Origin of the sequence: Polaribacter sp. PL03, from assembly GCF_033875165.1 — a bacterium.
GTDB lineage: Bacteria > Bacteroidota > Bacteroidia > Flavobacteriales > Flavobacteriaceae > Polaribacter.
The window spans coordinates 1-57,671 of sequence record NZ_JAWZSV010000006.1 but is presented as its reverse complement, the minus strand read 5'-3'; the positions used below and the strand labels follow the sequence as shown (position 1 = coordinate 57,671).

Annotated in this window: 46 protein-coding genes and 2 tRNA genes (1 of these 48 running past the window's edge); 9 read left to right on the top strand and 39 right to left on the bottom strand. The window is 29.8% G+C overall.

Annotated elements, in window-relative coordinates:
• On the bottom strand, nt 1-3,300 hold the 5' portion of the coding sequence (gene porU / locus SHK09_RS12855) for a type IX secretion system sortase PorU (protein ID WP_319811190.1). It extends 93 nt beyond the left edge of the window; only the first 3,300 of its 3,393 coding nucleotides appear in the window; its start codon is at nt 3,298-3,300; the stop codon falls past the left edge of the window.
• A gap of 200 nt (nt 3,301-3,500) precedes the next feature.
• Between porU and gldJ the strand changes: the two genes are divergently transcribed.
• A complete protein-coding gene (gene gldJ / locus SHK09_RS12850) occupies nt 3,501-5,180 on the top strand; it encodes a gliding motility lipoprotein GldJ (RefSeq protein WP_319811189.1) in 1,680 nt (559 codons plus the stop codon).
• Nucleotides 5,181-5,248: 68 nt separating this feature from the next.
• The gene (locus SHK09_RS12845) at nt 5,249-6,505 is read left to right on the top strand and encodes a UDP-N-acetylmuramoyl-tripeptide--D-alanyl-D-alanine ligase (protein ID WP_319811188.1); all 1,257 of its coding nucleotides are present in this window, start codon (nt 5,249-5,251) and stop codon (nt 6,503-6,505) included.
• On the opposite strand, the gene SHK09_RS12840 is transcribed toward SHK09_RS12845, so the two are convergent.
• The 37 genes from SHK09_RS12840 to SHK09_RS12660 all read right to left on the bottom strand — a co-directional run bounded on the left by SHK09_RS12840 (nt 6,495) and on the right by SHK09_RS12660 (nt 44,717).
• Nucleotides 6,495-7,349: an N-acetylglucosamine kinase gene (locus SHK09_RS12840; protein ID WP_319811187.1), complete on the bottom strand. Its 855-nt coding sequence runs from the start codon at nt 7,347-7,349 to the stop codon at nt 6,495-6,497. The genes SHK09_RS12845 and SHK09_RS12840 overlap by 11 nt on opposite strands.
• A gap of 268 nt (nt 7,350-7,617) precedes the next feature.
• Entirely contained in the window at nt 7,618-9,495 is a 1,878-nt protein-coding gene (locus SHK09_RS12835; protein WP_319811186.1) for a nucleoside-diphosphate sugar epimerase/dehydratase, read from the bottom strand.
• Between the two features lie 43 nt (nt 9,496-9,538).
• Nucleotides 9,539-10,645: a DegT/DnrJ/EryC1/StrS family aminotransferase gene (locus tag SHK09_RS12830; RefSeq protein ID WP_319811185.1), complete on the bottom strand. Its 1,107-nt coding sequence runs from the start codon at nt 10,643-10,645 to the stop codon at nt 9,539-9,541.
• Nucleotides 10,638-11,609: a UDP-GlcNAc--UDP-phosphate GlcNAc-1-phosphate transferase gene (locus SHK09_RS12825; RefSeq protein WP_319811184.1), complete on the bottom strand. Its 972-nt coding sequence runs from the start codon at nt 11,607-11,609 to the stop codon at nt 10,638-10,640. Before SHK09_RS12825 ends, SHK09_RS12830 begins: the two co-directional genes overlap by 8 nt.
• 21 nt (nt 11,610-11,630) lie before the next feature.
• Entirely contained in the window at nt 11,631-12,680 is a 1,050-nt protein-coding gene (rfbB, locus tag SHK09_RS12820; protein ID WP_319811183.1) for a dTDP-glucose 4,6-dehydratase, read from the bottom strand.
• Between the two features lie 7 nt (nt 12,681-12,687).
• On the bottom strand, nt 12,688-13,560 hold the full coding sequence (gene rfbD, locus SHK09_RS12815; protein ID WP_319811182.1) for a dTDP-4-dehydrorhamnose reductase: 873 nt from the start codon (nt 13,558-13,560) through the stop codon (nt 12,688-12,690).
• 2 nt (nt 13,561-13,562) lie between these two features.
• Nucleotides 13,563-14,117, bottom strand: a complete 555-nt coding sequence (rfbC, locus tag SHK09_RS12810; RefSeq protein WP_319811181.1) for a dTDP-4-dehydrorhamnose 3,5-epimerase — start codon at nt 14,115-14,117, stop codon at nt 13,563-13,565.
• Nucleotides 14,118-14,122: 5 nt separating this feature from the next.
• Complete coding sequence (rfbA, locus tag SHK09_RS12805) at nt 14,123-14,995, bottom strand: glucose-1-phosphate thymidylyltransferase RfbA (protein ID WP_319811180.1); 873 nt, start codon at nt 14,993-14,995, stop codon at nt 14,123-14,125.
• Between the two features lie 27 nt (nt 14,996-15,022).
• Nucleotides 15,023-15,934, bottom strand: coding sequence for an NAD(P)-dependent oxidoreductase (locus SHK09_RS12800; RefSeq protein WP_319811179.1), 912 nt, complete (start codon nt 15,932-15,934; stop codon nt 15,023-15,025).
• On the bottom strand, nt 15,935-16,723 hold the full coding sequence (locus tag SHK09_RS12795) for a glycosyltransferase (protein WP_319811178.1): 789 nt from the start codon (nt 16,721-16,723) through the stop codon (nt 15,935-15,937). It lies immediately after the preceding gene.
• Nucleotides 16,724-16,842: 119 nt separating this feature from the next.
• Nucleotides 16,843-18,054, bottom strand: coding sequence for a glycosyltransferase family 4 protein (locus tag SHK09_RS12790; protein WP_319811177.1), 1,212 nt, complete (start codon nt 18,052-18,054; stop codon nt 16,843-16,845).
• Between the two features lie 32 nt (nt 18,055-18,086).
• Nucleotides 18,087-19,004 carry a glycosyltransferase family 2 protein gene (locus SHK09_RS12785; protein ID WP_319811176.1) on the bottom strand — a complete coding sequence of 306 codons (918 nt, stop codon included), beginning with the start codon at nt 19,002-19,004 and terminating at the stop codon, nt 18,087-18,089.
• Nucleotides 18,997-20,274 (bottom strand): O-antigen polymerase, encoded by a 1,278-nt coding sequence (locus SHK09_RS12780; RefSeq protein WP_319811175.1) that lies wholly within the window; start codon nt 20,272-20,274, stop codon nt 18,997-18,999. The genes SHK09_RS12785 and SHK09_RS12780 overlap by 8 nt, the downstream gene beginning before the upstream one ends.
• A complete protein-coding gene (locus tag SHK09_RS12775; RefSeq protein WP_319811174.1) occupies nt 20,267-21,010 on the bottom strand; it encodes a glycosyltransferase family 2 protein in 744 nt (247 codons plus the stop codon). Before SHK09_RS12775 ends, SHK09_RS12780 begins: the two co-directional genes overlap by 8 nt.
• Before the next feature lie 216 nt (nt 21,011-21,226).
• Nucleotides 21,227-22,456: a glycosyltransferase gene (locus tag SHK09_RS12770; RefSeq protein WP_319811173.1), complete on the bottom strand. Its 1,230-nt coding sequence runs from the start codon at nt 22,454-22,456 to the stop codon at nt 21,227-21,229.
• Complete coding sequence (locus SHK09_RS12765) at nt 22,440-22,877, bottom strand: GNAT family N-acetyltransferase (RefSeq protein ID WP_319811172.1); 438 nt, start codon at nt 22,875-22,877, stop codon at nt 22,440-22,442. Before SHK09_RS12765 ends, SHK09_RS12770 begins: the two co-directional genes overlap by 17 nt.
• A gap of 1 nt (nt 22,878) precedes the next feature.
• Complete coding sequence (locus tag SHK09_RS12760) at nt 22,879-23,970, bottom strand: DegT/DnrJ/EryC1/StrS aminotransferase family protein (protein ID WP_319811171.1); 1,092 nt, start codon at nt 23,968-23,970, stop codon at nt 22,879-22,881.
• A 61-nt stretch (nt 23,971-24,031) separates the two neighbouring features.
• Complete coding sequence (locus SHK09_RS12755; protein WP_319811170.1) at nt 24,032-25,393, bottom strand: oligosaccharide flippase family protein; 1,362 nt, start codon at nt 25,391-25,393, stop codon at nt 24,032-24,034.
• A gap of 143 nt (nt 25,394-25,536) precedes the next feature.
• Nucleotides 25,537-26,664, bottom strand: coding sequence for a GDP-mannose 4,6-dehydratase (gene gmd, locus SHK09_RS12750; protein WP_319811169.1), 1,128 nt, complete (start codon nt 26,662-26,664; stop codon nt 25,537-25,539).
• Between the two features lie 27 nt (nt 26,665-26,691).
• Complete coding sequence (locus tag SHK09_RS12745) at nt 26,692-27,639, bottom strand: GDP-L-fucose synthase (RefSeq protein WP_319811168.1); 948 nt, start codon at nt 27,637-27,639, stop codon at nt 26,692-26,694.
• A gap of 6 nt (nt 27,640-27,645) precedes the next feature.
• Entirely contained in the window at nt 27,646-28,968 is a 1,323-nt protein-coding gene (locus SHK09_RS12740; protein ID WP_319811167.1) for a UDP-glucose/GDP-mannose dehydrogenase family protein, read from the bottom strand.
• A 20-nt stretch (nt 28,969-28,988) separates the two neighbouring features.
• Nucleotides 28,989-30,071 (bottom strand): Wzz/FepE/Etk N-terminal domain-containing protein, encoded by a 1,083-nt coding sequence (locus SHK09_RS12735; protein WP_319811166.1) that lies wholly within the window; start codon nt 30,069-30,071, stop codon nt 28,989-28,991.
• A 166-nt stretch (nt 30,072-30,237) separates the two neighbouring features.
• A complete protein-coding gene (locus tag SHK09_RS12730; RefSeq protein WP_319811165.1) occupies nt 30,238-32,661 on the bottom strand; it encodes an SLBB domain-containing protein in 2,424 nt (807 codons plus the stop codon).
• Between the two features lie 68 nt (nt 32,662-32,729).
• Entirely contained in the window at nt 32,730-33,155 is a 426-nt protein-coding gene (locus SHK09_RS12725; RefSeq protein WP_319811164.1) for an adenylyltransferase/cytidyltransferase family protein, read from the bottom strand.
• Nucleotides 33,156-33,159: 4 nt separating this feature from the next.
• Entirely contained in the window at nt 33,160-33,585 is a 426-nt protein-coding gene (locus SHK09_RS12720; protein WP_319811163.1) for an adenylyltransferase/cytidyltransferase family protein, read from the bottom strand.
• A 36-nt stretch (nt 33,586-33,621) separates the two neighbouring features.
• Nucleotides 33,622-34,557, bottom strand: a complete 936-nt coding sequence (locus tag SHK09_RS12715; RefSeq protein ID WP_319811162.1) for a Gfo/Idh/MocA family oxidoreductase — start codon at nt 34,555-34,557, stop codon at nt 33,622-33,624.
• Between the two features lie 2 nt (nt 34,558-34,559).
• On the bottom strand, nt 34,560-35,843 hold the full coding sequence (locus tag SHK09_RS12710) for a nucleotide sugar dehydrogenase (RefSeq protein WP_319811161.1): 1,284 nt from the start codon (nt 35,841-35,843) through the stop codon (nt 34,560-34,562).
• A gap of 1 nt (nt 35,844) precedes the next feature.
• On the bottom strand, nt 35,845-36,825 hold the full coding sequence (locus SHK09_RS12705) for an SDR family oxidoreductase (protein ID WP_319811160.1): 981 nt from the start codon (nt 36,823-36,825) through the stop codon (nt 35,845-35,847).
• Nucleotides 36,826-36,950: 125 nt separating this feature from the next.
• Nucleotides 36,951-37,025 (bottom strand) — tRNA-Val (locus SHK09_RS12700).
• Nucleotides 37,026-37,150: 125 nt separating this feature from the next.
• Nucleotides 37,151-37,228, bottom strand: a tRNA-Val gene (locus SHK09_RS12695).
• A gap of 59 nt (nt 37,229-37,287) precedes the next feature.
• The gene (locus SHK09_RS12690; protein ID WP_319811159.1) at nt 37,288-38,496 is read right to left on the bottom strand and encodes a folylpolyglutamate synthase/dihydrofolate synthase family protein; all 1,209 of its coding nucleotides are present in this window, start codon (nt 38,494-38,496) and stop codon (nt 37,288-37,290) included.
• 62 nt (nt 38,497-38,558) lie between these two features.
• Entirely contained in the window at nt 38,559-39,386 is an 828-nt protein-coding gene (locus SHK09_RS12685; RefSeq protein ID WP_319811158.1) for an energy transducer TonB, read from the bottom strand.
• Between the two features lie 137 nt (nt 39,387-39,523).
• Nucleotides 39,524-39,916 (bottom strand): biopolymer transporter ExbD, encoded by a 393-nt coding sequence (locus SHK09_RS12680; protein ID WP_319811157.1) that lies wholly within the window; start codon nt 39,914-39,916, stop codon nt 39,524-39,526.
• A gap of 70 nt (nt 39,917-39,986) precedes the next feature.
• Nucleotides 39,987-40,676 (bottom strand): MotA/TolQ/ExbB proton channel family protein, encoded by a 690-nt coding sequence (locus SHK09_RS12675; RefSeq protein ID WP_319811156.1) that lies wholly within the window; start codon nt 40,674-40,676, stop codon nt 39,987-39,989.
• A 145-nt stretch (nt 40,677-40,821) separates the two neighbouring features.
• Nucleotides 40,822-42,225: a sodium:proton antiporter NhaD gene (gene nhaD, locus SHK09_RS12670; RefSeq protein ID WP_319811155.1), complete on the bottom strand. Its 1,404-nt coding sequence runs from the start codon at nt 42,223-42,225 to the stop codon at nt 40,822-40,824.
• 15 nt (nt 42,226-42,240) lie between these two features.
• Entirely contained in the window at nt 42,241-43,473 is a 1,233-nt protein-coding gene (locus SHK09_RS12665; RefSeq protein ID WP_319811154.1) for a Glu/Leu/Phe/Val dehydrogenase dimerization domain-containing protein, read from the bottom strand.
• A 185-nt stretch (nt 43,474-43,658) separates the two neighbouring features.
• Nucleotides 43,659-44,717, bottom strand: coding sequence for an anhydro-N-acetylmuramic acid kinase (locus tag SHK09_RS12660; protein ID WP_319811153.1), 1,059 nt, complete (start codon nt 44,715-44,717; stop codon nt 43,659-43,661).
• A 91-nt stretch (nt 44,718-44,808) separates the two neighbouring features.
• Here SHK09_RS12660 and SHK09_RS12655 point away from each other — a divergent pair, with 91 nt between their 5' ends.
• Nucleotides 44,809-45,951 (top strand): acyl-CoA dehydrogenase, encoded by a 1,143-nt coding sequence (locus SHK09_RS12655; RefSeq protein ID WP_319811152.1) that lies wholly within the window; start codon nt 44,809-44,811, stop codon nt 45,949-45,951.
• A 157-nt stretch (nt 45,952-46,108) separates the two neighbouring features.
• Here the strand turns inward: SHK09_RS12655 and SHK09_RS12650 are convergent, their stop codons facing one another.
• Nucleotides 46,109-46,891 (bottom strand): tRNA pseudouridine(38-40) synthase TruA, encoded by a 783-nt coding sequence (locus tag SHK09_RS12650; protein ID WP_319811151.1) that lies wholly within the window; start codon nt 46,889-46,891, stop codon nt 46,109-46,111.
• A gap of 268 nt (nt 46,892-47,159) precedes the next feature.
• On the opposite strand from SHK09_RS12650, the gene SHK09_RS12645 reads away from it, so the two are divergent.
• The 6 genes from SHK09_RS12645 to SHK09_RS12620 all read left to right on the top strand — a co-directional run bounded on the left by SHK09_RS12645 (nt 47,160) and on the right by SHK09_RS12620 (nt 57,384).
• The gene (locus SHK09_RS12645) at nt 47,160-48,140 is read left to right on the top strand and encodes an outer membrane beta-barrel protein (protein WP_319811150.1); all 981 of its coding nucleotides are present in this window, start codon (nt 47,160-47,162) and stop codon (nt 48,138-48,140) included.
• Between the two features lie 37 nt (nt 48,141-48,177).
• The gene (locus SHK09_RS12640; RefSeq protein WP_319811149.1) at nt 48,178-49,470 is read left to right on the top strand and encodes an ammonium transporter; all 1,293 of its coding nucleotides are present in this window, start codon (nt 48,178-48,180) and stop codon (nt 49,468-49,470) included.
• Nucleotides 49,471-49,589: 119 nt separating this feature from the next.
• Nucleotides 49,590-49,928, top strand: coding sequence for a P-II family nitrogen regulator (locus SHK09_RS12635; protein WP_319811148.1), 339 nt, complete (start codon nt 49,590-49,592; stop codon nt 49,926-49,928).
• Nucleotides 49,929-49,949: 21 nt separating this feature from the next.
• A complete protein-coding gene (locus SHK09_RS12630; protein WP_319811147.1) occupies nt 49,950-51,188 on the top strand; it encodes an ammonium transporter in 1,239 nt (412 codons plus the stop codon).
• Between the two features lie 216 nt (nt 51,189-51,404).
• Nucleotides 51,405-55,916, top strand: a complete 4,512-nt coding sequence (gene gltB / locus SHK09_RS12625; protein ID WP_319811146.1) for a glutamate synthase large subunit — start codon at nt 51,405-51,407, stop codon at nt 55,914-55,916.
• A 4-nt stretch (nt 55,917-55,920) separates the two neighbouring features.
• Nucleotides 55,921-57,384, top strand: a complete 1,464-nt coding sequence (locus SHK09_RS12620) for a glutamate synthase subunit beta (RefSeq protein WP_319811145.1) — start codon at nt 55,921-55,923, stop codon at nt 57,382-57,384.
• The last annotated feature ends 287 nt before the right edge of the window (nt 57,385-57,671 follow it).

Sequence of the window (57,671 nt, the reverse complement as noted above, 5' to 3'; positions counted from 1 at the left end):
TATTTTATTTCCAAAATCATCTAAACCATTCCAAGTAATACTTCTAGATAAGTTACCTATTGTTTGAATACTTTTGTTTATCGTCTTTACTAATTTACCAGAAACTGTAAATATTTGAACTTGTACTTCTAATGGTTCATTGGGTTTATTATGGTTAAACCAAAACTCTGTGTAATTTACAAAAGGATTTGGATAATTTAAAACATTTTCTAAATTTAGTATGGTATCACTAACAACCACGAAGTTTAACGTAGTTTCAGATGAGTTATTGTATGTGTCCCAAGCTTTTATTTTTAAAGTATGAGCGCCAACCTCTAAATCTCTAAGTTTATAAGTCACTTTTCCGTTAGTAAAATCGTTTAATTCTGTTTGATAAAAATCGTTTAACACAATAGGATTTGAAGTATCACCATCTAAAATTCCTATTATATCATGATCTACAGCTGTTATAGATGTATTAATACCACTTACATCGAAAAGTACAGCAATTAAATTAGGTGAAGCATTTGTATTTGCACCATCAATAAAAGATTCATCATTCATAAAAAGTTTTACTTCTGGCCCAGTAGTATCTTTAGGTGCATTTTCATCAATTCCACCTACTAATATATCAATATTATAACCCGATTTTTCTATTGTTCCATTTTCTGCATAAAAGCTTAATTTCCCTTCTCCGTATGCTATTTTAATATCTTTTGGCACAACAAAATCGAATTTAAAAACTCCATTTTCAACGCTAGATTTACCTCTAAAAAGTTTACTATCTTGCGTATCAAAATCTAATGTTTCACCAAAATTATTATTCCCTAAAGTTGTTTTAAAAATTGTTTTATCAAAAACGGTGGTAGACAAAGAGCCATTAAAATCATTTAAAATAATGCCAGAATTATCTACAACAACACCTTCAAAATTAACTTTAGAAAGCGCTTTTAAAGTATCTAAAGGTTGCGATATGTCTTTACCATTTAATTTTGTTATTTTAATATTTGGCTCTGGTACAGCCAACTTCATAGCAGGATCTCCAAAAGAATAAATAAAGAATTTCTGAAAACTAGGAAAGCTATTCTTTGTTTTAGTTAAAGATTCGGCAATTGTAAGATCCTCACCATTAAACTCTAATAAAATTCTAATTAAGCTTTCATTAAAATTTTGTCCGGTACTAATAAAAACTTCTCTTGTAGTAGTTATCATACTGGCTGCACCTCCATTTTTATTCCATAAGGTTAATTCTCCTGCAGTAATTCTATTCGGATTATCGAACCTAGAAAAATCACAAGTAACTGTAATTAATAATGGTAGCGTATTAGGGTTATTAAATTCTTGAATTTGTGGTTTTTCTAAAATTCTTTCAGAAGCAAAACCATCTTCACCTCCATGACCAAAATAATCGAAAACCAAAGTACCTTTTTCAATAGCATTTGTTATTGCTTTTTTAACTTCAGGATAACGCTCGCCACCAGAAGAATTTTCTTGCACATAAGCATCTGCATAAATTTTACTAATATTAAAAATTGGCTTATTGGCTGTAATTTCATCTGCAATAGACTCTACACCTATTTGTATAGGAATATCAAAATCATCATCTATATCATCTGCTAATAAAGTAATTGTATTTCGCCAATCTCCTATAGAATTTTTACTGTAATAACTTAAAATTTTATCTACTACGTCTTTTGCTTGTGAAACACCAGTAACAGGAATTCTACTAGAAACAACATTTAAGGTATGTGCTGGCAGCATAGTACCTTCATTACTATCTAACATAACAAAAAAATCATCTGTAACATAAGACTCTGCTAGATTAAAACTAATGTCAGATAATTTTACAGGTACAATATTATTATTCCCTGTAATTCTATCTTTATAATCATAAGATGCATCACCAAAGAAACAAACATATTTTAGTTTTTTTTCTTCGGATGAGCTTGTTACATATAAATGTTTAATAAAATCTCTTATACCAGTAATGTCTTTAGAACCAGAAGAAAATTCATTATAAATTTCTTCTAAAACAATTACTTTAGTAGTTAAACCAGAATTTGTTAGATGATAATCTGCTAATCTCTGTGCTTCTAAAACTAATTCTGAACTTGTAATTACCAAATAATTAATGTCTTTTAGTGCATGTAAGTTTTGGTTAGCAACTTTTGCATTATTTATGGTTTCTGGTATGTAAAAATTAGACTGACTTAAAATGATATACTCTTTTAATACACCACCAATATCTTTAAAATTAAAATCGGCTCCTGTAGCTTCATTATTAATTATTTTTGGTGATAAAAAATCTGAAACATCCCAGATTTGAAAGATGTTATTTGCATTTTTAATTTGATATTCTACAGTACCAGAAGCATTAAATTGATTGAAACTTCTAAAAGAAAATTGACTTGAATTTACTGTTAACTCTTTTTTACCAACAATTTCTATAAAATCTAAATATGCATTTGCAGAAGGGTTTCCGTTATTATTATAGGTAATTTCTACATTTATGGCATCTAAAGAATTATTAATAGAAGCTGTTCTTTCAGATGCAAATGCCTTTGTTAAAGGTCCGGAAGCAGCAGAATAACTTATTGTATAAAGGTCTTGTGAATTTACTTTAACAGCCATGGTAGAAGAAACTACAGAATTACCCACACCTCTTGTTCTTACAGAGATATTTTGGTTGGCCAATGCATTAGGGAAAGGAATTATAAATTTTTGAGTATTCTCTATATTAAAATTATCCTTAAAAAACCATTGATTACCAGCTCCTAATAAGTTAACTTCTTCTTTTTCGTAAAAAATAAAATCGTCAAATGAAGATATTTGGGTAGTTGCAGAATTTGTATTTGTTGCCTTTAAAGAAATTCTTTTACCAACACTATTACCAACGGTAATAAAATAATATGCTTTATCAGAATATATATTTTGTCTATGTTTTGCAGTGCTATTAGCAGAGTCTATAACCCAATCATGAGGTCCTTTAGCATAAAAAAGGATAAAATCATTCGCATCAAAACTTCCATCTTCTTCACCTTCTATATAAATCGCATTTTGTTGTAAATCTTCATTTCTAAAATCGCTATTTAAAACAGGTAACAAATTACCACCGTTTCCAAATATTTGAATATTCTTAGGGTTCAAGCCGTTTGTAGAAACACCTATTCTTTGCAGCAAGTTTTTATCAATTTTAAAAACACCTGTTGTATCTACAGAAAACTTATACCAATCTCCAGAAGCTAGCACAGAAGTACTAACCTGTGAAAGTGTATATTGCGTTAAAAATATTGTTAGTAAGATTAAAAAAAGTCTTTTCATAAATAGTATTCAAATAACGAAAAATTATAAGAGATATTTTAATAGTTACAAAGATAAGTTATACTAAATTTAAAAAGCTTGCGTTTAATAGAAAGTGAATAAAAAAATGATGCGTTAAATTTTACATTTTTCTTGCAATAAATTATAATTATTGTAAATTGCATACTTAATAAAAACCCTAAATAATTTTCTCTTAGGAAATGAAAAAAATATTAAAAATATCTTTAGTTGTATTAACAACAGTGCTTTTAGCAAGTTGTAATAAAAAATCAACAAATAAATCTACACTAACAGGTTTATCTTTTAATGATCCTAAAAACGGGAATTACATTAGAAACAGTTCTTTTGAAGGACAAGAACCACCATTAGGAATGGTAGATATTGAAGGTGGCTCTTTTACAATGGGGCAAGTTCAAGACGATGTAATGTTCGATTGGAACACAACTCCTAAAAAAATTCATGTTCGTTCATTTTTTATGGATGAAACTGAAGTTACTAATTCTGAGTACTTTTTGTACGTACAATATATGAAAGATGTATTTTCTCCTTCAGAGGAAAAATACAAACATATTTACGACTCTACTTTACCAGATACTTTGGTTTGGAGAAAAAGTTTAGGAAACACAGATATTTTAACTGAAAACTACTTTCGTCATCCTGCATATGCAGATTATCCTGTAGTTGGTGTTACTTGGTTACAAGCTAACGAATACTGTAAATGGAGAACCAATGCAGTTAACTTAAAGAAACTGATAGATAAAGGTCACATTAAAAATATTTTTGAATCTGACTCAACTAGAAACTTCTTTGATACAGAACGTTTTTTAAATGATTCTGACAGACTTTTTGACGGTGATACTACAATATATAAAAGAGGTGTAAGAAATAGAGTTGTAAGAAAAAAAGGAGATCCAAAAGCTGGAAGAAATGCTTTTCAAGGAAGAAAAATTACACAAGCAGATGGTGTTCTTCAACAAAAATTTAGACTACCTACAGAAGCAGAATGGGAATTTGCGGCCAAAGCAATTGTAGAAAATAGAGAATATAATAATGTAAGAGGTAGAAAAAAATATGCTTGGAATGGAAAGTATACAAGAGAAAAGAAAAAAAGACATAGAGGAAATCAATTAGCAAACTTTAAGCAAGGTCAAGGACAATATAGTGGTTTGCCAGGTTGGAGTTCTGATGGTTCTGATATTCCTATTAGAATAAAATCATACCCACCAAATGCATTTGGATTATATGATATGTCTGGTAATGTTGCTGAATGGGTAGCTGATGTTTATAGACCTATAATAGATAACGAAGCGAATGACTTTAATTATTTTAGAGGAAACTTATTTACTAAAAAAATGATTAACCAAGAAGGTAAGGTTGTTATAGTTGGTGATGATGCTGCTGTAGAATATGATACGTTACCAAACGGAAGTATTAGAGCGAAACAATTACCTGGTTCTATAAAATATGTACCTATTACAAAAGACGATGCTAGTTTTAGAACAAATTTTTCTAGAGCAGAAAATGCAAATATTGGCGATGGAGATTTAAACTCTACAAGATTCTATGAAGATGATGAAGATAGATTTGCTTCTAGACCAAGTATGTATAACTCACCTAAGAAACCTACAAGAACTAGAGATGAAGATTCTAACAGAGATATTTTAACTAATGACTCTAAGAAGCGTAGAACTTTAATTAGTGATCAAACGAGAGTTTATAAAGGAGGTTCTTGGGCAGATAGAGAGTATTGGTTAGATCCTGCACAAAGAAGATATTTACCAGAATATATGGCAACAAACTTTATAGGTTTTAGATGTGTTACTGATAAATTAGGACCAATGACTTATAAGAAAAGAAAGGTTAGAAACCCAAATAGATAAATCTTTATCAAAAAAAAAATTAAGCCTCATTGTTATTTTACAATGAGGTTTTTTTTTATATTTAATATATGAAAATTAAGGAAATATATAATCTGTACTCTAAGTATTACTTGGTAGACACAGATACTAGAAACATAAGAAAAAACACCATTTTCTTTGCTTTAAAAGGAGACAATTTTAATGGGAATAAATTTGCTGATGACGCTTTAAAAAACGGAGCATCTTACGCAATTATAGATGAAGAAAAATATAACATTAGTGAAAACACCATTTTAGTTGCAGATGTTTTAAAAACATTACAGGAACTAGCAAACTACCATAGATTGATACTAAAAGCAAAAATAATAGCTTTAACTGGTAGTAATGGGAAAACAACTACAAAAGAATTAATTAACTGTGTGCTGTCAAAAAAATATAAAACGACAGCTACCATAGGTAATTTAAACAATCATATTGGTGTTCCTTTAACACTGCTTTCAATGACACCAGAAACAGAAATTGGTATTGTAGAAATGGGTGCAAATCATCAAAAAGAAATAGAATTCTTATGCTCAATTGCACAACCAGACTTTGGTTATATCACCAACTTTGGTAAAGCACATTTAGAAGGTTTTGGTAGTATTGAAGGTGTAATTAAGGGTAAGAGTGAAATGTATACTTATCTTAAGAAAAATGATAGGACAATATTTGTTAATCATAATGATTCAATTCAACTAGAAAGAACAAAAAACGCAAAGACAGTTTCTTTTTGCAATACAATTAAATTTTTAGAAGCAGACCCTTTTGTTAAACTCTCTTTTAATTCTCATAAAATTAAAAGTAATTTAGTTGGAGAATACAACTACACCAATATAGTAGCCGCAATTACAATTGGAAATTACTTTAAAGTGGAAGATGAAAAAATAAAAATAGCTATCGAAAATTACATTCCTACAAATAACCGTTCCCAGATTATAGAAAAAGAAAAGAATCATATTATTTTAGATGCATATAATGCAAATCCATCAAGTATGAAAGTTGCTTTAGATAATTTTTATAAACTGAACAAACCTTTTAAAACTGTTATTTTGGGAGATATGTTCGAGTTAGGAAAAGAAAGCGATAAAGAACACCAAGAAATTGTAAACTTAGCAGATAGCTACTTATTTACAAGTACTATCTATGTTGGAGAGCACTTTAGCAAAACAAATACAAAGAACAAAAAGTTTAAGAATTTTGAAGAAGTAAAGAATTATATCAATAAAAAACCTCTAGAAAATCAATCAATTTTAATTAAAGGCTCTAGAGGTATGAAGTTAGAAAGATTACTTGATCTTATAGATTGATATTATTTTTATGATACTCTAATAAATTATCAATTGGTCTTTGAATTACATCTGTAATTTGTAAATCATTTTTAGCGGCTACTTTTTCTAAAATATCTCTAAAATAATGAGCTATTGAACCAATAAAATATATTGGAGTTTCATTATTTAAGTCATATGGTAATATTCTGTATTTAAAGAACTCTTGAAAACCTTTCTTTATTAATCTCTTTATATATTTTTCATTTTTAAAATCGAACATAAACTTAGCAAAAGAGGCTAAGTACATATTAGGATTCGCTTCTTTATAAATATTCTTTTTAATGTAATCTGCATCTAAATTAAATTCCTTTTCAAATTTTAACGCAATACTTTTTGGCATTTTTTTATAATAATAGTCTATAATTAACTTTTTTCCAAAGTAATTACCACTTGCTTCATCCATTAAAATATAACCTAAAGAAGGCACTAACATTTGCATCTCTTCACCATCAAAATAACAACTATTAGAACCAGTTCCTAAAATACAAACCATACCAGGGTCTTTACCTGTAGCCGCATATACTGCTGCTAACATATCTTCAGAAACAAAAACCTTTGCATTTACAAAAATAGACTCTAATATATTTTTTAAAACTGCAGTTGGTTTTGGTGTTCCACAACCAGCTCCATAGAAATGAATCTCAGAAACATCATCTTTGATGTTTATAAGTTGAAACATATTAATAATTCGGTTATGTAATTCTTCTTCTGCAACAACAGCAGGGTTTAGTCCTAAAGTACGAACTCTAAACTCTTCTTCTTTCTCACTATTTATAGCAATCCAATCTGCCTTTGTAGAACCACCGTCTGCAATTAAAATCATAATTATATTGTTTTACTCAAATATATAATAACTTCAATCAATGAGCAATAGCAAGTATAACTTCAATCGTTTTCGTATGAATAATTTTATGCTTTTCTTAAAGAAAAAAGAGGTTTTAATGGATAGAAAGGAGATAACCACTTTGTTTTTGCGCTATAAGTTTTATTCTATAAAACTTATAAATATGAATTAATTATGAAGAAAAAAAAACATAACACACTAAATGAAGTCTTAAAATTAACATACTTTTTCAACAAACTATATAGAGTTAACTAACTTTATCTAATTTTTCAAACTCTGAGTTATTAGACACATATTCTGGAACAATATCTTTCATTAACAAAACAATATCTCTATTATCTAATTGATTAAAATCACAAGATAAGTTATCTATTTTTGATTTTAAAATAGAACCATCAAATTTTTCTGCTTTCGCAATCATAATTTTATCATGATAAGTATTTGTTGTATTCTCTCCGTCAGCTAATAATTCTTCGTATAATTTTTCTCCAGGTCTTAAACCTGTAATTTTTATATCTATATCTTCAGGATATTTTAAACCAGATAAATCGATCATTCTTTTAGCTATTTCAAAAATCTTTACAGATTTTCCCATATCAAATATATAAATCTCACCACCTTTCCCCATCGTACCTGCTTCTAAAACTAAGCTACAAGCTTCCGGAATTGTCATAAAATATCTAGTTATATCTTTATGAGTTACTGTTAAAGGTCCACCACTTTCAATTTGTCTTTTAAACAAAGGAATTACAGAACCATTAGAACCTAAAACATTTCCAAAACGTGTAATAGTAAATTTTGTTTTTTTAGACTTCTTACTTATGCAACTAATATATAATTCTGCAATTCTTTTAGAAGCCCCCATAACATTTGTAGGGTTTACTGCTTTATCAGTAGAAACCATCACAAACCTTTCAATTTTGTTCTCAATCGATAAGTCTGCTAAATTTTTAGTTCCTAAAACATTAACTTTAATAGCCTCGTATGGCGATTTTTCCATTAGAGGAACATGCTTGTAAGCAGCGGCATGAAAAACTCGTTGTGGTTTATATTTTTTAAATATTCTAGAAATTTTATGTCTATCTCTTACATCGGAAACAATGGCAACAAAATTTGTAATCCCATTTTGAATTAATTCTTGTTGTAAGTCATAAAGTGGAGATTCTGCCTGATCTATTAAAACAATTAGTTTACAATTATACAAACTTAACTGTCTAGAAATTTCGCTACCTATAGAACCTGCTGCTCCAGAAACTAATATAATTTTATTATCAACTTCTCTTTGAACTATTGGGTTATCTATTAATATTTGATCTCTATCTAGTAGATCTTCAATATTAATTTGCTTTATTTGATTCGCTTGTAAATCACCACCAATCCATTTAGATAAGGGTGGTACTATCTTAACTTCAACATTTAACGCTAATAAACTATCTGTAATTTCTAAAAGACGACTAGGTTTTATTTTTTGTATCGAAATAATTACTTCATTTATATCATTTCTCTCAATAAACTCTTTATCAATCTTAGAAATATCATATATTTTTATTCTATCTATTTTCTTATTTATTTTATTTTTATTATCATCAATAAAACCTAATATTTGATAATTTCCTTTTCGTTCTCTATTTAAAGCTCCATAAGTTATAATACCAGAATCTCCTGCTCCATAGATTAAAGCATTTGTTATTGTCTCTAATTCTGTAGAGATAACTTCGTAAAAAGATTTAAAAACATACCTACTAATAATAAGTACAAAAACAGACACTAAGTAATGAATTAAAATAATTGATTTAGGAATTGTAAAACCCTCATTAATTTTAAATAATTGATTTAAAACAATTATAAAACTAAGTGTACCACTAAGAATAGTTACTCCTATAAATACGTTAAAAACGTCTTTGGTTCCTGTATGTCTTATTACTCCTTTGTATGAGCCTATAAGCAGAAAACTAATCGCTGCAATTATACTAACAATTATTATTTGCGGTATTAAAATTGAGCTATCAAAATTAAAACTAATATCAAAGCGAATAGAATATGCTAAAATAAAAGAAAAACAAATAAGGAAAATATCAATTGCAAAAACAATCCACCTAGAGGCGTACTTATTAAGTGCTTTCAAAAAAAAATTTCTAATCATTATTTAGCAGTATTATTAAACGAATTTACAATAATTTCTTAATTGACCTTGCGATTCGTTCAAAATCATTTTGTTTTAAGTTAGATCCAGAAGGCAAACACAAGCCAGTTTTAAATAAACCATCAGATATATTTCCTCCGTAATACTTATATTTGGTGAAGACAGGTTGTGAGTGTAAAGGCTTCCATAAAGGTCTAGATTCTATATTATCTTCCTCTAACTGAGAAATTAAATCTTCTCTAGTAAAACCTGCAATCCTTTCATTTATTAAAATACAAGTTAACCAGTGGTTTGATAAATAATGATCATTTGGCTCTTTGAGAAAAGTAATACCTTTAATACCTTTAAATAAATCTAAATAAAATTGATTATTAGCCCTTCTTAAAGCTATATTACCATGTAATTTAAGCATTTGAGTACTTCCTATTTGAGCTAAAACTTTACTTATTCTGTAGTTAAAACCAATTTCAGAATGTTGGTAATGGGAAGCTTTATCTCTAGCTTGCGTTGCCAAAAACACCGCTTTATCCTTTTCTTTCTGGTTGTTACATATTAAAGCACCTCCTCCAAAAGTTGAAATAATCTTGTTATTATTAAACGAAATAATTCCAAAATCACCAAAAGAACCACATTTTTTCCCTTTATATTCTGCTCCTAACGCTTCTGCTGCATCTTCTATTAAAGTTATTTTATATTTTCTAGCTATTTTAACAATTTCATCAATTTTAGAAGGCATACCATATAAATGGACAAAAATAATTGCTTTAGGTTTTTTGCCTTTTAAAATTCGATCTTTAATTGCTATCTCTAAATATTCTGGAGAAATGTTCCAGGTATCTTTTTCACTGTCTATAAAAACAGGATTAGCGTTTTGGTACCTAATAGGATTTGCAGTTGCTACATATGTAAAAGATTGGCATAAGACTTCATCATCACTTTTTACACCACTTAAAATAAGGGCTAAATGAATTGCCGAAGTACCAGAATTTAAAGCCGCAACTTTTTTTTCGTTTTCGAAATAACTCTCAATACTTTCTTCAAAAGTTAAAATTGCATCATTATTATCCATTAAATTTTCTGAAAACGAATTTAAAGATATTTCGGAATTCGATAAGAAAATTCTGTTAGGCATTCTTTAGTTGTTCTTGTTTTCTTAAAAATCTAAATAATAAAATATAACTTATAATGAAAACCAATATTAATCCTAATGAAATTAATAGTTGGTTAGATATATCTAACTTATATGTTTTAAAAACAACCCAATTTACAATTAATTGAATAGCTCCATAAATAATAGAAACTTTTAGATGAGACATTTTAGATACATCTACTAATTTTTGATAAATATGATGTCTATGAGGATCTAAAACACTCTCTTTTGTATATAAAACTCTAAATAAAACTGTACAACCTGTATCTGCACCGTATACTAAAATTAACAATAAAATTAAAGGTGAAGACAATTTTAAAGCAAGTAAAAATCCTATAAAAAAAAGTAACATTCCTATAGCGATACTACCAATATCTCCTGCAAAGAAAAGTGCCTTCTTTCTAAAATTATAAAAACCAAAAACGATTAAAGACAATCCAGAAAACAAAATTAAATCTTCATTTACTAGTTGTTCATTGCTATTAATAAAATACATGCCAGATAAAACGACAAGGCTATAAATACCAGTAATACCATTAATCCCATCCATAAAATTAAACATATTTATAACACCAACACCTAGTATTAAGAAAGGTATCGAAATATAAAGAGGTATAATTTGAACATCTAATTGATATAAAATTAAAAATATTGCTAAAAATTGAAAAGGAAATCTGACTTTAGAGCTCAATGTATAAATATCGTCTAAAAAACTAATAAACGATATTAGAAAAACACCAAGAACAAAGTAAGGATACTCATAGTTATTAAAAAAAAAGAATAATAAAATGGCTATTGGAAAAATAATTCCTCCTCCTCTAACTGTTATTTTTGTGTGAGAACTTCTTTGGTTAGGTTTATCAATAATTTTAAACTTTATAGCAAGTTTTAAATAGATAAAAGAAGCTACAGCCAAAATAATGAAAATTAATATATACGTAATCATAAGTGTATGGATAAATCACAATTATTTATACATAGCTTCATAATATTTAGCATAATCTCCAGAAGTTACATTATCTAACCAAACCTCATTATCTAAATACCATTTAACAGTCTTATCTATTCCTTCTTCAAATTGTAAAGAAGGCTCCCAACCTAATTCATCTTTTAATTTTGTAGAATCAATAGCATACCTTAAATCATGCCCTGCTCTATCAGTAACATAAGTTATTAATTTTTCTGAAGCACCTTCTTCTCTACCTAAGTACTTATCTACTGTTTTTATAATAACTTTAATTAGATCGATATTTTTCCATTCATTAAAACCACCAATATTATAAGTTTCACCTAATTTACCTTCATGAAAAATTACATCAATAGCTCTTGCATGATCATCAACGAAAAGCCAATCTCTTACATTTTCGCCTTTTCCATAAACTGGTAATGGCTTATTTTGACAAATATTATTGATAAATAAAGGAATTAATTTTTCTGGAAATTGATAAGAACCATAATTATTTGAACAGTTAGAAATAACCGTTGGAAATTGATAAGTGTCTTGAAAAGATCTTACAAAATGATCTGATGATGCTTTAGATGCAGAATAAGGAGAGTGTGGATCGTAAGCTGTCGTTTCTAAAAAGAAACCTTCTTTTCCTAAAGAACCATAAACTTCATCAGTAGAAACATGATAGAAAAGTTTATTATCAAAATCATCATTCCAATATAATTTAGCTGCTTGTAGTAAACTTAAAGTTCCCATTACATTTGTTTGAGCAAATGAAAATGGATCTTTTATAGATCTGTCTACATGAGATTCTGCCGCCAAATGAATAACATTATCTATTTTATAATCGATAAAAACATTTTTAACTTTCTCAAAATCACAAATATCACATTTTACAAAAGTGTAATTTACCTTATCTTCTATATCTTTTAAATTTTCAAGGTTTCCAGCATATGTCAATTTATCCATATTAATAATATGGTAATCTGGATATTTATTAACTAATAGTCTTACTAAATGAGAACCTATAAAACCTGCTCCTCCTGTAACTAATATATTCTTTTTCATATAGATATTATTTTTTTTTCAATTTAAAAATGCATTCTCCCAAAGAATCTTTCCAATATGGAATTTCAATTTCAAAATCGGTTTTAATTTTTGTTTTATTTAAAACAGAGAAATGTGGTCTTTTTGCAGGTGTTGGATAATCCTTTGTTTCAATAGGTTTCACATTACAATTAACATTAGCCATAACCATAATTGCTTTTGCAAAATCATACCAAGAAGCAACACCTTCATTAGAAAAATGATATAATTTTCCTTTACCACTGATTTTTTGTCCTTTACTTTTAGATAAAACTGTAAGACAAGTTAATGCTAAATCTCTTGCGTAAGTTGGCGTACCAACTTGATCAAAAATAACGCCTAATTCATCTCTGTCTTCCCCTAAACGCAACATAGTTTTTACAAAGTTATTCCCGTAAGGAGAATATAACCAAGAAGTTCTTATAACTATACCATCAATTTCCGAATTTAGAACAGCTAACTCTCCTAATCTTTTTGTTTTACCATAAACACCAATTGGGCTTACGTCATCTGTTTCTTTATAAGGTATAAACGCTTCTCCATTAAAAACATAATCAGTAGAAATATGAATTAGTTTGGCATTTACAGTTTTTGATACCTTTACAAGGTTTAGAACCCCTTCTTCGTTTACTTTCTGTGCAATTACATTTTCACCTTCTGCCTTATCTACAGCAGTATAAGCTGCACAATTAATTATAACTTTAATTTTATTTTCAACAACAAACTTTTCTAGTTGTAAAAAATTACAAATATCTAAATCTGATGAACCTTTAAAAAAAAACTTTAAATCAGAAAAATCATTAACTAAACTCTTTATCTCTGAACCTAACTGTCCGTTAGCTCCTGTAACTAAAATATTCATTTTTAATAATTAAAAGGTGAATCAAAATCTTTTAAGGAAATTAAGTTTTTATCTTTGTCAGATAATTTAATTTCACTTTCTTTTAAACCCCAATTGATCTTCAAATCTTTATCATTCCAGATAATTCCAGAATCAGATGCTGGTGCGTATGTGTTATCAACTTTATATGCAAAAACCGCAGTTTCACTTAAAACAGAAAAACCATGAGCAAAACCTCTGGGTACAAACAACTGTTTCTTATTCTCTCCTGTTAACTCAACAGCCACATGTTTACCATACGTTGGTGAACCTTTTCGTACATCTACAGCAACATCCATAACACGCCCCTCTACACAACGTACTAATTTAGCCTGATTGAAAGGTGGTTTCTGAAAATGCAAACCTCTTAAAACACCTTTTGATGATTTTGACTCATTATCTTGAACAAATTTTATTTTACAAACGTTTTCTTCAAACTTCTCTAAATTAAAAGATTCTAAAAAATAGCCTCGGTCATCACCAAATACTGATGGTTCTATAATAAAAACATCTTCAATTTCTGTTTTAATAAATTTCATTTTTCTTATTTAGCTAATTTTAATAAATATTGACCATAACCATTCTTTTTTAATGGTTCTGCTAATTTTTTTAATTGGGCTTTATCTATATAATTCATAAAAAAAGCAATTTCTTCCAAACAAGCAACCTTTAAACCTTGTCTTTTTTCTATTGTTTCTATAAATTGGCCTGCTTCCATTAGAGAATCATGTGTACCTGTATCTAACCAAGCAAAACCTCTTCCCATTAACTCTACTTTTAAGCTTTTCTTTTTAAGGTATTCCTGATTTACAGTTGTAATCTCTAACTCTCCTCTATCTGAAGGTTTTATTGTTTTTGCTATCTGAACAACATCATTTGTATAAAAATACAAACCAACTACCGCATAATTAGATTTTGGCTTTTCAGGTTTTTCTTCTATTGAAGTTACATTTCCAGTATTATCAAATTCTGCAACACCATATCTTTCTGGGTCACCTACATAGTAACCAAAAACAGTAGATTTTTTTTCTTCTTCTACATTTTTCCTTGCAGATTGTAACATTTCTGTTAATCCGTGTCCATAAAAAATATTATCTCCTAAAACTAAACAAACGTTATCATTTCCAATAAAGTCGTCTCCTAGAATAAACGCTTGTGCTAAACCATCAGGACTTGGCTGTATTTTATAACTTAGTTTAATCCCCAAATCTTCTCCTGTTCCCAATAACTTCTCAAAGCTTGGTAAATCCTCAGGTGTCGAAATAATTAATATTTCTTTTATACCTGCCAACATAAGAACTGATAATGGATAATAAATCATCGGTTTATCATATACAGGTAATAATTGTTTTGAAACTCCTTTTGTTATAGGGTATAAACGTGTACCACTACCTCCTGCTAATATTATTCCTTTCATATTTTTTTTTATTTTAGAAATGTTAAATTACCAATCTTCAAAATTAAGAATATTTTGTGGTTTCCAACCAATGTCTCTAGCTTTAGAATCATCAAATGTAAGGTTTTTTGTCATTTTTGAAAACTTTCTTAAATTTATTGGAAATTCTTTTCTTGATATTTTTTCAAATAAATCACCAAAAAGAGCGATTGAAAGAGCAATTGGTTTAACTAGGTTTAACACTTTCTTCTTAGAGTATTTTTTTGAAATCGTTGCTGATAATTCTTTAAAACTAGGATGATTTCCATCTGTAAGATTATAAATTCCCGAGTTTTTAAATAAAATTGGACTAAACTCTGCAATGTCTTTTGCTAAAACCATTGATTTTTTAGCTTTACCTCCACATAAATTTGCATACTTACCAGATTTAATACCATTTATCATAGCATGTAAGTTACCCGGCGCGTTTGCACCTACAATAAGTGGTAAGCGAATAATAGTAGCATTTACATCTTTGTTTTTCACCCAATTAAGAAAATATTCTTCAGCTAAAATTTTACTTTTACCATAGGGATCATTAGCTAATAAAGGAGCGCTTTCCTTAATAAAATCTCCTTTATCTAACCCGTAAACTGAAACTGAGCTAACTAAAATAATAGCTTTAGGTAACTCTTCTAAACAATTTAAACCTTTTAAAAAATTCTTTGTTCCAACATAGTTTACTTTCTCAAATAAATCTGCTTCATCTTGTGTTTTTGGAACAATATGGGCTTTTCCTGAGCAATGAATTGCATACTTATACTTCTCTTTTAAATTTGGAAAATTATCAGCAAGATTACATACAATATTATTACTCTTGCCTCTACCTAATGAATGGACATTTAAACCTTTTTTGTTCCAAAAAGAAACAAAATACTTACCCAAAAAACCATTCCCTCCAGAAATTAAAATAGTATCCATCTATATTATATGTTTAAACCAACCCCATTTCTTAAAATATATAAAAGCACTTTCAATTGTTATCCATTTAAACTTAAGCTTTTTATGGGTAAGTTTAGCAAAATGATGATAAATTCTCTCTTTAGGATAATATACTGTTCTTGAAACCTCTAAAATTCTTCTGGTTAAATCTGCATCTTCTAAATACATAAAAATTTTATCATCAAAGAAACCAACAGTCTTAAAAACAGAAGTTCTAATTAACATAAAACAACCTGACAGGTATGGAATATCATACATAATCTCATCATAATCATGATCTTTATACTCATATTTATCCAATCTTTTTTTAAATATTTTTTTCAAAAAATTTGGCATAAACCCTCTTGCGAATAAATCGAAAAAGGTTGGATTTCTTTTGCATAAATATTGAATTTCTTCCGACGGATAGGTAACTTTAGGTAATAATTGACCAAACTCTTTATTCTTATCCATAAAATCAATCATCCCCTCAACTGTTCCTTTCTCAAAATAAATATCTGGATTTAAAACAATATGATACTCGGAATCACAATTTAACGCTTCTTGAATAGCTATGTTATGTGCAGCACCAAAACCCGGATTAGATGGATTGTGTCTATATTCAATTCGATCATCCTTATCTAATATTTTCAAATAATCGGTTGGCGAATTGTCTATTAAAAATAGTTTAACTTTAAAATTAGTATTCAAAAAAGAAGCTATGCACTTCTGAAGCATTTCAACATTATTGTCATACATTACAATACAACTAGTGATTTTATATTTCATTTTTATTCTATTTAAACACTTATTAATACAATAAAAGTTTTGAAAAAAACCTTATGATAAATGTGTGTTTATAATGTTAATTAAATTAAAGTTTATAAAAAAAATTCGAAATATTTATTTTATATCTTAATAACCGTATCTACATATTTTTTAGCAGCTTTAAAATCAGTTAAATTTTTAGCTGTTTCAATAGCATTTAAGGAAATTTTGTTTTTTTCAGAAATAGAAAGATTATTAATTTGTTTAATTAATTCTGCTAGTTCTTTATAATTTCCTGACTCACATAAAAATCCATTCTCACCATGAACAATTACCCCATCTATACCTTCATTTCTAGATCCAATAGTAATACAGCCTTTTGCCATAGCTTCTAAGTATACCAAACCAAATGATTCACTTTCACTTATCATAATAAAACAGTCTGAAGTTTCAATATTTTCAGTAACTAAATCCCTTGTTAAGTGACCAGAGAAATTAACATTTGAAGAAATACTTAACTCTTTACTCGTTTTAATTATTTTTTTCTTCTCACTCCCTTCTCCTATAAAAGTAAGTGAAAAATTCTTTTTAGGGTAAGCTATATTTAAAGCACGAACCAAAGAAATTGGGTGTTTACGCTTTATTAAAGATCCAACGTAAATAAAATTTTTGATAGGACCTGAAATACTTTTGGCTTTTGAATTAGCGACTATAGATTCTGGAATTCCTGAATAACAAATAAATGACTTTGGTCTAACACCATATTTCTTTTCAAATTCTTCTCCAATACCTCTAGAACGATATCCCCAGACATCAATATTATTAATTAAATTAATATAATCTTTACTGTAAAACTTTTTAACATTTGTAGTATCACCATGTAAAATTACACAGGTTTTTACTGAATATATATTTTTTAATAAATTAACTAATACTAAATTTGGATTATGAAAATGCCCAATTATTAAATCTGGTTTAAAACCATCCTTTTTATTTGACTGTACAATTTTTTCAATTTGTTTATCTATAGATTTTTTTGGGAATTTTGTTCTTGGTAATGCTTTAAAAATCGGAAACTTGTTTATAGTAACTCCGTCTAAAACATATTTTTTACTTTTAGTTGTTCTTATGGTGTTTACAACACTTACGGCACTACTTGCTATTATTTTTTCGAAAAAATTAGCTATAAAATGTAAGATTCTAGCGTAAATATGATAGTTGTAAATAACTTTTACCTCATACCCCATTTCTACCCACTCTTTAGCAAAATAATGGCATACGTTTGTTGTATTTAACAACGTAACCTCTGGCTCAGTATAAATGTTAGTTAATAATAAAATTTTATTTTTCATAAATTATTATTTTTTGAATGTATAAATATTGTCTACTTTCTATTAAAAAAAAGAGTCAATTGTTGTTTCCAAAATTCGATTTTATGTTTTTTTCTAATAATAGAAAATAATAAAAGACGACTTGTGATTAATATTAATCTAATTACCTTCACTAAAAAAACATTAAATTTTGAATGAGTTAATGAAAAATAGGCATTAGAACTAACAAAATGTTGGGTAGCTTTAAACTTCATGTTCTTAGTGCTTTTACCTTCTAAATGTTGTATTGATGCTTCTGGAATAGAAACTACTTTAAAACCTTTTTCTTTAACTCTAAAACACAATTCAATCTCTTCGTAATACATAAAAAAAGCCGGATTAAACCCTCCTATCTGATCAAATAATTCTTTTTTTATCATTAAATCTGCTCCAACAATATAGGAAACATTCATTTTTTTATTTAAATGATTAAAAAAACGATTTTTTCCATAACGAATTAATTCTGGAATATTAAAAAAGAATGTATGTTCTAAAATCCATAAAATATCAGGAAATTGTCTTCTAAAAGATCTTGTTGGTTCTAAATTTTCATTTAACAAATTACCACCACAAGCGCCATAATTTAAATTATTATCTAGTTCATTCGATAATATTTTTATAGCATTATTCAATAACAATGTATCTGGATTTAGAAAAAACAAATTTTGTCCCTTTGCTATTTTTACACCTTCATTATTTGCTCTACCAAAACCAATATTCTCACTTAATTTTAAAACTTCTATATTATCATATTGTTTTGTTTTGTTTTCCAATAAATCAACTCCATCTTTTGAATTGTTATCAACAATAATAATTTCATAAGTAATATCAACTGAATATTTTAGTATTGATTCAATTGCATCTATAACTAACTTTGAAGTATTATAATTAACTATAACTATTGATACTTCTAATAATGTATTCTTATTCATTTTTTTTTATTTTTATATATCCCTTACCGATAACTATATACAATACATATATGAAAAAAAAGGATAAAAACATACTAAAAACACTACCACTACCTAACAAAGGATCCGTAAAGAAAGCTGTAAAAGATAAATATATGTAACCAAATAAAATTACAGTTAATATACCATGAGGTAAGTGTTGCAATAATCTTGTTCTCCACCATGCGCAGAAAACACCAAACACTACAGAAAAAAACAAACCGAACCACCTAAACAACACCCAATTAAGTACAGGAAGCCTAGTATTAGGCCCTTTCATCACTCCCTCTTCATGAGGGTAATTGAGCCAAAATAATTGGGCTCCAATTGGCGGAGGTATTGTAGAACTATCTATGATTCTAAAAGGTCCCAAAATTCGAGAAAAAAGAAAAGTGAAGGGTTTCTCTATATTAATATTGTCAATAACATCATTAGAGAAACCTAACCAGTAGACATCTCCATTAGCTAATAATCGAAAAAAAAATGAGGTTAGTGAATCAAGTAAAGTACCTCTACCACCGTGTTGAAACCCTATCATAAGAATTGGAAATAAAATAACAAAAGGTATAAATTTTTTCAAGGATGAAAGAGAGATACTTGACTTTTCGTAAAAATATTTATAGATAAAAAATGCGAAAAATATTTCTAGTATAGATGATTTACTACCTGAAAGTAAGCTGAATATAATAGATGTAAATAAAACTAATATTAATATAATTATAGATTTCGGTTTATTAAAATATAAAAAGAATACATAAACAAGGCTATAAAATGAAGCAAATCTAGAAATATGCGATAAAATACCCCATCCCCCTGAATTAGAAAATGTTGTTAAACGAGATTCTGCAAAAAGAGGTATTCCAAACAAAACGTAGGTTAATAAATGTGTAATAACATTAAGGATGAAAAAAATCCAAAATAATCGATATCCAACACCACTATCATTTATTATTGAATATTGCGAAAATTCTATTTTTTTCTTAGCTAAAAGAAAATAACCAATCCAGAATAGAGCTTCTGATAATACTATAAAAATAAACTTTTCGGTTGAAACGTTACCCGTAATATAAAGAAATACAGGAATTGTATTAGCAAGAATAGCAAAAACTAGTGCAAATAAAATGGGATCAAAAAGACTATATACTGTTTTTTTGATAATAGGTATATATACTATTGTACATATAATAAATGAATAAATATATAGCAATATATTGTCTAAAAATACTTGTGTTAAAAAAGTAAGGTTAGTCATTAAACAATATTTTATTAAAATAATATTTAAATGCTAAGATTTTTCTATAAAAGTAAGAGCGTAAATATGATAAATAACCCAACTTGTTCTTTATCACCTTAAAAGATTCATAAGCTGAGGCATTCGTATTTGAAAGCCCTTCTAAAGAATGGAAAGCAACAATATGATCGCTAATAGCTATTTTATTACCAGTAAGATACATATCTAGATTATATGCAAAATCTGCTACAATTTTATATTTTGTTTCATACCTCATATTACTTAATCTTAAATTATAAAACAGGGCTTGATGAGGTAAAGTATTCAATAAACGAATTTTTTTATTAAATTTTGGTATTGCTATTATATCATTTTCTGAGATTATTCTTCCACAAAGAGCTTGATCTTTAGCTGCTTTAACTAAGTCTAAACTAGGTATAGAAAGTAACCGATCTCCTGCATTAATATTTATTACCCAATCTCCAGTTGCTTTATCTAAACCTTTATTCATTGCTGAATAAATACCTTCATCTGGTTCGCTAACCCAGAAACTAATATTATCCTTATACTTTTTTATTAACTCTACTGTTCCATCATTGCTTCCACCATCTATTACAATATACTCAATGTTAGGATATTTACAATTTATTACACTATTAAATGTTGCTTCAATATCTAAAACAGCATTAAAACAGACTGTTATAACTGAAACAACAGGAAATAATTTATTTTTATTTATTCTTGAAATATTCTCCATTTTAAAAAATTAATATATTTTGTAATTAGAATAAGCACTGTAATACTTTTAAGCATTTTGGCAAACTTAATAAGAAATAATTCATATAACACAACTATTTTTAACTGTAATATAAAAGTAACTTGCAGTTAGGTATCAGCTTTACTAAAATTAAAAAATACTGTTTTATATTTAACTTAAAATTTATCTTCTACTTCAAATGTAAAATTTACATATTTAAGTAATGTTTTTTTCTTTATTTATAATATTTAAAATTTGTTCTCCCATTTTTAACAAAGAATAATTATTTTTAAGAACTAATTCTTCTGAAGAATATTCTTGCTTATCTTTTTGAAAAACACTCAACATCTTTTTTGTTAAATCAATTTCAGATCCGGTTTTAAAAAAAGTTACAGTTTCATCTTCAATTTCTTTATTAACGGCTATATCAGAAACAATAGAAGAAACTCCATAAGCAACAGATTCAAAAACAGCTCCTCCGCCAGGGCCTCCTTCAAATAGAGTAGGTTGTATTATTGCAATACAATTTTTAAGAATTTGAAGTTGATCTATCTTAGGAATATAACCAAGAATTAAAACATTATCACTTAGGTTTAAGTCTATAAGTAATCCTTGTAAAGTCTCAAAATAGTCTGGAAATCTAGCATCCTGGGTTTGACCTGTACATACTAAAAAAACATCTTTATTATCTACGCTATTTAAAAACAATCTAAATGCCTTAAAAGCTGTTACGTGATCTTTATGTTTCCAAAATTGATTAGAAACCATAAAATATTTTTCTGGAAGATTATAAGTTTTAAGATCAACATTAGATTTAAAAAAATCTACATTAAGGATTGGACAAAATGGTAAAGCAAAAACTTTATCAAATGCCTCTTTTCCGTAGAACTTATTAACATCATTTTTTACAGATTTCGAATTAACTATTATTGTATCTGCCTTATTGAGCATACTCGAAAATTGATTATTTCTTAAAGTTATATCTTGTTTAGAAAAAAAACTAGGATAATACTTATGTTGAAAATCATACAAATAACCAACCCAGGGAATAGGAAAATTAGGTGATAAAGTAGAGAAGGTGGGTATAATAATATCGATTTTAAGTTTTAATACTTCTTTGATTAAACTAGTTTCTCCTTCATTATAAAAAATGATCTTAAAACTATCACCAATACCTAGAAAAGACTTTTCAATTGATTCATTTAAAATAATTCTTTGAAGCTGGTACTTTTTATGTCTAAAAAGATTGATAAACCTTTTTAAATTATTCTTAAACCTTATTTTATTTTTTGATTGTTTAGGTATAAAAACAAAAACATTTATTTTATTTTCAGTTCCCTTTTCTAAAGAAGAAAGACTGTTTAAAATCAGTCTTATAAAATCAATACCTCCTCCCCAATTAATAAATTGGTCAGATAATACACCTATGTTATATTTTTTCTTCATACCCTTTTCTTATAAAAAATAATAACCCCATTTTTTCGCAGTCTTTTACAAAACCATACTTCTCATATAATCTAATAGCTGAAATATTTTCTTTATCAACGGATAACTTTATTTCTGGCACTTTTAAATCTACAGCCTTTTTTATTAAATAATCTATAATTAGTTTTCCTTGACCTTTACCTATATATTCTTGAATAATAGAAATTCCAAACCAAACATTATTCCCTTCTTTATCTAGATGCCCATAACCTACAGGTTTATCATCTAAAATTAAGAGAATTGTACAAATATGGTTTTTAATTATAGAAATAGGTCTAGAATTAAAGTATCTAAAGGAATTACTACTATTTCCCATTGAATTTATAAAAATTTTAATGAGATCTTTATCCTTTTTTGATTCTATGTCAACTTCTAAAATCATACTATAGAATTTCTTTTATTTTATCACAAATATATTCAATTTGTTCTTGCTTTAAACCAGGGTAACTAGGTAAATTAATTCCTCTCCATCCTAAATTTTCTGCAATAGGGTGTCTCTGATATTGGGTAGAATACATAGGCATAGTATGCACTGGGTAAAATAAAGGTCGAGTATCAATCCCCGATTTACTAAGATGGTCCCGTAAAACATCTCTTTGTTTTCCATCTTTTGTTAATATTGAACACATCCAATACGAATGGTAGACATCATCTGATATTGGTTCATGAAAAATAATAGAAGAATTTTTTAAGTTAGAACGATATGTATCAGCAACTCTTTTTTTCTCTAACAATACATTATCTATTTCTTCTAATTGAGCTAAACCTATAGCAGCACAAATATTTGTCATTCTATAATTATACCCAATGACATCATGCCAATATTGGCGATGTTTAGCCAAACCTTGTCCTTTGAAATGTACTGCACGATCATAAAGCGTTTCATCATTTGTAACAACCATTCCACCTTCTCCTGTTGTAATCGTTTTATTTCCAAAAAAACTAAATGTTGAGATATCTCCAAAGGTACCAACATGCTTCCCTTTGTATAGAGTCCCAATAGCCTCTGCACAGTCTTCAATTAAAAAAAGGTTATATTCTTTACAAATCTTAAGCAAAGCATCCATGTCACATGGGTGTCCATAAAGATGAACTGCCATAATTGCTTTCGTTTTGGGTGTAATTTTTTTTATTACATCGGCTGGATCAATTTGCCAACTTTTTTCTATAGAATCAACAAAAACAGGCTTAGCTCCCGTGTATACTATTGAATTAACCGAAGCTATATAAGTTAAAGTAGGAACAATAACCTCATCTCCTTCACCTACTCCTAATGCTAATAAAGCTAAATGAATAGCAACAGTTCCATTAGAAACAGTTGTTGCGTAATCTGTACCTACGTAATCAGAAAAACCATCCTCAAATTTAGACACAAATGCCCCTTTAGATGAAATCCATGTTGAGTCAAGACATTCATTTACATATTTTTTTTCATTTCCATTCAAGGATGGTTCATATACTGGGATGTTATACATAATTATGTTTTTTATATTAATTAATTTAGAGTTATTCGTTTACAAATAATTAAATATATTATTATTTATTCCAAATACCCTTCGCTCTTTTTTCTAATATTAAATAAGCTTGTAATGGTCCTAAAACAGCACCAATAGTTAAAGTTAAGCAAGTTGCGAGAATAACACCAGCTGATCCTAATTCTAAGTTTTTAGCAAAAAAAATAGAAAGCGGTATATTAATACTCATAGCAAAAATACTCGAATACATTTGGAGTTTAATTTTACTCACACCATTCAAAAAAGAAGCAAAAATATTATTCCATGTACTTATAATAGCAAATAAAGCCATAAATAAAGATAGTTTTAATGGTATTTCTACTTTATCACCTATCCAAAAATTATAAAAATATCCAGATATTAAAAACATAGCAACAATAAGAACAAAAACTAAAAACCAAATTTGGATTAATCTTTTCATTGACTTCTTTACCCATAATAAATCATTTTTAACATAAGCATCTGTAAAGGCAGACCAGAAAGGAGTTATTATGATAGAACAAATCATTATAGGAACACTAAAGTATTTAAAAGCTATATTATAAGGTGTTACTTCTTTAGGCCCTAATACTTGTGTTATAATCATATTATCTGTTGAAAAAATGATTAATACAGCTATTTGTAAAACAAAAAAATTAATTCCAAGACCTACCAAATCTTTAAAATTATTAAAATCTATCGATTTAAAACTTGGTTTAATTGACTTATATTTAAACTTAAAAAAATATAACGAGGCTATTATTAAAACAATTACGGGAGTAACACTATAAGCGATACTTATGTATAATAAGCTACCTTTAGAAAACTTTGTAATTATAAAAATAGAAATCAGAGATAATAAACTGCCTATAAATTCAAAAAAATTATTAACAGAAGGTGTTTGATCAGCTATGAAAATTACACCAATAATTTTTAAAATAAATCGAAGTGCAAAGAAAGTAAATACTATAATTATTACTGTATTTAGTTCACTTGCTATTTCATTAGAAATATTAAATATAGTACCCCAATTTAAACTAGGCATTAAAACTAAAAAAACAAGATATACTACAATCATAATAATAGATATAATTGCATATGTTGTACTTACATAACTTTTTGCTAATTTTATATCATTTATCGCAAATGCTTCTGTAAGTTTATTTCTTAAACCATTACCCAGACCAATATCAAAAAAACTTAACCATCCAATTATAGAACTTAAAGTAAGCCAAATTCCGTATTTTGTTGGATTCAGGTATTCTAAAGTAAGCGGGACTAATAAAAAACTAACCAAAATACTTAACCCTTTTAATAAAAAAGAGATAAAAATATTTTTTTTTGCTTTAACAGTTCTAACGTGTCCTTTAGTGAAAAAATTAGAAATAAATTCTTTAAACTTCATCAAAATTTTTAATATATAGTCTATGGTTTATGTCTTAATTAATAACCTTCTTTACAAAAGAAGGTTATTAATTAAGAATTTAAAGGTCTGCCCTCTAATTCTTTCAAGTAAAGATTTATCTTAATCTGTTTAAAAATAAAAAATTACTCAGCCTGCTTCAAAATTTCATGACCTGCTTTTAGTAAAATAACATCTTTTTTCATTAATGCAACATCACCTTTCATCATGTCTTTTACTAATGAGGCTAAGTCGTGTTCAGGAACCCATCCTAATTTATTTTTAGCCTTTGAAGGGTCTCCTATTAACAAATCTACTTCTGTTGGACGAAAGTAAGAAGGATCTACTGATAAAACTTCTTTACCAATTTCTACCTGAAAATCTTTATCATTACAAGCAACAACATATGCTTTCTCTTCGACTCCTTCACCCTTAAATTCTACATCAATTCCAACTTCACTAAAAGCTAAACGAACAAAATCTCTAACTGTTGTAGTTACACCTGTAGCTATTACCCAATCTTCTGCCTTATTTGCTTGTAAGATCATCCACATCATACGAACATAATCTTTTGCATGTCCCCAATCACGTTTCGCTTCTAAATTACCTAGAAAAACTTTCTCTTGCAGCCCTAAAGCTATTTTTGCTACTGCGCGTGTAATTTTCCTTGTTACAAAAGTTTCCCCTCTTCTTGGAGACTCATGGTTAAACAAAATACCATTACAAGCAAACATATCATACGCTTCACGGTAGTTTTTTGTTATCCAGAATCCGTATATTTTAGCTACTCCATAAGGAGAACGAGGATAAAATGGAGAGAGTTCATCATAGAAACCTCTTTCATTTTTATTCTCTGGCATACCTCCATATAATTCTGAAGTTGAAGCTTGATAAATTCTAGTTTTCTTTTCTAATCCTAAAATTCTTACCGCTTCCAATATCCTTAAAGTTCCTAATCCATCTACATTACCTACATATTCTGGAGTATCAAAAGAAACGGCTACATGAGACATGGCTCCAAGATTATAAATTTCATCTGGTTGGCATTCTTGAATAATACGAGTCAAATTCATCGCATCAGTTAAATCTCCATAATGTAATTTTAACCTTTGATCTGGATCATGTGGATCCTGATATAAATGATCTATCCTAGCAGTATTAAAAAGTGATGACCTTCTTTTAATACCATGTACTATATACCCTTTTTCTAACAGTAATTCTGCTAAATAAGACCCATCTTGTCCTGTAATACCTGTAATTAACGCTACTTTCATAGTTTACTTTTTTCTTATTTCGAAGTTTTATAATTTAACCTCTTTTATATTATCAATATTCTCTAAAAACCAAGCATAAGTTTTTTCGACTCCTTCTTGTAATTCTGTGGAATATTCCCAACCGATTTCTTTCAATTTGGAAACATCCATCAATTTCCTTGGTGTTCCATCTGGTTTTTCAGAATCCCAAATAATATTTCCTTTATGTCTTGTTACTTTTTGAATGGTTGTAGCTAATTCCTTTATAGTTATATCCTTACCAGAACCAACATTATACAAATATTCTGGAAGTTCATTTTCTAACGCATATACTACAGCTTCTGCCATATCATCTACAAATAAAAATTCTCTCATTGGAGTTCCACTACCCCATAAAATCACATCAGAATTATTGTTTTTAGCTTCATGAAATTTCCTAAGCATTGCTGGTAAAACATGTGAAGTTTTTAAATCAAAGTTATCATGAATACCATATAAATTTGTTGGCATTAGACTTACATAATCTTTTTTAAATTGCTTTCTAATTGCTTGACAAGCTTTTACTCCTGTTATTTTAGCTATTGCATACCACTCATTTGTTGGCTCTAGAGAGCCTGTTAATAAATACTCTTCCATTAAAGGCTGAGTAGCAAATTTAGGGTAAATACAAGAACTTCCCAAAAATATAAATTTATTAATTCCTGATTTCAATGCACAATCAATCAAATTATTTTGAATCTGCATATTTTCCATCAAGAATTGATAGGGATAATCATTGTTAGCTAGAATACCTCCAACCCTAGCCGCTGCATCAATAATCGCTTCTGGTTTTTCTTTTTGAAGAAAAGAAAGAACATCAGCCTGATTTTTCAAATCTAATTCATTACTAGCTTTTCCTATTAAATTAGTATAGCCCTTACTCTCTAATTCTCTCCAAACAGCAGAACCAACCATACCTCTATGACCTGCTATATATATTCTTGTATTCTTTTTCATGTTGTTTTATTTTCCAATCTGGAAATATTCAAAACCTTGCTCTTCTAAGTTAAAAGCATTGTACTGGTTTCTTCCATCAAATATAATAGCACTATTAAGTTGTTTTTTTATTTCAACAAAATCTGGAGATCTAAATTCTTTCCACTCCGTTAACAATATCAAAGCATCTGAACTTTTTAGAACCTCATATTTAGATTTATAATATGTTACATTTTCAACTCCTTTCAAATAAAAGCTCTGTGCTTCTTCAATTGCCTTAGGGTCATACGCTTTTACTTTTGCCCCTCTCTTCAACAGTTCTTTTATAGTATAAATTGCCGGTGCTTCTCTCATATCATCTGTACCAGGCTTAAATGCTAATCCCCATAAACCGAAAGTCATTCCGGATAAATCTTCTCCAAAACGTTTTACAATTTTATTTGCAATTACTAACTTTTGGGCATCGTTAACATTCTCTACAGAGGTTATTAAATTTGCTTTATATCCATTTTCTTCAGCTATTTTCTTTAAGGCTTTTACATCTTTAGGAAAACAAGACCCTCCATAACCAGCTCCTGGATATATAAAGCTATATCCTATCCTTTTATCTGAGCCAATACCTATTCTTACCATATTAGCATCTGCACCTACTCTTTCACAAATATTTGCAATCTCATTCATAAATGAAATTTTTGTTGCCAACATTGTATTTGCAGCATACTTCGTCATTTCTGCAGAGCGAATATCCATCGTTATAAAACGGTCATGAGTCCTAAAAAAAGGAGAATATAATTGCTTCATTTTAGCAAAAGCATATTCAGAGTCTGCTCCAATTACTACTCTATCTGGCTTCATAAAGTCATCTATAGCTGCTCCTTCTTTTAAAAATTCAGGATTAGAAACTACACTAAACTCAAAATCGACTCCTCTTTTATCTAACTCTAATTGAATAGTTGCTTTTACTTTGTCTGCAGTCCCTATTGGAACTGTAGATTTATCAACAACAATTAATCTATTATTCATTGTTTTTCCAATAGACTTAGCTACTGCTAAAACATATTGCAAATCAGCAGAACCATCATCTCCCATTGGAGTACCAACAGCAATAAAAACAATTTCTACATCACTAATGGCATTTTCTAAATTAGTTGTAAAAAACAAGTTTTTATTTTTTACGTTTTTTAGAACCATTTGTTCTAAACCTGGTTCAAAAATAGGAATAATTCCTTCTTCCAATTTCTGAATTTTATTTTGATCTATATCTACACAAATAACTTTATTTCCCATTTCTGCAAAACAAGTACCAGACACTAAACCAACATAACCTGAGCCTACTATTGCTATGTTCATATATATATATATTTTAAAAATTATTTATTCCATTTTTCTTTTAAGCTATAGAAAAATGGTTTTCTAAACACCATTCCAACACCAATAATAATACCTAAAAAGGTCCATATAAATAGAATTATAATTCTCTTTGGTTTTGATCTTTCGAATGGTATTGAAACTGGTTTTATTATAGTAAAAACAGGTGTATCCTCTTTTACCTGAATCTTCTGACTCTCTAATTCTTTTGCTAATTCAGAATAAACATCGTAAGCTAAATTAAAATCAGTTTGTAGTCCCATTAATTTTGTTTTTGCTTGAGCTGAATTAACAAATTGATTCTGGTCCTGAAAACGTGCTAATTGTTTTTGTGAAAATTTAAATTTCTTTTCTTTTTCAATAAAGCGTTCATTAATAAATTTAAGCTTCTCAACTGATTTTTGAACCTTAAAATTTATGATATATTTCTGCAATGATAATTGTGCCTTTTGAGTCATTTCTGCCGCAGCCAAAGGCTCTGGCATTTTCATTGAAAGTTTAATATAACCGTCTTTAGCATTTATATCTAATTTTAATTGACTGCTTAACTGCTTAAGAAGTATATTTTCATCTTCTGTAAGACTCTCTATTTGCAATCCTCCTTTTACAGAAATTACAGTTGAATTGGCATTTGGATTACCTTTAATTTTTTTTAAAATGAGTCTAGGTAGTCCTATAGTATATTTTTTAAGGTATCCCAATACTCCAGGACTACTATAATTCATATAATAGTCTTTATAAGTTATAGCAGAATTGTGTCCTTCAAAAGTAAGAGGTAATAATAATAATTCTTTTTGAAAAGAAATACTACTAGTAACTTGAGGGTATAATGTTGGGGATATACCGGACTTACCACTTAACCCCCCCAAATTAACACCTGCCATTGCTGCTAATCCACTAAGATTTCCTGATATACTTTTCCCCTCTGTTGCCGGCACGATGGTTACTGAAGCAGTATATTCCTTCTTTGAAAAAATAGCAATAAATAAACCAATAGCCATAAAAATTAAAATATATTTTATAACTATTTTACGACCAGCCCATGTGGTTTTAGCAAAGGCTAGTAAATCTATTTTATATTCCATATTAGATTTTTCTATGGGGTTCTTTATTTTTTCTTGGTTCAAATTTTCTAACTTTAAATATAATGTTAATGAGATTTAGATGTTTTATTTATAACTTAAAACCTAAATAATTAATAACCCTCAGTTAATATTTATAATTACACTTTAAAAGTGCATATGTAAACAATTACTTTAGCAAGGATTGGATTAATATCCCCAAAGTAGCTATTGAGGTTGTAATACCTACAATTTCTGTTGTTGATAATTTATTCTTATTTATTGGTTTAGCAGGCACAAAAATAGTTGCTCCAGGAGCTAATCTTGGATAAGATTTAAAGAACAAAAACTTACGTACTGTTTTAACATCACCATTTTGGTAGGAAACATAAATTTTAGATTTTTTGGCTGTTTCTGCAAATCCTCCTGATTTATTAATATAAGATTTTAAACTCTCCCCTTTTTTAAACTGAATCAACGATGGTTTTAAAACCATACCTGAAACTTTCACTGTTTGTTTTTTAGACGGAATGATTAATAAATCGCCTACTTCCATAAACATATCAATATCGGAACCTTTATTCTTAAGGATTTTTTCTAAATCAATTCCAACAGTAAATTTCTTAGAATTTGCCTCCATTTCAGTTAAGGCCTCTAAATCTACTTCCTTTCCTTCATTATTTTCCATATTCTGTAATAAATCTAAAGCATATTTATTTTTTGTTTTACGAACTAAAGCAGCTCCTTTTACATAGGCAAATTCGGTAAATCCTCCTGCTCTTTCTATTAAGTCTGAAATACGTTCATTTTTAGTAGTTAAAACATAAGAACCTGAATAATTAACTTCACCTGAAATTGCTACACTTTTTTGTTCTGCATAGCCTTTCAAATACCTAACGTTAATAATGTCAAAAGGTTCTAAATAAAACGGAACACCATTATTAATCGATAAATTTTTCTTTGAGGAGATAGAAAAAACTTTACTTAATGTAGTAAAACTTCCATCCTTTAATCTTCTTGAAACACTAATTACATCAGGATTTGCTCCTTCTTGAAGCCCTCCAGACAAAGCAATAATATCTTCAATTTGTAATTTATCTATAAATTCAATTGTTTTTGGAGTGTTAATAGCTCCAGAAATTGAAATAGTTCGCGTTTTTCTTAATTCTTTTTCATTAAAAATTCTAACTTCATCTTTTGATTGCAAAAAAATAGAAGTTTTACCACTTAAAACATCTGCAACAGAAAAAGCAATATTCTCCTTGCTTGCATCAGCCTGTGTTCTTACTAATAAACCTCTAGACAAAAAGGCTTCTGAAGTAACCCCTTCTGCTTTTAATAATAGATCTTTTAAATTCATTTTATCTAATAATTCAAAATCACCGGGTCTAAATACTTCTCCTTGAATGGAAACCTTGTTTTCGAACGTGTTTAAAATTTCTTGAACTACCAATTTATCTCCAGCTCGCATTATAAAGTTATCAGACTCTGTTAAAGCAATTTCTTTAACTTCTTTTTGAATACCATTTAACCTTTCTAAAATTAATAATTTTGTATAGGCTTTCGGCGTAAAGCCTCCAAAATAAGAAACTAATTCAGATAAAGTTTGCCCTTCTTTCAATTCATAAACACCTGTTCTTTTAACAGCACCTTCTACAGAGATTAAGTTCTTATAAGGGCCAATCAATAGTACATCTTGATCTTGAAGTTTTAAGTTCCCCTCTTGTGTTCCAAATAATAAGTAGCTATAAATATCTAATGTAGCCACTATTTTATTTGATCGAATCAATTTAATCTCTCTAAAAGTCCCCATTTTCGTAGGGCCTCCTGCAACATATAAAGCATTTAAAACAGTTGATAAAGAATTTAAAGCATATGTACCAGGAACTTTAATCTCCCCTATAATATTAACTTGTACTGTCCTAATTTTAGAAACAGTAACATTTGTATTAATTTTATTATAACTATTTACAGGAGCAGAAATACCAGAGTGCTTATTTTTTAATTTAGAAATAATTTTTTTACTAGCATCACCTAGACTAAATCCATTAACATATATAAAACCTATTCCGTTAATTTTAATACTCCCTCTATTATTAACAACAGACTTATATGTTATTTCAGAAGCTCCCCATAAATCAATCATTATTTCATCACCTGGACCAATTTGATAATTTTCTGGAACTGCTATATTTACACTCGGTGTAAAAGAAATTTTAGAGTTATTAAAAAAATCATACCCAAAAGGTGAAGTCGTTGATGATTTTTTCTTAACAACTTGACCGTCTTTTAAACCAAAGGCCTCACTGCTAGTAGATAATTTTGAATCAGCTTCTATAGCTTTACTTTCAACAGCTTTTATTTGATTTAAGCTATTCACTCTTCTTTTAAAGTCTGCTATTTTGTTTAGAGGAATACCTTGAGCTTTACCAAGAACTTCAACTTGCCCCATTGTATAGCCTTTTTCTTGAATCCCGGTCCAATAAGATTCGATTTGATTATCTGACATAGAATTAACATCTATGTTTTTAAGCTGACTGATATCTTGAGCAGTCAGTAATGATGAAGTTAAAGTAAATAGAATTACTAGTAAAAAAAGTAAACAATTTTTCATTTTTAAATATATAATTTTGACTTAAATAATAGTTTTAAAAACTATTTAGTTGAAACTTTAAATTTTCTTTAAATTTTCTTTAAATTTTCTTTCTCTTGTACTTCTTTTCTTAATCCACTACTAGAAAAGCGGTGTTCTCTTTTATTAAAATACAAATCGATCCCTTTTTCTTCACAGTATTGTCTACCTGTAAATTTTTTACTAGCATACTCGTCACCAATAACACGAACATCTATCTTAAAAGACCTTAAAATATCTTCTAAATCTTGTTCTGTTGCATATGGTACAATTTCATCAACATATTTACATCCTTTTAATTGAATGTATCTTTCCACTACAGATTGTACTGGTCTATTTTTTTCTGGTCTATCTAATGTAGGATCTGTCTGCAAACCGCATATTAAATAATCACATTCACGTTTTGCATCTTCCAACATTTTTATATGTCCTGCATGTAATAAATCAAATGAACTAAAAGTTATACCTACTTTCATACCTTTATTTTTTATTTAACAACCAAGAAGAAGATTGTATCTTATCTCCTAAACCATCAATTAATTGAATTTTTAATTCTTCACAAATTGGAGCTTCTGGTATTGAATTATTATTTTGATCTCCTCCATTAGCAAAACCAAGGTCATAATCTTCTCCATATTTTTCAAAAATAGCACGAATAGATTCACATACTGTTCTATCTTTATCTACAGAAATAATTGCTTTATCTACGGCTTTAATATTCTGTACAATAAATAAACGCTCTTCTTCTTTTTGAAATTCTTTAGAGCCTTTAAGACCTCTCTGCAAGTCACTATTAACAATCACAAATAACTCATCCGCTAAATCTTTAGCACTATTAAAATATTCTAAATGACCTTTATGTATAGGATTGAAGTATCCAGAAACAATGATTGCTTTCTTTTTCATTCTTTTTATTTTTTTTGGCAAATATAGATTAATTATTTACTTTACAAAGGGGTGTTTTCCTCCTGTTCGTAATATACTACTATTTCTAATATCATGAACAATTTCTATAGAGCTTTTAACTTCCTCTAAACCAAAACCTTCATTTAAAATTATTTTCTTATAACTTTCAGTATGTAATTCAGTAAAACCTTTACTAAATTCTAACTCTTCATTATCTATAGTTATCGATCTAAAAGTTCTTTGCTCTTTCTCTTTAATTTCTTTTGGAAGGTCATCTTCATCAATAGACAAAAACCACCTAACTCTCGCATTTTCAAATTCTAAATAACCTGCTGCTTTATTCTTTTCTCTAAGATGAACTACATTCTCTTGCACATTTCCAAAAATCCAAGATAGCATATCATAGAAATGAACTCCAATATTTGTAGCTATTCCACCAGATTTAGATTCATCTCCTTTCCATGAAATATCATACCATTTTCCTCTTGAGGTTATGTAGGTTAAATCGATATCGTATTTACCTTTTTTATTAGCTAAATCTACTTTATTCTTTAGTTGAATAATAGACTCATGCAATCGCAACTGAAGTATGGTGTTAATTTTCCCTTTAGATTCTTTCTCTATAGCTGTTAAAGCATCTATATTCCAAGGGTTTAATACAATTGGTTTTTCGCAAATTGCATCTGCACCTCTTCTTAACGCCATTCTAATATGAGAATCATGTAAATAATTTGGCGTACAAATGCTTACGTAATCTAAATTAATATTCTGATTCCTCTTTAACTTTTCTATATGTCGATCAAATCGTTCAAATTCAACAAAAAAATCTGCGTTAGGAAAATAACTATCCATTACTCCTACAGAATCGAACTTATCTAATGCTGCAATTAAATTGTTATTTGTGTCTTTAATTGCTTTTAAATGTCTGGGCGCAATATATCCTGCAGCACCTATTAATGCAAAGTTTTTCATCTTTATAATGATTTATTTACCTCCTTAGGGTTGAAAAAATTCTTAACATCATACACAACAGACTTCTCTTTTTTTAGTGAATTTAAATCTAAATCTTTAAATTCATTATGGGAAACCGTTAATACAATAGCATCAAACCTTTTATTTGGTAAAATATTTTGAGACTCTAAATTATATTCTTTTTTTACTTCTTTAGGATTTGCACATGGATCGAATATAGTAACGTTGGTACCAAAATCTACCAACTCATTTACCACATCAACCGCTTTTGTATTCCTAACATCAGGACAATTTTCTTTAAAAGTAATTCCTAATACTAAAACTTCTGCATCTTTAACCTCTACATCTTCTTTAATCATCAACTTTGCAACTTCAGAAGCCACATATTTACCCATACTGTCATTCACTCTTCTTCCAGATAAAATTATCTCTGGATGATAACCGTATTCTTGAGCTTTTTGGGCTAAATAATAAGGATCTACACCAATACAATGCCCACCAACCAAACCTGGTTTAAAAGGGAGAAAATTCCATTTTGTACCTGCTGCCTCTAGAACATCTTGCGTATTAATATCCATTAAATTGAAAATCTTTGCCAATTCATTAACGAAAGCAATATTTATGTCTCTTTGTGAATTTTCAATAACCTTAGCTGCTTCTGCTACTTTTATTGTTGGTGCTAAATGTGTACCTGCAGTAATAACAGATTTATATAAATTATTAACCTTAATGCCTATTTCTTTTGTAGAACCAGAGGTTACTTTTAATATTTTGTCAACAGTATGTTTTTTATCACCGGGGTTGATTCTTTCTGGTGAATATCCTGCAAAGAAATCTTTATTAAATTCTAAGCCAGATATTTTTTCTAAAACAGGAATACAATCTTCTTCAGTTGCACCTGGATATACTGTAGATTCATAAATAACAATATCTCCTTTTTTTAAAACCTTTCCTACGGTTTCACTTGCCTTAATTAATGGTGTTAAAACCGGTCTATTATTTTTATCTACAGGAGTTGGAACTGTAATAATAAAATAATTACTATCTTTTATATCTTCAATTGCTGTTGTAACAAACAATCCTTTATTGTGTATATTCTCCTTCACTAAAACAGCCTTTAAAACATCGCTTTCTATTTCTAGTGTAGCATCATTTCCTTGTTTTAATTCAGAAACTCTATTCTTATTGATATCAAAACCAACTACAGCATATTTTGTTGCAAAAAGTCTTGCCAACGGCAAACCAACATACCCTAAACCTATTATAGTTATTTTAATTTTACTCATTTTATAAATTTTCGAAATACCATTTTATAGACTCTCTTAATCCATCTTTTAATGAAAACTCTGGATTATAATTTAATTGTGTAATAGCTTTTTTTATTTCTGCATGAGAATGAGGAATATCTCCTAATCTATTCGAACCATAGATAACATCAATGTTTTTTATTTTAGGATTATACTCTGATAAAAAATCTTTTAAATATAAGACCAAATCATTTAATGTATTTCGATCTCCAAAAGCAGCATTATAAACAGTATTAACAGCACTTTTTTCAGCTATTAAACTTAATAAATTAATCTGAATAATATTATCTATATATGTAAAATCTCTAGAATGCAATCCGTCACCATTAATTACTGGAGATTCTAAATTTATTAATTGGTTAATAAATTTAGGTATTACAGCTGCATAAGCTCCGTTTGCATCTTGTTTCCTCCCAAAAACGTTAAAATATCTTAAACCAATAGTCTCTAAACCATAGGTTTTTCCAAAAACATCTGCATAAAGTTCGTTTACATATTTAGTAATAGCATACGGAGACAATGGTTTCCCTATTACATCTTCTGTTTTTGGCAATGCTTTAGAATCTCCGTAAGTAGAAGAACTTGCTGCGTATACAAACCTTTTTACATTGTTATCTCTTGCAGCAACAAGCATGTTTAAGAAACCCGAAACATTTACATCATTTGACGTAATTGGATCTTTAATAGACCTAGGAACAGAACCGAGCGCAGCTTGATGTAAAATATAATCAACACCAGAAGCAGCCAACATACAGTCATCTAAATTTCTAATATCTCCTTCAATTAATTTAAAATTTGAATCCTCTAAAAAAGTAGTAATGTTTTCTCGTTTCCCTGTAGAAAAATTATCTAAACAAATAACAGTATTTTTTTTATTAAGTAATGCTTCGCACAAATTAGCCCCAATAAAACCAGCGCCTCCTGTTACAAGTATTTTTTTTCCTGATAAATCTATATTCATTTAGAAGTACTATTTAGCTTTTTTTTGAAGAAAACAAATGTAATAAAAAAGAACCACTTTAATCTTTTAATAAAAAGACTAAAAACAAAAAATCCTTCACAAATTGTGAAGGATTTTTACCTAGGTGGGCAATGAGGGATTCGAACCCCCGACCCTCTCGGTGTAAACGAGATGCTCTGAACCAACTGAGCTAATTGCCCTAAGCGGCTGCAAATATAATATAGATTTTAGATATACCAAACAAAAACATCATATAATTTACTTTTAATTTAAAAACTCTTTAAAACTAAAAAATCCTTCACATAAATGTGAAGGATTTTAACTTTGGTGGGCAATGAGGGATTCGAACCCCCGACCCTCTCGGTGTAAACGAGATGCTCTGAACCAACTGAGCTAATTGCCCTAAAGCGGTTGCAAATATAACACAGATTTTAGATATACCAAACAAAAAACATATTTTATTTAAATAATTTCTGCAACAACAAAAGTACTTCCTCCAACATAAATTACATCATCTTGATTTGCAGAAGCTAACGCAGACTTAAAAGCAAGTTCTACTGTAGAATACTTTTCTCCTATTAAGTTAAATTCTTCTGCTTTTTGCTGTAAAAAGACCTCAGACATACCTCTTGGTATATCTGGTTTACAAAAATAATAGCTAGCATCTTTAGGAAAAAGAGGTAAAACATCTTCTAATTTCTTATCTGAAACAACTCCTAAAATAATGTGAATTTTTTTAAAAACTTCTCTTTTTAGTTGATTCAATACAATTTCTAACCCTTCTTTATTATGTGCTGTATCACAAATTACTTTAGGTTTTTTTTGTAAAATCTGCCATCTTCCTTTTAAATTGGTGTTTTTTACAACATTTAACAACCCTTTTTTAATATTTTCTTCTGAAACCTGAAATCCTTTTAACTTTTTAACTGCCACAACAGCAGTTTTTGTATTTTTTTTCTGATAATCTCCTAACAAATCGGTATTGTAGATTCCATTATCATCTGAAGCAAAACAAATTGCTACTTTTTCTATTTTTGCTTTAGCAACAAAAACACTTTTTACCGTTTCTTGCTCCTCTCCTATAATTACTGGAACTAGTTTTTTTATAATACCTGCTTTTTCAAATGCTATTTCTGGCAATGTTTCTCCTAAAAACTGCGTATGGTCTAAACCTATATTTGTAATTACAGAAACTTCTGGATTAATAATATTTGTAGAATCTAATCTTCCTCCTAAACCAACTTCTATAATTGCAATATCTACTTTTTCTGAAGCAAAATAATCGAAAGCTAAACCAACCGTCATTTCGAAAAATGATAACTTTTGTTTTTCTAAAAATTCTTTATGCTTTTCTATAAATAAAATTACTTTTTCTTTCGGAATTTCATCACCATTAATTCTAATTCTTTCTGTAAAGTTTTTTAAATGCGGAGATGTATACAAACCTACTTTATAACCGGCTTCTTGTAAAATTGATGCTAACATATGGCTTGTAGAGCCTTTTCCGTTTGTGCCTCCTACATGAATTGATTTAAACTTCTTTTCTGGAAAGTCTAACTCTTTTGATAAAATTAAAGTATTTGTTAAATCCTTTTTAAAAGCTGCTTTACCTTCTCTTTGATACATTGGTAATTGCGCAAACATCCAATCTAAAGTTTCTTTGTATGTCATAAAATTTTAATAAGACCTTTCTTTAAATAAAAGGTGACATTTTAAGAAACAAATGTAAGTGATTATTTAGACAAAGAGAACTTATAAATAATAGTTCCTGTTTGAATACTTGGAGCATCTTTAGCAGAACTCCATGTTGTTTTTAAGGCAGCTGCTATTGCTGGTTTTGTTAAGCAAGGTTTTGTATTTGTAGTTCCTTTTGCTCCTATTGTAGCACTAGTTACTTTACCGTTTCTATCTACTTTAATAGTAACAACAACAACGCCTTCTTCTTGGCAATCTGGTTGTTCTTTTGGCTTAGATAATGCTTTTCTTCCTGCTAAATTATAATCTCCACCAGAACCACTTCCTGCATTACCGTAATATTTAGAAGATTTTGCATCTCCATCTTTTTTTCCTTTTACTCCTTTAACCTCGTCATCGCCTTCTCCCTTTGGTTTTCCTTCTGATGCGTTACCATTTAGAAGTTTATTTAAAGCATCTTGATTTTCTTTAGATGGTTTTGGCTTTGGTTTTTCTTTCGGAATTATTTTTTTTTCGATTTCTTTTATTGGTTCCTTTTTCTGCTCTTTTACTTTTTCTACAACCGGAACGTCTTTAGAGGTATCATTTGTAATGATTTCTTCTTTGATAATCTCTTTTGGGGTTTCCTTAATTTCTTCTATAACTTCTTGCTTTTTTACAACTTCTTTTGGTGCCGTTTTTTTAGATTTTTCAATAGGCTCTCCGCTACCTAAATTAGTGTCTCCAAAATTAATTGCCAAACCGTATTCTTCTGGCGGATCTACATATTGCATTCCGTAATTAAAAATACCGAAGATTAAAATCATCAGAATAACTGCTGTAATTATTGCAGATTTACGTTTATGTTTGGTTTCTAATATTTTCACTTTTAATGTTAAATATTCTTATTGTAGTTATTATGTAATCTCTTTTTTAAGCTTGCAATTGCGTTAGGGATTGAAATGACATCCTTTTTTTTTCGGAAAAAAGATATAATGGAAAGCCCGTTAAAACGCCCAAAAAATTATTTGCCTTTTACAGCTAAAATCATTTTTAGTTTATTCTTGTTTGCAATGTCAATTACCTTCATTACGTTTTTATAAGGTACGTCTTTATCGCCACGAATTACAATTGTTTTTTTCTTATCTGAACCTATTCTTTTTAAGATTTCACTTTCTAAATTAGTGGCACTAACTTTTGTTTTATCTATATAAAAAACTGATTTACTAGTGATGGTAATTGCTACAGATTTACTGTTTTCTGTTTTTCCACCAGCTTTTGGTAATAGAACATCTATTGCACTTACGGTTACTAATGTAGATGTAAGCATAAAGAATATTAACAATAAAAAAACAATATCTGTCATTGAAGACATATTGAATGTTGGATCTACTTTATTTCTTCCGCGTAAATTCATTTGAACTATTTAAAGATTCAAAAAATTAAATAATTAAAAATTGAGTTAATTATCTAATCTTTTAATAAGATTATACCGGTTCGTTTAATAAGTCTAAAAATTCTACCGACTTCGCTTCCATTTGATAGACAACTTTATCTGTTCTAACCACTAAATGATTGTACGTAATATAAGCTATAATACCTACTATTAAACCAGCTACAGTAGTTGTCATTGCGGTGTACAGACCGTCTGAAAGTAATTTTATATCTATTTGACCACCAGCATTTGCTATTTCATGAATAGCAACAATCATTCCTATTACAGTTCCTAAAAAACCAATCATTGGAGCTGCACCAGCAATAGTTGCTAATACACTAACATTTCTTTCTAATTGATATACTTCTAGTTTACCCGCAGTTTCAATTGCTGTATTTATGTCTTCTAAAGGTTTTCCTATTCTAGAAATTCCTTTTCCTATTAAACGAGCAGTTGGCGTGTTATTACTTTTACATAGTGCACCGGCTTCTTCTAATTTTCCGTTAGAGACAAAATCTCTAATCTGATTCATAAAATTTTCATCTACTTTAGAAGCTGCTTTTATTGCAAAAAAGCGTTCGAAATAAATATATAAACCAACAGTTAATAACACAAAAAGAATTGCTATTATTATTTGTCCTCCTAAACCACCGTCCATAATTAACTTATAGATCGACAATGTTTTTTCTTCGGAAACCGCTTCTTCTAACAAATCTTTATTTTCTTGAAAAAATGACAACATTTATTATTGTTTTTAAGTTCTTACTTATTAACGACTTTTCTTTTTTAAAATTGCTTCAAAAAATAAAAGTCAAAATTTAATATCAAAAAAAATGCCATTCTGTAAATTTACAAAATGACATTTTTAAAATTTATTTTTATTCTGATTATACAAACATTCTAATAACTATAAACGCTGCAGAACCAACTAGAAAACCAATTAATGCTAACCAAGATATTTTTTTGAAATACCAGAAAAAATCTATTTTCTCCATTCCCATTGCTACAACACCTGCTGCAGAACCAATAATTAACATAGAACCTCCTGTTCCTGCTGAAAAAGCAATAAAGTGCCATAAAGGATTGTCTAAACCTTCAGAAAACATACCTAAACTTGCAGCAACTAATGGTACATTATCTATAACTGCAGAACCTACACCTAATAATAAAACCACTAAATCTGATACTACTGTACCATCTAACTCAGAACCAATTAATGGAATTCCTTGTTTTAAACTATCTGCAAAATTAAATAAAATACCTAAAGATTCTAATGCTGCAACTGCCATTAATATACCTAAGAAAAATAAAATACTTGGCATTTCAATTTTAGATAATGATGAATGAACAGGACTATGATGTGCTCCTGCTGTATGCTCATCTGCTTGCCCACCATCTACATTAGATATAGAAAATTTAGAATTACTATAGATCTCTGCAAAAGTTGCAACTATAGCTAAAGATAACATCATACCTACATAAGGTGGTAAATGTGTTACTGTTTTAAAAACAGGTACAAATAAAATAGATCCTAAACCTAAATACAACATTCTTGCACTGTGTTGGCTTTTTGGCTTTTCAACTTCGTTTTCATCAAAATCTATATCTCCTTTAAAAGCAGGTAAAAAAGTTGCTAAAAATGATGGCACAACCATACATAATAATGAAGGGATAAATAAATACGTAAATAACATACCTGTACTTACTTTATCTCCAATCCAAAGCATTGTTGTTGTTACATCTCCAATTGGTGAAAAAGCTCCACCTGCATTCGCTGCAATAATAATTAAACCTGCAAACCAAATTCTATCTTCTCTTGTCTTAACAATTTTCTGTAAAATTGAAATTAATACAATTGTTGCAGTAAGATTATCTATAATTGCTGATAATATAAAAGCTAATATAGAAAACATCCATAAAAGTTTCTTTTTACTTTTAAAATTTACATATCCTTTAATAGTAGAAAAACCATCGAAATAATCTATAATTTCTACAATTGTCATTGCACCTAATAAGAATACTAGTATCTCTGCTGTTTTACCTAAGTGATGTAATAAGGTTTCTTCTACTAAATGTAATTTATCTTCATGAACCATAGATGCAAAACCATCTACCAAACCATGTTGACTAGAATCGAACCATTGGGTAAAATTATCAACACCTAAGGCAACTAGAGCCCAACAAACCGCCATCATAATTAAGGCTGGTATTAGTTTGTCTAATTTTAAATTATGCTCTAAGGTAATGGCCAAATACCCCATTACAAATACTATAATAATTACTGACTCCATATTATTTAATTTAGTTTAAATCAATTGTTTAAGCGCTATTTCGAACGCAGTTGAACATATTTTTGTTTTTGACGCACTCTTTTTAAAGGTGTTTTGCAATGCTTTTTTAATAATATTAGATGTATCATCAAAAATAGCTTTGTCTTGCATTGGTAAAGCTACTCTTGCTTCCATTAAATATGCAAAAACTCTTGCAATACCACAATTAGATATAAAATCCGGTAACAAACTTAAGTGATTATCAGTATATTCCATAATTGGTCCAAAGAAAATTTCTTTGTCTGCAAAAGGAACATTTGCTCCTGGAGATATTACCTCTAATCCTGTATTTATCATTTGTTGAACCTGGTCTTTAGAAACCAATCTTGAAGCTGCAGCAGGAACAAATATTTCTGCTGGTAAACTCCATATTTTTTGATTAATCTCATCAAAAGGAATCATTTTATCAGAAACCAATTTATTACCGTCTTTAGCTAAAAACAAAGCTGTCATTTCTTCCATAGAAAATCCTTCTTCATTAACAACACCACCATCTCTATCTATAATTCCTACAACTTTAGCACCTAACTGAGTTAAGTAATAAGCTGCTGCAGAACCTACATTTCCAAATCCTTGTACAATTGCTCTCTTCCCTTCAATTTGCCCACCGTAAATATTATAATAATGTTTAACAGCTTCTGCAACACCATAACCAGTTAACATATCTGCAACTGTATATTTTCTAGATAAATCTGGCGAGAAATATTTATTTTCTATAACTTTAATTACACCTAAGCGTAATTGACCAATTCTATTAATTTTATCTGCCTCAGTAGGTTTAAAATGTCCATTAAAAATACCTTCTTGTGGATGCCAAACACCACAATCTTCTGTAATAGGAATTACATCTTTATCTGCATCTACATTCAAATCTCCACCAGTACCATAATAATGTTTTAAAAGTGGTGTTACTGCTTTGTACCAACGCTCTAAAACTTGTCTTTTTCTTGGGTCATTTGGGTCGAAGTTTATACCAGACTTTGCACCACCAATAGCTGGCCCAGAAACGGTAAACTTTACTTCCATTGTTTTTGCTAAAGATAAAACTTCGTTCTTATCTAAGCCTTTTCTCATTCTTGTTCCACCACCAGCTGCACCGCCTCTTAACGAGTTAATAACAGTCCAACCTTCTGCTTCTGTTTCTTGATCTTTCCAGTGAAAAACAATTTCTGGTTGCTTATTTTCGTATTTTTTTAATAATTCTTTCATCTTTTATATTTATAAGTTTCAACTTAATTCCTAAATTTTTTCATGCATTTTTTACGACATTCTTTTATCTAGAGAAGCTAAAGTTGATTCATTTTTTTAAATATTTTTAGAATTATTAATAGTTGTACTGTCCTCTACAAACTTAATGTAAAAAAAACAATTTTTAAAACTTTTTAAATCAAAAACTAAGGTAAAAAAATAACACCAGATGAATGGTCTTTACTAGCACCTGTAACACTTTTTAAGCAATTTACCTGATTATCAATTTTCAAGACTCCTAAAAAAGCAAAAATCAAGGCTTCTTTATAGTTAATTAATGCATCTGAAGATTGTTCTATTTTAATATTTGAATAATATTCTACACGTTTCATTAAAAAAGAATTAAACACACCACCACCGGTTACTAAAACCGAATTAGAATCTTTTATAACTTTTGCTATCTGTATAGCAACATGTTCTACAAAAGTGCTTAATACCGAAGAAACATCACTTTCTAAACTATCTATTAAAGGAAACACTTCTTTTTGAACCCACTCTAAACCAAGAGATTTTGGCGCTATTACACCATAAAATTCTAAAGAGTTTAATGCATCTAACAGTTTCTTATTAATTTTTCCTTCAGATGCAATTGCACCAGACACATCATACTCTAAACCTATTTTATTTGCATAAAAGTTTAAAACAATATTTACAGGGCATATATCAAAAGCAACCCTTTTATTATCTTTCTTAAACGAAACATTAGAAAAACCGCCTAAATTTAAACAAAAATCATAATTAGAAAACAACAACTCATCTCCAACTGGCACTAAAGGAGCACCTTGCCCACCTAAATCTACATCTTGTGTTCTAAAATCACAAACAACTTTCTGCTTTGTAATTTTAGCAATTTCTTTACCAGAGCCAATTTGTAATGTAATTCCTTTTTCTGGCTCATGTAAAATTGTATGCCCATGTGAAGCTACAAAATCTACAACTGCTATCTTATAATTATTAATAAAGTTATTAATAAGTCCTCCTAAATATTTTCCATAAGTAATATCTAAAGCCAGCAATTCTTCCGTAGAAAAATGAATTGCGTTTTGTAACATTTGTTTCCATTTTATAGAGTATGCAATCGTTTCCGCGTAAATTATTTCAAAATCTTGATATTCATTTTTTAAAAATTTCACATACACTAAATCAACACCATCCAAAGAAGTACCAGACATTAAACCTATTGTAAAAACCTCATTATTCTTCATATCTGTAAAATTAACAAATGTTATTGAAAATACGTTACGAAATCGATATCTTTGATGTCGAATACTAAGAATATAATAAAAATACATACATATGGATTTTAGTTTAACAGAAGAACACATCATGATTCGAGATGCTGCAAGAGACTTTGCACAAACAGAATTGTTACCTGGTGTAATAGAAAGAGATAATAAGCAAGAATTCCCACAAGAATTAGTCAAAAAAATGGGAGACTTAGGCTTTATGGGTATTATGGTAGACCCAAAATATGGCGGAAGTGGAATGGACGCTATTTCTTACGTATTAATTATGGAAGAACTTTCTAAAATAGATGCATCAGCCTCAGTAATTGTTTCTGTAAACAACTCTTTAGTATGTTATGGTTTAGAATCATATGCATCTGAAGAACAAAAACAAAAATATTTAACAAAATTAGCAACAGGAGAATTTGTTGGTGCCTTTTGTTTAAGCGAACCAGAAGCAGGTTCAGACGCTACTTCTCAAGCTACAACTGCAGAAGACAAAGGTGATCATTATGTAATTAACGGTACAAAAAACTGGATTACAAGTGGTGGTCGTGCAGATGTTTATTTAGTAATTGCACAAACAGATAGAGAAAAAGGACACAGAGGAATTAATGCTTTTATTGTAGAAAAAGGAACAGAAGGTTTTCACGTTGGCCCAAAAGAAGATAAATTAGGTATCCGTGGTTCAGACACACACACTTTACAATTTAACGATGTAAAAGTACCAAAAGAAAACAGAATTGGTGAAGACGGTTTCGGATTCAAATTCGCAATGAAAACACTTTCTGGAGGAAGAATTGGTATTGCAGCACAAGCATTAGGTATCGCTGCAGGAGCTTATGAATTAGCATTAAAATACTCTAAACAACGTAAAGCTTTTGGTACAGAAATTTGCAACCATCAAGCAATTGCATTTAAATTAGCAGACATGCACACAGAAATTGAAGCTGCAAGAATGTTAGTTATGAAAGCTGCCTGGGACAAAGACCAAGGTAATAATTACGACATGTCTTCTGCGATGGCAAAACTATACGCAAGTAAAGTAGCTATGGAACATACCGTAGAAGCAGTACAAATTCATGGTGGAAACGGTTTTGTAAAAGATTACCACGTAGAACGTTTAATGCGTGATGCTAAAATTACGCAGATTTACGAAGGAACTTCAGAAATTCAGAAAATTGTAATTTCTAGAGGAATTATCAAAGGATAAAATACACCTTATATAAAGTACAAAAATCCATCTTTCTATAAGATGGATTTTTCTTTGGGCGCAACCTTTCAGGTCAGGCTTTTCGCACTCGCTTTTTTGTAAAAACAAAAAGAGCTCAAAGAATTGCTACAATCCTTTGCGCTTAGATAAATTAAAACTACTCTTCAAATTCGATATCATACAACTGTAAACCAGAAGAAGGTGCATTGTGCCTTAAATACTTTCTGTCATTATCTTCTTTTAAAGAAGCTTTAATAAACTCTAAATCAAGATTACCTTTACCAACTTCAAATAAAGTAGCCATCATTAAACGTATCTGATATCTTAAAAAACCTTTTCCCCTTACTTTTAAAACATAAGATTTCTCTGGAAAAAAATTCGCAGTTAAAATAGTATTCTCTACAATTTCACAAGAATTAATTATTCTTTTAAAAATTGCATTTTCGCTCGGTTTAGTACAATATTTATGAAAATGATGCTCCCCTTCAAATAATTTTGCTGCAGTTTTCATCAACTCAATATCCAATTTTTCACTAATATTCACTAAAAAAGGTGCTGCAAAAGGATGGTTTTTATCTCCAAAAGAAAAATAATAGTGATATTCTTTAATCTTAGGAGTATTTATAATAGTAAACTTCACATCTACCTCACAAATAGAAACAGCTCTAAAATCTGGAGAAAAATTAGAATTTAACGATTTGATAAATAAATCCTCTTCAATTTTAGAATTCCTAAACAACTGTAAATAATAAGAATTTGCAGACACCTTAGCATCAGTTCTACCAACACCAATGGTCTTAAAGTTAAAGTCTTCAAAAACAAAAGACAAACTTTTATCAACCATGTCATGCAACGTCTTAGCATTGTTCTGTTTTTGCCATCCAGAAAAACGGAAACCTAAAAACTCAATACCAACTATATAAGAAAATGAATATTTCATAGGTGCAAAAGTACAATAATTACATATTTTTTCACAAAACATGCATTTTTATGAATATCCTAAAATTATAGTTCACTTTTTTACGAACCTGATATTTTACACCTTTGAAAATAGAAAAAATATAGTTATCTCAGTTTAACCCCCTTTTTTTTGAGGGTATATACTCATAATATAGCACTTACAAAACAAACACCCCTTGTGTATTTAAATTTAATATATACATTTGACTCGTTCAAATAAAATAAATTAAACTTAAAAGAACATTATTATGAAAAAAATCATTTTTACTTTATTATTAGCAACTAGCCTAGTAGTAACAGGACAAGAAAAAGAAGACAAAGGAACTTTCAGTTTAAGCGGAACTGTAGATGTATATCATAGTAGCAACCTTAAAAGTGGATCTTTAGGTTCTGTTGGTGTTTTATCTGATGTACCAGCTAACGGATTTGGACTAGGTATGGTAAATACTATTTTTGCTTACGAAAAAGGAAAAGCAGGAATTGTTGCAGACTTAGCTTATGGCCCAAGAGCAAACGCAGCAAATGCATATACAGGTGCAATAAATCAATTATACGCTTATTATAACGCCTCTGAAAAAGTAACTTTAACTTTAGGACAGTTTAATACGTTCTATGGTTATGAAGTAATTTCTCCTTCAGGAAACTTTAACTACTCTGTATCTTACTTATTTAATGCAGGTCCTTTTTCTCATACAGGTTTAAAAGTAGATTATGCTGCAACTGAAGATTTATCTTTTATGTTAGCAATTACCAACCCACATGGTGTTACTGCGGGTGCTAACCCTACAAATGACTACCAATTAGGTTTTCAAACAGGTTATAAAGGACAATATTTTAATTTAGCTTATGGTGCTGATGGATTTGGTTTCACAGATGTATTATACTTAGATTATACAGGTGGTTTCGATGTATCAGAATCTTTCTTCTTAGGAATAAATGCTGCATATTCAAACTCTAGTGATGCAGATGCTGGTTACCAAGGAGTTGCTTTATACTTACAAAACACTTTCTCAGACAAATTATCTTTAGGATTTAGACCAGAATTCTACACAACAACTTCAGGTGCTGGAGATGCAAGTGTATCTGCTTTTACTTTATCTGGAAACTATTCTTTAACAGGTAGTTTAACTATTATACCAGAAATAAGATATGATTCTTCAGATGACGGTTTAGTTCCTTTTGGAAAAGATGTTACTGGAGCTACTATAGCAGCAGTGTACTCTTTCTAAGAAATAAAAAAAAATCAACTAACTAAATTTTATAAATATGAGTTTATTCTTAACATTATTACAAGATACTCCAACAACAGAAGTAGCCAAAGCTGTTGAACAAATAAACGGAGATATGGGAATGCTATGGATGCTAATTGCTGGTATCTTGGTTTTCTTAATGCAAGCAGGTTTTACTTTAGTAGAATCTGGTATGACAAGAGCTAAAAATGCGGTGAATATCGCAATGAAAAATTTATTAGATATCTGTGTAGGTTCATTAACATTTTGGTTAGTTGGTTACTCTTTAATGTATGGTGATACTTCTAACGGATGGTTCTTTTGGAGTGGTTTATTCCAAGGAGAAGGCGCAGATTTATTTTTCCAAACTATGTTTGCTGCAACAACTGCAACTATAGTTTCTGGCGCAATTGCTGGTAGAACAAAATACTCAACATATATTATTTTCTCTATTGTTATGACCGCCGTTATATACCCTATTTCTGGTGGATGGCAATGGCAAGGTAGCGGATGGTTAACAGAAATGGGCTTTATCGATTTTGCGGGTTCTTCTATTGTACACTCTGTAGGTGGTTGGGCTGCTTTGGTAGCTGCATTTATGGTAGGTCCAAGAATTGGAAAATATGTAAACGGAAAAGTTTTACCTATACCTGGCCATAATCAAGTTTTAGCAACTTTAGGGGTTTTTATCCTTTGGTTTGGTTGGTTTGGTTTTAATGGTGGTTCTCAATTAGCTTGGGGTGGAGCAGATTCTATTGCAGCTTCAAACGTAGTTTTAATTACAAATTTATCTGCAGCAGCAGGTGGTCTTGGAGCTTTAATTACAACTTGGATCTGGTATGGTAAACCTAATTTAGCACAAACATTAAACGGTTGTTTAGCTGGTTTAGTTAGTATAACAGCTGGTTGTGGAAACATGACTGCGGGTGGTGCCGTGTTAGCTGGTTTAATTGGTGGTGTTATTGTAGTATTCTCTATTGAGATTATTGAAAAGAAATTAAAAATTGATGATGCAATTGGTGCAGCTTCTGTGCATGGTGTTGCTGGTGCTTGGGGAACTTTAGTTATAGGTCTTTGGGGCGTAGATGGTGATACTGCTATTGGATTATTTAACGGTGGTGGAGCTTCTCAACTTGGAGTTCAAGCTACAGGTGTTTTAGCTTATGCAGCTTGGTCAGTAGCTTTATCTTTTATTGTTCTGGGTATTTTAAAAGCAACAATGGGACTTAGAGTTTCTAAAGAAGTAGAAATAGAAGGTTTAGATATCTCTGAACATGGTTCTATTGCTTACCCAGGTGTAAGAGTTAGAGACTTTGATGAAGATAAATAGACTTTAATTTTAAATTAAAAAAATAATAAAATCACACGACGTAGCTGTTGTGTGATTTTCTAGGAAAGCATATGTTATTTTTTTAAGCAAGTAAAAACAATTAACTATATAATTTAAAAATGAAAAAAATAGAAGCAATCATAAGGAAATCAAAATTTAGTGCAGTAAAAGATGCGTTACATGAAATTGGCGTAAATTTTTTCTCTTACTGGGATGTTACTGGTTTAGGAAATGAAAAAGAAGGTCATGTATATAGAGGCGTTAGTTATAGCACAAGTGATATTCAAAGAAGATATTTATCTATTGTAGTAAATGACAATTTTGAAGAAACTACTGTAAGAACAATTATAAAAGCAGCTTCTACCGGAGATGTTGGTGATGGTAAAGTTTTTGTAAGCGATATTAATGAAGCTTACAGAATTAGAACTGGTGAAAAAGGAGGAGAAACTTTAAATTAAACTATTACAACATTAATTATTATGGAATTACTTACTACAAATAACGTATGGATGATGATCTGTACAGCACTAGTTTTCTTTATGCATCTAGGTTTTGCATTTCTAGAGATTGGTTTAACAAGACAAAAGAATACAATTAATATTTTATTTAAAAATATATTTATAATTACAGTTGGTTTATTACTGTATGCCTTAGTTGGTTTTAATTTAATGTACCCTACTTGGGGCGCAAATTCTGCAGGTTATTTAGGTGATTTTATATTTGGCATTTCTGCACCTTTAAAAGACGGAGCATTAGATTTGGCTTATAATGAAGGGTATACTTATTGGACAGATTTCTTATTTCAAGGAATGTTTGCTGCAACTGCTGCAACAATAGTTTCTGGTGCCGTTGCAGAAAGAATGAAAATTGTTCCTTTTATGATTTTTGCAATCCTTTATGTAGGTTTTGTATACCCTATTGCAGGTTCTTGGAAATGGGGTGGCGGATTTTTAGATCAACTAGAAACACCTTTTTACGATTTTGCAGGTTCTACCTTAGTCCATTCTGTTGGAGGTTGGGCAGCACTAGTAGCTGTTTGTTTATTAGGAGCTAGAATTGGAAAATTTAAGAACGGGAAAATACAAGCAATACCAGGACATAATATTCCTATTGCTACTGCAGGAGTTTTAATACTTTGGTTAGGTTGGTTTGGTTTTAATGGTGGTTCTGTTTTATCTGCAGACCCTGCTTTAACTTCATTAACACTAGTAACCACATGTTTAGCCGCTGCAGCTGGAGGTGTTATAGCTGCTTTAGTTTCAACGATAATGTATAAAAACCTAGATTTAACAATGTTTTTAAATGGTATTTTAGGAGGATTAGTTGCTATTACTGCAGGAGCAGATCAAATGTCTCCAATGGATGCAATTTTAATAGGAGCAATTGCAGGAGCTATAATTGTTTTTGCAGTTACTTTAATTGATAAATTAAAGTTAGATGACCCTGTTGGTGCTATTGCTGTTCACTTAGTTTGTGGTATTTGGGGAACTTTAGCTGTTGGTATTTTTGGTAATCTAGCAGGTGGTGCACAATTTGTTAGTCAACTAATTGGTATTGTATGTTATGCTGCTTTCTGTATCTCTACTTCATTTATCATTATATATACCTTGAAAAAAACAATGGGTATTAGAGTAAGTGAAAGAGAAGAATTAGAAGGTTTAGACATGCATGAACACGGTATGGATGCTTACCCAGATTTTCGCTTAAACGAGCATTAATAAATAAAAAACACATATTATTTTATACCTGCAAATTCCAAAATTTGCAGGTTTTTCTGTTTATTATCAATTTCTCAATATAAAATGGTTTAATTCCTATTACTGAATTATTTATAGCAAATTTTTGATTTCATCATAAAAATTATATTAAAAGCGACTTATTGTTAATTTTTTCTCAATAAAAAATATAAATTAGCGAATATAATTGAATACAATATGGAGAAACAAGGATTATACTTACCAGAATTTGAACACGAAAATTGCGGTGCTGGTTTCATCTGTAATTTGAATGGAGAGAAGACAAATCAAATTATACATGACGCACTAGAAATCCTAGTAAAACTAGAGCATAGAGGTGGTGTTAGTGCAGATGGAAAAACAGGTGATGGGGCAGGAATATTAATAGATATTCCTCATGATTACTTCACTAGAGTTTGTGAATTTCCTATTCCAAATCAACGAGAATATGCCGTTGGAATGGTGTTTCTTCCAAAAGTATCAAATCAATACGATTATTGTAAAATTACCTTCGAAAAAGAAATAACAGAACAAGGACTTACTATTTTAGGATGGAGAGAAGTTCCTGTAGATTCTAGTCAATTAGGAGAAATTGCTTTGGCATCAGAGCCAAATATAGAGCAATTATTTATAGGTAAAACAGACGAAATTGATGAAGCTACATTTAAAGCAAAGTTATATGCAGCTAGAAAAATAGCAGAACATACAATTAGAAAATCTAAAATTTCTGAAAGTAAGTTTTTTTACGTACCAAGTTTATCTATAACCACTATCATCTATAAAGGTATTATTATGCCAGAAGATATAGGACCTTATTATAAAGATTTACAAGAAATAGATTTAGTAACACGTTTGGCATTAGTACACCAACGTTTTTCTACAAACACAATGCCAACTTGGGAGTTAGCTCAACCTTTTAGACACATGTGTCAGAATGGTGAAATAAACACTTTAAGAGGTAATGTTAGTAGAATGCGTGTTCGTGAAGAAATCATGAAAAGTGATGTTTTTGGACCACAAATAGACAAATTATTTCCAATTATTTTACCAGGAAAATCAGATTCTGCTTCTATGGATATGGTTGTTGAGTTATTAACTCACACCGGTCGTTCATTACCAGAAATTATGATGATGATGATACCTGAGGCTTGGGAAAAACATGCAACAATGTCTAAAGAGCGTAAAGCTTTTTATGAATACAATGGTTGTATAATGGAACCTTGGGATGGACCCGCTTCTGTACCTTTTACAGATGGAGATTACATTGGCGCTTTATTAGATAGAAACGGATTAAGACCTTCTAGATATACAGTTACCAAAAGTGGTAGTTTAATTATGTCATCAGAAATAGGTGTAGTAGATGTTGCACCAGAAGATGTAAAAGAACACGGTAGATTAGAGCCAGGAAAAATGTTCTTGGTAGACATGAACGAAGGAAGAATTATTGAAGATGAAGAAATAAAAAGTAAAATTGTTTCTGAAAGACCTTATCAAGAATGGTTAGATAAAACTCGTTTACATTTAAAAGATGTTCCTTATACTAGTGAAACATGTCCTATTGAAACAATAGATATAAAAACACGTCAACGTTTATTTAATTACACATTTGAAGATATTCAAGAAGTAATTACACCAATGGCACAGGTAGGTAAAGAGGCTTTAGGATCAATGGGAATTGACACACCTTTAGCAGTATTATCAGACAGACCCCAATTAATATCAAACTATTTTAAACAGCTATTTGCACAAGTAACAAACCCTCCTTTAGATGGTATTCGAGAAGAAATTGTAACTGACATTAGTTTAAATTTAGGAAAAGACAGAAATATTTTCAGCATTACAGACAGACAATGTAGAAAATTAAGAATTCAAAATCCGGTAATTTCAAATGCTGATTTAGAAAAAATTAGAAATATAGATATTGAAAGTTTCAAAGCAAAAACTATTGAAATTTTATATCCAAAAGCACAAGGACTAAATGGTCTTGAAGACGCTTTAGATGCAATTATTATTGAAGTAGAAAAAGCAATTGAAAATAAGAATAATATAATTATCCTTTCAGACAGAGGTGTAAATCAAGAGTTTGCTCCTATTCCAGCTTTACTAGCATGTTCATTTGTTAATCATCAATTAAATCGTTTAAGAAAACGATCTAACTTCGATATTATTATAGAATCTGCAGAACCACGTGAACCACATCATTTTGCTACTTTATTTGGCTATGGTGCAAGTGCTGTAAACCCTTATATGGTTAATGAAATTATTAGAACGCAAGTTAAAGAAGGCTTCATTACGGGTATGGATGAACAAGGAGCTGTCGATAACTTTAACAAAGCTATTGGTAAAGGTATTTTAAAGGTAATGAACAAAATAGGAATCTCTACTTTACATTCATATAGAGGTTCTCAAATTTTCGAGATTGTAGGGTTCAACTCTCCTTTTGTAGAAAAATATTTTCCATATACAGCTTCAAGAATAGAAGGTATAGGATTATATGAGATTGAAAAAGAAATAGATCAACGTTATAAACAAGCATATCCAGATAACCAAATTGACAAAAACTTAGGTTTAAATGTTGGTGGAGATTATAGATGGAGAAGAAATGGTGAACGTCACTTATTCAATCCAACAACGGTTGCTAAATTACAACAAGCTGTTAGATTAAGTGATCAAGCAAGTTATGATGTGTATGCAAAAGCAATAAACGAACAGTCAGAAAGTTTAATGACAATTCGTGGTTTATTTCAATTTGACAACCTAGACCCTATTCCATTAGAAGAAGTAGAACCATGGACAGATATTGTAAAACGTTTTAAAACGGGCGCAATGTCTTACGGATCTATCTCTAGAGAAGCTCACGAAAATTTAGCAATTGCTATGAACAGAATTGGAGGTAAATCTAATTCTGGTGAAGGTGGAGAAGACAGAAAACGTTTTCAGAAAGACATCAATGGAGATAGTAGAAACTCTGCTATTAAACAAGTAGCTTCTGGTAGATTTGGGGTAACATCTCATTATTTAACAAACGCGAAAGAAATTCAAATAAAAATGGCTCAGGGAGCTAAACCTGGTGAAGGTGGTCAATTACCCGGAGAAAAAGTATATCCTTGGATTGCTGCCGTACGTAATTCTACTCCTTTTGTAGGGCTAATATCACCTCCTCCACATCACGATATATATTCTATTGAAGATTTGGCACAATTAATTTTCGATTTAAAAAATGCGAATCGTGAAGCTAGAATTAATGTAAAATTAGTTTCAGAAGTTGGTGTAGGTACAATTGCTGCTGGTGTTGCAAAAGCAAAAGCAGATGTTGTTTTAATATCTGGTTATGATGGTGGTACAGGAGCTTCTCCACTTACCTCTTTAAAACATGCAGGCTTACCTTGGGAACTTGGTTTAGCAGAAGCACAACAAACATTAGTACTTAATGATTTAAGAAGTAGAATTGTAGTAGAATGTGATGGTCAGTTAAAAACGGGACGTGATGTTGCTATTGCTGCTTTACTAGGTGCTGAAGAATTCGGTTTTGCAACTGCTCCTTTAGTTGCTTCCGGTTGTATTATGATGCGTAAATGTCATTTAAATACTTGTCCGGTTGGTATTGCAACTCAAGATAAAGAGCTACGTAAAAACTTTAAAGGAACACCAGAACACGTAATTAACTTCTTCTTTTACATTGCAGAAGAATTAAGAGCAATTATGGCACAACTTGGGTTTAGAACACTAGACGAAATGGTTGGTCAGACTCATAAAATTAACGCAAATCATGCCATTAAGCACTATAAAGCTAAAGGTTTAGATTTATCAAGTATTTTACACAGACCAACTGCCTACAGAAGCATGACGGTTAAAAATACAGAAGGTCAAGACCATAATTTAGAAGGCGTTTTAGACTTTACTATATTAAAAGATTCTCACAGAGCTTTATATAGAAAGGAAAAAATGAACTTAGCATATCCAATAAAAAATACAAATAGAGCTGTTGGGGCAATTGTTAGTAATGAAATCTCTAAAATTTACGGTCATTTAGGTTTACCTGAAGATACATTAAATATCAACTTTACTGGCTCTGCAGGACAAAGTTTTGGTGCATTTGGGGCACATGGGTTGACATTTATTTTAGATGGTAATACGAATGATTATTTAGGTAAAGGATTATCTGGCGCAAAATTAATTATAAAGAAACCTGCAAAAGCAGACTTCTTAGCAGAAAACAATATCATTGTTGGTAACGTTTGTATGTTCGGTGCAGTAGCAGGTCAAGCATATATCAACGGAATCGCTGGAGAACGTTTTGCAGTCCGTAATTCTGGTGCAACTGCAGTTGTAGAAGGAGTTGGAGATCACTGTTGTGAATACATGACAGGTGGTAAAGTAGTAGTTCTTGGTAAAACAGGAAGAAACTTTGCTGCAGGTATGAGTGGAGGTATTGCATATGTATACGATCCAGAAAACAAATTTGTAAACGGTCTTTGTAATACAGAAACTATAGAATTCGAAGAAATTTCAGAAGAAGTTGCTGCAGAGTTAAAGGCTACTATAGAAAAACATGTTTTATACACAGACAGTAAAAGAGGTACTGCATTGTTAGCAGATTGGAGTACAAGTTTAAAAAACTTTGTAAAAGTAATGCCTACAGAATACAAGAAAGCGTTAAAACGTTTAGAAACAGAAGAACCAATGTTCGAAGAATTAACTAAAGCATAATGTCATGGGAAAAGTAACAGGATTTAAAGAATTTGAAAGACAAGATGAAACATATACTTCTGTAAAAGATCGTGTAAAAAATTATAAAGAATTTACAGTTCCTCTTTCTGAGAAAGAAATAACAAAACAAGGTTCTCGTTGTATGGATTGTGGTATTCCTTTTTGTCACAGTGGTTGCCCATTAGGTAATCTAATTCCAGATTTTAACCACATGGTGCATCAAGGGGAATGGCAAAAAGCATCATGGATACTACATTCGACAAATAATTTCCCAGAATTTACAGGTAGATTATGCCCTGCTCCATGTGAACAATCATGTGTATTAGGCATTATTGAAGACCCAGTTTCTATTGAGAATATTGAAAAAAATATTGTAGAACGTGCGTTTAAAGAAGGATGGATTAAGCCACAGCCTCCAAAAAACAGAACAGGTAAAACAATTGCCGTTATCGGTTCTGGGCCTGCAGGTTTAGCTACGGCACAACAATTAAATAGAGCAGGTCATACAGTTACTGTTTTTGAAAGAGATGATGAAGTTGGAGGTTTATTAAGATACGGAATTCCTAACTTTAAGTTAGAAAAAGGAATAATCGACAGAAGAATTGCTATTTTAGAAGCAGAAGGAATTATATTCAAAACTAACATAAATGTTGGTGTAAATTATGATGTAAAAGACTTAAAAGCTTTTGATAGTATTGTTTTATGTGGAGGGTCTACAGAAAGACGTAGCTTACCAACACCAGGTATAGATGCAAATGGGGTTGTACAAGCAATGGATTTCTTAACACAACAAACTAAAATTGTATTAGGTAAAGAAGTAAAAGACCAAATAAAAGCTACAGATAAAGATGTTATTGTTATTGGCGGTGGAGATACAGGCTCAGATTGTATTGGAACTTCAAATAGACATGGAGCAAAATCTGTAGTTAACTTTGAAATTATGCCGAAACCTCCAGGACATCGTTCACCAACAACTCCTTGGCCTTTTTGGCCTTTACAATTAAAAACTTCTTCTTCTCACAAAGAAGGTGCAGATCGTAATTGGTTAATTAACACAAAAGAATTTGTTAAAGATGCAAACGGAAAATTAACTGCTCTAAAAACAGTTAATGTCGAATGGAAAATGGTTCCCGGTAAAAGACCTGAATTAATTGAGATCGCAGGTACAGAAAAAACTTGGCCTTGTGGCTTAGCTCTATTAGCATTAGGTTTCACAGGTCCAGAAAGTACTTTAGCAGACAAATTAGGTATAGAGAAAGATATCCGTTCTAACTACAAAGCAGCATACGGAAAATATCAAACCAATGTGAAAAACATCTTTACAGCTGGAGATATGCGTCGTGGACAATCTTTAATTGTTTGGGCAATATCAGAGGGTAGAGAAGCTGCAAGACAAGTAGATTTGTTTTTAATGGGTAAAACAGAATTACCTTCTAAAGACGTTGCTGGAGATTTAGTTGCTATGTAACAATTATAAAAACATATTGTTATAAAAAAGGCATCAGTAATACTGATGCCTTTTTTGTTTCAAAAAATCTTAAAACTCATTTGGGCGTGCCCATTTCTAAAGAACTACGTTTGCAAAATAAACAAATAGATAAATGGTCAGGCTATGCATTACAAGTCCTCGTTCGTACCTCACTGCGGGCTTTTCATTTCTATCCTTCACGCAAATAATAAAATAATATTATAAATAGTTAAACCCAATAGATAGTTAATTTATCAATAACTAAATAAGGCTCATAGAATCAATTC

Bases quoted from the DNA above. Each gene is read 5' to 3' on its own strand.
- SHK09_RS12765 (WP_319811172.1), bottom strand. From the start codon at position 22,877: ATGATTTTAGAAGTTGACATAGAATCAAAAAAGGATAAAGATCTCATT.
- SHK09_RS12635 (WP_319811148.1), top strand. From the start codon at position 49,590: ATGAAAAAAATAGAAGCAATCATAAGGAAATCAAAATTTAGTGCAGTA.
- SHK09_RS12620 (WP_319811145.1), top strand. From the start codon at position 55,921: ATGGGAAAAGTAACAGGATTTAAAGAATTTGAAAGACAAGATGAAACA.
- SHK09_RS12740 (WP_319811167.1), bottom strand. From the start codon at position 28,968: ATGAACATAGCAATAGTAGGCTCAGGTTATGTTGGTTTAGTGTCTGGT.
- SHK09_RS12630 (WP_319811147.1), top strand. From the start codon at position 49,950: ATGGAATTACTTACTACAAATAACGTATGGATGATGATCTGTACAGCA.
- rfbA (WP_319811180.1), bottom strand. From the start codon at position 14,995: ATGAAAGGAATAATATTAGCAGGAGGTAGTGGTACACGTTTATACCCT.
- SHK09_RS12735 (WP_319811166.1), bottom strand. From the start codon at position 30,071: ATGGAATATAAAATAGATTTACTAGCCTTTGCTAAAACCACATGGGCT.
- SHK09_RS12720 (WP_319811163.1), bottom strand. From the start codon at position 33,585: ATGAAAAAGAAAGCAATCATTGTTTCTGGATACTTCAATCCTATACAT.
- SHK09_RS12680 (WP_319811157.1), bottom strand. From the start codon at position 39,916: ATGAATTTACGCGGAAGAAATAAAGTAGATCCAACATTCAATATGTCT.
- SHK09_RS12650 (WP_319811151.1), bottom strand. From the start codon at position 46,891: ATGAAATATTCATTTTCTTATATAGTTGGTATTGAGTTTTTAGGTTTC.
- SHK09_RS12755 (WP_319811170.1), bottom strand. From the start codon at position 25,393: ATGAAGTTTAAAGAATTTATTTCTAATTTTTTCACTAAAGGACACGTT.
- SHK09_RS12705 (WP_319811160.1), bottom strand. From the start codon at position 36,825: ATGAATATAGATTTATCAGGAAAAAAAATACTTGTAACAGGAGGCGCT.
- SHK09_RS12715 (WP_319811162.1), bottom strand. From the start codon at position 34,557: ATGAAAAACTTTGCATTAATAGGTGCTGCAGGATATATTGCGCCCAGA.
- SHK09_RS12745 (WP_319811168.1), bottom strand. From the start codon at position 27,639: ATGAAAAAGAATACAAGAATATATATAGCAGGTCATAGAGGTATGGTT.
- SHK09_RS12730 (WP_319811165.1), bottom strand. From the start codon at position 32,661: ATGAAAAATTGTTTACTTTTTTTACTAGTAATTCTATTTACTTTAACT.
- SHK09_RS12725 (WP_319811164.1), bottom strand. From the start codon at position 33,155: ATGAAAGTAGGTATAACTTTTAGTTCATTTGATTTATTACATGCAGGA.
- SHK09_RS12760 (WP_319811171.1), bottom strand. From the start codon at position 23,970: ATGTATAACATCCCAGTATATGAACCATCCTTGAATGGAAATGAAAAA.
- SHK09_RS12675 (WP_319811156.1), bottom strand. From the start codon at position 40,676: ATGTTGTCATTTTTTCAAGAAAATAAAGATTTGTTAGAAGAAGCGGTT.
- SHK09_RS12845 (WP_319811188.1), top strand. From the start codon at position 5,249: ATGAAAATTAAGGAAATATATAATCTGTACTCTAAGTATTACTTGGTA.
- SHK09_RS12795 (WP_319811178.1), bottom strand. From the start codon at position 16,723: ATGAAATATAAAATCACTAGTTGTATTGTAATGTATGACAATAATGTT.
- SHK09_RS12640 (WP_319811149.1), top strand. From the start codon at position 48,178: ATGAGTTTATTCTTAACATTATTACAAGATACTCCAACAACAGAAGTA.
- SHK09_RS12775 (WP_319811174.1), bottom strand. From the start codon at position 21,010: ATGGAGAATATTTCAAGAATAAATAAAAATAAATTATTTCCTGTTGTT.
- SHK09_RS12665 (WP_319811154.1), bottom strand. From the start codon at position 43,473: ATGAAAGAATTATTAAAAAAATACGAAAATAAGCAACCAGAAATTGTT.
- gmd (WP_319811169.1), bottom strand. From the start codon at position 26,664: ATGAAAGTAGCGTTAATTACAGGTATTACAGGACAAGATGGGTCTTAT.
- SHK09_RS12840 (WP_319811187.1), bottom strand. From the start codon at position 7,349: ATGATTTTAATTGCAGACGGTGGTTCTACAAAGGCAGATTGGATTGCT.
- rfbD (WP_319811182.1), bottom strand. From the start codon at position 13,560: ATGAATATTTTAGTTACAGGAGCTAACGGACAGTTAGGTTCAGAGATA.
- SHK09_RS12770 (WP_319811173.1), bottom strand. From the start codon at position 22,456: ATGAAGAAAAAATATAACATAGGTGTATTATCTGACCAATTTATTAAT.
- SHK09_RS12660 (WP_319811153.1), bottom strand. From the start codon at position 44,717: ATGAAGAATAATGAGGTTTTTACAATAGGTTTAATGTCTGGTACTTCT.
- SHK09_RS12710 (WP_319811161.1), bottom strand. From the start codon at position 35,843: ATGAGTAAAATTAAAATAACTATAATAGGTTTAGGGTATGTTGGTTTG.
- SHK09_RS12800 (WP_319811179.1), bottom strand. From the start codon at position 15,934: ATGGATACTATTTTAATTTCTGGAGGGAATGGTTTTTTGGGTAAGTAT.
- rfbC (WP_319811181.1), bottom strand. From the start codon at position 14,117: ATGAAATTTATTAAAACAGAAATTGAAGATGTTTTTATTATAGAACCA.
- SHK09_RS12645 (WP_319811150.1), top strand. From the start codon at position 47,160: ATGAAAAAAATCATTTTTACTTTATTATTAGCAACTAGCCTAGTAGTA.
- nhaD (WP_319811155.1), bottom strand. From the start codon at position 42,225: ATGGAGTCAGTAATTATTATAGTATTTGTAATGGGGTATTTGGCCATT.
- SHK09_RS12785 (WP_319811176.1), bottom strand. From the start codon at position 19,004: ATGAATAAGAATACATTATTAGAAGTATCAATAGTTATAGTTAATTAT.
- SHK09_RS12790 (WP_319811177.1), bottom strand. From the start codon at position 18,054: ATGAAAAATAAAATTTTATTATTAACTAACATTTATACTGAGCCAGAG.
- SHK09_RS12830 (WP_319811185.1), bottom strand. From the start codon at position 10,645: ATGCCTAACAGAATTTTCTTATCGAATTCCGAAATATCTTTAAATTCG.
- SHK09_RS12690 (WP_319811159.1), bottom strand. From the start codon at position 38,496: ATGACATACAAAGAAACTTTAGATTGGATGTTTGCGCAATTACCAATG.
- SHK09_RS12780 (WP_319811175.1), bottom strand. From the start codon at position 20,274: ATGACTAACCTTACTTTTTTAACACAAGTATTTTTAGACAATATATTG.
- SHK09_RS12825 (WP_319811184.1), bottom strand. From the start codon at position 11,609: ATGATTACGTATATATTAATTTTCATTATTTTGGCTGTAGCTTCTTTT.
- gldJ (WP_319811189.1), top strand. From the start codon at position 3,501: ATGAAAAAAATATTAAAAATATCTTTAGTTGTATTAACAACAGTGCTT.
- rfbB (WP_319811183.1), bottom strand. From the start codon at position 12,680: ATGAAAAAGAATATATTAGTTACAGGAGGAGCAGGTTTTATAGGTTCT.
- SHK09_RS12655 (WP_319811152.1), top strand. From the start codon at position 44,809: ATGGATTTTAGTTTAACAGAAGAACACATCATGATTCGAGATGCTGCA.
- gltB (WP_319811146.1), top strand. From the start codon at position 51,405: ATGGAGAAACAAGGATTATACTTACCAGAATTTGAACACGAAAATTGC.